Origin of the sequence: Vagococcus fluvialis, assembly GCF_003337315.1 — a bacterium.
Lineage (GTDB): Bacteria > Bacillota > Bacilli > Lactobacillales > Vagococcaceae > Vagococcus > Vagococcus fluvialis.
In genome coordinates this window covers 115,343-173,013 of record NZ_QPJV01000005.1, presented here as the reverse complement: position 1 = coordinate 173,013, position 57,671 = coordinate 115,343, and the positions used below count along the sequence as shown (strand labels likewise).

The window sequence follows — 57,671 nt, the reverse complement described above, 5'->3', positions numbered from 1 at the left end:
GCTCACTTAGCTAAATCAGGAACACCTACAATGGGTGGAGCTGTTTTCTTAGGAAGTATCGTTTTAACTTCTATTATCGTAGCTGCTTGGCAAAAAGAATTAACAACTTCTTTTTGGAGTGTGTTATTCATTTTAGCTTTATATGGTTTATTAGGCTTTTTAGATGACTTTATTAAAGTGTTTAAAAAGAGAAATCTAGGCTTAAATTCAAAACAAAAATTAATTGGCCAAATTATTGGTGGATTAATTTTATACTTGATTATGAAATCAGAAGGAATTAGTGATTTATTATATATACCTTTAATCGGTGAAGTGAACTTAGGCTTTGTTTATGGTGCTTTTGCTATTTTTTGGTTAGTTGGTTTCTCAAATGCGGTTAACTTAACAGATGGAATTGATGGTTTAGTTTCTGGTTTAGGTTCAATTTCTTTTGGAACTTACGCAATCATTGCATGGAATCAAGAGCAATATGATATTATGTTAATTTGTGTAGCAACAATTGGAGCTCTGCTAGGTTTCTTAGTTTACAATAAAAAACCAGCTAAGATTTTTATGGGAGATGTTGGTTCTCTTGCTTTAGGTGGTATGTTAGCAGCTATTTCAATTTTACTACACCAAGAATGGACCTTACTTTTAATTGGTTTAGTGTATGTTCTTGAAACAGCTAGCGTTATCTTACAAGTAGCATCATTTAAATTAACAGGAAAAAGAATTTTTAAAATGTCACCTATTCATCATCACTTTGAATTAACTGGTTGGAGTGAATGGAAAATCGATATTGTTTTTTGGATAGTAGGATTGGTTATGTCAGGTTTAACATTAGGGATTTTATACTTATAAGAACTATTTAAGGAGAAGCGATCAGGATGAAGGCAACAAACAAATATGCAAATAAGAAAATATTAGTATTAGGTTTAGCAAGAAGTGGTGTTGCAGCAGCTAAGTTACTACATCAATTAGGAGCTTTTGTCACAGTAAATGACGGAAAACCAATTGAAGAAAATCCAGAAGCTCAAGAGTTACTTGAGATGGGGATGAATGTAGTAACTGGTGGTCATCCGATTGATCTCTTAGATGAAGGTTTTTCTCTAATCGTTAAAAACCCAGGGATTCCTTATACGAATCCTATTCTCGAAAACGCAATACAAAGAGCTATTCCAATTGTTACAGAAGTAGAAATTGCTTACGAAGTCTCAGAAGTAGATTTTATTGGTATTACAGGAACAAACGGAAAAACAACTACAACAACAATGATTTACGAATTACTGAATCAAGGTAGAAGTGAAGGTAAAGCTAAACTTGCCGGCAACATTGGTTTTCCAACAAGCGATGTTGTTTTAGAAGCTAAAAAAGAAGATGTTTTAGTAACTGAATTATCAAGTTTCCAATTAATGGGAATTGAAGAATTCAGACCCAAAATAGCTTTAATCATTAATTTATTTGAAGCTCATTTAGATTATCATGGTACTCGCGAGGAATATGTTAAAGCTAAATGGAACTTGCAAAAAAATATGACAGCAGATAATCAATTAATTTTAAATGGTAACCAAGAGGAATTACGTAACTTAGCTAAAGAAACAAAAGCATCAGTTCTTTTTTTCACTAGTGAGAAAAAAGAGTACTCAACAGCTTATTGTCTAGATAATGACCTTTATTACAAAGAAGAAAAAATTATGTCAAAAGATGATTTAGGCGTTCCAGGTAGTCATAATGTGGAAAATGCATTAGCAGCTATAATCGTTGCTAAATTATATAATATTTCTAATGATGTCATTAAAGAAACGCTAAGTCGATTTTCTGGAGTTCCTCACAGAACTGAATTTATTGGTGAATACGAGGGACGTAAAATTTACAATGATTCAAAAGCAACTAATATCCTAGCAACAGAAAAAGCCTTAAGTGGTTTTGATAATGAAAGACTAATTTTAATCGCAGGTGGACTAGATAGAGGAAATGGGTTTGAGGAATTAGTACCTCACCTTAACAACTTAAAAGGCCTAGTCACAATTGGTGAAACTGCTGAAAAATTAAGTTTAGCAGCCAAAGGGTACGTCGCTCATAATGTGACTCTAAATGTTATGAAAGAAGCTGTGGAAAAAGCTTGGGAATTAAGTGAGTCAGGAGACTCGATTTTATTATCTCCAGCTTGTGCAAGTTGGGATCAATATAAAACCTTTGAAAAACGCGGAGAAGACTTCGTCAAAGAAATAAACAATATAGTGAAGTAGGTAAAAGAATGAAAGTACTTGTATCCGGTGGCGGAACAGGTGGTCATATATATCCAGCTGTTTCATTAATAAAACATATTAAAGAGAAAAATCCAGAAGCGGAATTTCTTTATATTGGGACAAAAAAAGGTTTGGAAAGTAAAATAGTTCCAGATCAAGGGATTCCATTTGAAACAATTGAAATTCAAGGATTTAAACGCTCGTTATCACCAAGTAATTTTAAAACTGTTTATTTGTTTTTAAACAGTATTAAAGAAGCAAAAAAAATCATAAAAAAATTTCAGCCTGATGTTGTTATTGGAACAGGTGGTTATGTTTGTGGATCTGTGGTTTATGCAGCTAGCAAATTAAAGATACCAACTATTATTCATGAGCAAAATAGTGTGGCTGGAATGACGAATAAGTTTCTATCTAAGTACGTAGATAAAATAGGAATTTGTTTTTCAGATGTGGCAAAAGACTTTCCAAGTGAAAAAGTCGTTATGGTAGGTAACCCAAGGGCTCAAGAAGTTGCAGGTATAGAAAAATCTGCTATTTTAGAAGAATTTGGTCTAAAACCAGAAATACCAACTGTCTTAATTTTTGGTGGCAGCCGCGGTGCTTTAGCGATTAATGAAGCTGTTATGAAAAGTTTAGGGTTGTTCCAAGAAAAACCTTATCAAGTTTTATATGCTTCAGGAGATATTTATTATGAAGATGTTAGTAAAGTATGGAATCCTATTAAAAATAAAAGCGACAATGTTAAAGTAGTTCCTTATATTAAAAACATGCAAAATGTTTTAGGAAATGTTGAGCTAGTAGTTGGTAGAGCTGGAGCAACTTCTCTTGCTGAAATCACATCAATTGGTTTACCATCAATTTTAATTCCAAGTCCTAATGTGACTAATGATCATCAAACAAAAAATGCGATGAGTTTAGTAGATAAACAGGCGGCCTTAATGGTAAAAAACAGCGAACTAACTGAGAATTCTTTAGTTGAAGCTGTGGATACCTTAATGTTGAATGAAGAAAAAAGAAAACAAATGGCACAAGCATCTAAAGAAGAAGGTGTGCCAGATGCAACAGACCGTTTGTATGCATTAATGATGACCTTAACGTCATAAAGGAGGCGATAGTATGACCGATAATGACAATAAAGAAAATAAGCCTAAGCAGTTGTTGTTAACAAACTCAGGTGAAGATTCAGATACAAGTCAAAATAGTCAAAAGCCTAACCAAGATAACGAGGCTGGTCTAAGTAAATTACCAAAACTGTCCTTAAATATGAGGTATCAACAAACAGCTCAAGAGAAAGAATTATTTAAGCGCCTCTCAATTATTTTAACTCTATTAGCAATCAGTATTTTTATTACTTTATATTTTATTTCACCATTTAGTAAGGTAGGCAAAATTATTGTTTCAGGAGTGACAGATAGCGATCCTAATAAAATAGTTGAGTCTTCAAACTTAAAGGTTAGTAAAAGTTTATGGGAACAGTATTTTGATAAAAAAGAATCAAGTGAGCAAGTAGTAAAAAACAATCCAAGAGTTAAAAGTACTAAAATTAATCTTAAAGGTTTAAATACACTACAGATAAAAGTCACAGAATTTAGTACAATAGGTTATGTGGAAAAAGAAGGCAAGCGATTTGAAGTTCTATCAAATGGGAAATTACTTTTTGAGGAATCAAAAGATGCTGTAAAAGGACTTCCATTATTAATGAATTTTGAAGAAGGGGAAAACCTGAAAGAATTTATTAAAGCTTATGAACAAATGGATGACAATATTAAACAAAAAATTGATAATATTGAATCATTAGCAACTAAAACAAATCCTTTTAGAATTAAATTTAAAATGAAGGATGGCAATGAAGTAATTGGTTTATCTACAACTATTGCAGATAAAATGGCCTTTTATGATAAGATTACAGCAGAGATGTCATATAAAGGAGTTATTGATATGGAAGCAGGTCCATCAGGGGTGTTTTCATATCCATTTAAGACAGAAGAATCATCAGAAACGGAAGGAACAAGTCAACCAGAATAATTGATTTCATAATTTTTTGAAAATATGCAACAATTATAGTATTATTCTTTATTTCATACCATATTTTATGATAGAATGGTTTGAGATATATGCAATAATAGAGGAAGACTCTGTTAGAAAATAGGAGGGAACACCTTTCATGGCAAAAACAGGAATACATGTGAGTCTTGATATTGGAACAACTTCAGTGAAAGTAGTAGTAGCTGAGTACATAGAAAATCAAATTAATATTATTGGTGTTGGAAATGCAAAATCAAAAGGGTTGGATCGTGGGATTGTCATTGATATTGACAAAGCGGTTCAGTCTATTCAAAGAGCAGTTAAACAAGCAGAAGAAAAATCAGGCGTACAAATCAGAAGTGTTAGTGTAGGGATTCCTGCTAACCTATTACAAGTGGAAAAATGTGAAGGAATGATTGCTGTTAATTCAGAATCAAAAGAAATTACTTCAACAGATGTGAAAAACGTTGCATCAGCAGCAGTTGTTCGCTCTACTCCACCTGAGCGTCAAGTAATCACTTTAATTCCTCAAGAATTTAAAGTTGATGGCTTTGAAGGTATTAAAGATCCAAGAGGAATGATTGGTGTTCGTTTAGACATGAAAGGCCTATTGTTCACAGGACCTAAAACAATTGTTCACAACATTCGTAAGTGTGTGGAAAAAGCCGGACTTTCAATTGATGAAATGGTCATAACACCATTAGCATTAGCTGAGTCAATTCTTTCAGACGGTGAAAAAGATTTTGGTACAACAATCATCGATTTAGGTGGTGGACAAACAACTACTTCTGTTATGTATGAAAGAGAACTAAAATTCTCTCATGTAGAACAAGAAGGTGGAGAGTTTGTTACAAAAGATATCTCTGTTGTATTAAACACATCACTAACAAATGCTGAAGCATTAAAAATTAATTATGGTTATGCTTATCCAGAAAGAACTTCTTCAAACGAAGAATTTCCTGTGGATGTTATTGGTAAAAATGAACCAGTTAAGATTAATGAACGTTACTTATCAGAAATCATCGAAGCTCGTGTTGAACAAATTTTTACTAAATCAAAAGCTGTTTTAGACAGCATTGATGCTTTAAACTTACCTGGTGGAGTTATCCTAACAGGTGGGGCAGCAAGTTTACCAGGTATTGTTGAACTTGCAGCAGACGTATTTGGTACAAACGTAAAATTATACGTGCCAAATCACATGGGATTACGTAACCCAGTGTTTGCTAATGGAATTGCAATTGTAGAGTATGTTGCTCAATTAGATGAAGTTTATCATGTCACTAAATTAGCTATTTACGATAACAATAAAAAAACAGTGAAACCTAACAAAGAAGTTAAAATGGAACAACCAAAACCAGAAGTACGACAAGTTCAACCACAAGAACCAATTACAGAGGTTGAAATCGAAGAAACAGACAAAGAAGGAATTGGCAGTAAGTTCAAAGGTTTCTTGTCTAACATATTCGACTAAAATCCTAGGAGGAAGCAAACAATGGAATTTTCTTTAGATAATGCATTAAATACTGGCGCAGTTATCAAAGTCATCGGTGTCGGTGGCGCTGGTGGAAATGCTGTAAATCGTATGATCGACGAAGGTGTTAAAGGAGTAGAGTTCATCGTAGCTAATACAGATGTTCAAGCCTTACACCATTCAAAAGCAGAAACAGTTATTCAATTAGGACCTAAATTTACAAAAGGTTTAGGAGCAGGTTCTTTACCAGATGTTGGTGAGAAAGCTGCAAGTGAAAGTGAAGAGCAAATCGCAGAAGCATTACAAGGTGCGGATTTAGTATTTATCACATCTGGAATGGGTGGTGGTACTGGTACTGGTGCAGCTCCTGTAGTTGCTGGTATTGCTAAAGCTCAAGGTGCTTTAACAGTAGGTGTTGTTACACGTCCATTTAGTTTTGAAGGACCAAAACGTAGCAGATTTGCTGCTGAAGGAATCGCAGAATTAAAAGAAAATGTTGATACATTAGTTATTATTTCAAACAACAGATTATTAGAAATCGTTGATAAGAAAACACCAATGTTAGAAGCATTTAGAGAAGCAGACAACGTATTACGCCAAGGTGTACAAGGTATTTCAGATTTAATTACTTCACCTGGTTACGTTAACTTAGACTTTGCTGACGTTAAGACAGTAATGGAAGATCAAGGAACAGCATTAATGGGTATCGGTGTTGCTAACGGAGAAGACCGTGTTATCGAAGCAACTAGAAAAGCTATTGCTTCACCATTATTAGAAACTTCAATTGAAGGTGCTGAACAAGTATTATTAAACATCACTGGTGGATTAGATATGACATTATTCGAAGCTCAAGATGCTTCTGAAATCGTAGCTAACGCAACTGGTGGAGATGTGAATATTATTTTAGGAACATCTGTAAATGACCAATTAGGTGATGAAATTGTAGTAACAGTTATTGCTACAGGAATCGACCCTGGTAAAAAAGAACGCCCAATGGCGCCAAGAAGTAACATGACAACACAAGGAATGGTTAAGCGTCAAACAAGACCAGTACCAGAAGTTGCTAAAACTGAAGCAGAAGCTCAAGCACAAGCTGCAGGAGCATTTGGAGATTGGGATATTCGCCGTGAACCTACAACACGTAACGTACCGGATGAAACTCAATTTGAATCAATCGAAAAAAGAGATTTTGATACATTCAGCAATACAGAAGCAGACCATGGTTCAGAAGACGATGGAGATGAATTAAGTACACCACCATTCTTTAGAAGAAAAAAATAAGAGGTGAGTAAGGGTGCTTCAAGAGACACTCAAACGAAACATACAACAAATAGAAGAATCTATCTCAGACAGCTTAAGGAATAATCACAGAGATTCTGTGACCTTAATCTGTGTGAGTAAATCAGTAGATGTGGAAACCACAAAGCAAGTTGTTGCAGAAGGAATTACACATCTAGCTGAGAATAGAGTAGAAAATCTGTTGTTGAAACAAAGTGCGCTAAAAGAATCTGGAGAGATTACTTGGCATTTCATAGGTAATTTACAACGAAGAAAAGTGAAGGAAGTCATTAATGAAATTGATTATTTCCATGCACTAGATAGTTTAAAATTAGCAGGTGAGATTAATAAACGTGCCACAAAATGTGTGAAATGTTTTATTCAAGTTAATGTATCTGGTGAAGCTTCTAAACAAGGTATAACACCTAGTGAATTAGAAGAATTTGTTAGTTCATTATCTGAGTATAAAAATATTCAGATAGTTGGTTTAATGACTATGGCTCCATTTGATAGTCAAGAGGCTGAGTTAAGACAAATTTTTAGTCAACTTAATGAGTTGAAACTATCGGTAGAAAATAGAAAACTTCCCTATGCTCCTTGTCATGAGCTGAGTATGGGAATGAGTCGTGACTTTAAGATAGCTATCGAAGAGGGCGCTACTTTTGTTCGAGTTGGCACAAATTTTTTTCATGAAGAAGAGAAAGAGGTGGAAGAAAGATGAATTTATTTAAGAAAAAACCCAATTGGTCTAACTTTTTTGGACTTGATGACTCAAACGAAGAGGCATTTTCTTTTGAAGAACCTATGGCAGATGAAGCTGTTTTTGAAGAAGAGGTACCTCAGTATACAAATGAGCCGTCTTATGAAAATCAAATAACAGAAGATAAAGTGGAAAATTCTTCAGATTTATCTTCTTCTAATCAATACAAAAATAAAAAAGTTGTTGAATTAAATGCGTATCAGAATACAACTGATAGAACACGTCAAACAGAAAATAGACGTGTGCATCGAAAAATAACTGTTTTTGAACCACGTGCCTATGCAGATTGTAAAGGAATTGCACAAGCTCTATTTAGAAAAGAGATTGTTATTGTGACTTTTTCTGCAATGGAAGAACAACAAGCTCGTAGAGTAGTTGATTTTATTACTGGAACTATTTTTGCTATCGATGGTGATATTCAAAGAATCGGTGAGGAAATTTTCATTTGTACACCAGCCAGTGTAGATATTGATTCATCAGTAGCACAGAGTTTAATATCTACGCACTTAACAAACTACTAAGGACGTGTAGAAATGATTATTTATCAGTTATTGAATTTATTTTTAAAAGTAGTTAGTCTCTATTCCTTTATTTTAATGGCTTATGCCTTAATGTCTTGGTTTCCAGGGGCTTATGACACTAAAATAGGTCAATTTATTATTAAAATAAGTAGACCATACTTAAGTTTATTTGATCGATTTAACTTAAGCTTTGGGCCTATTGACTTTACAATTATTGTAGCAATTTTAGTTTTAAATTTTGCTAGTCAAGGGCTTGCCAAGCTTGTTTTACGGATATTTTTTGGGTTTTAATAACAGAAGAGAAAGGGTGTGAGTTTTTTGCTAAGTAATGTGTATCAGCATTTTCGCAAGGACGAACACTCTTTTATTGATTCAATTATCGGATGGTTCGAACAAGTTGAAAATCAATATGCTCCGTATGTAACAGATTTTTTAAATCCAAGGGAAGCTTTTATTTTAGAAACTTTAATTGGAAAAAAAAGCGACATCACGTATTCTTTGTTTGGAGGATTTGAGTCTTCTGAAAGAAAATGTGCCATCATTTATCCTAGCTACTACGAACCAACTCAAGATGATTTTGATATTGCTATTTATGAAATTAAATATCCGATGAAGTTTGGTAGTTTGTCACATGGGAAAATTTTAGGAACATTAATGAGTACGGGGATTAAAAGAGAATTTATTGGAGATATCATAACTGATGGTGAGCGTTGGCAAGTGTTTATTAAAGAATCTATGGCTAACTATATTGTTTCTCAGATTGATAAAATAGGTTCTTTTGGTGTCCGATTTGAACCTCTTAGGTACACAGATATCATTATTCCAATTGATGAGTGGCAAGATGAGAGTTTAACAATTAGTTCCTTAAGAATTGATAATATCATTTCATCAGTATATAATGTATCTAGGCAAAGAGCCAAACAAGTAATCGAAGCAAAAAGGGTTAAGATTAATTGGGTGGAGAATGAACGAGTGGATTATCTAGTGGACTATCTAGATATTATTTCGGTTCGTGGACTTGGTAGAATCCAAATTATGGAACAGCAAGGAAAAACAAAAAAAGAAAAAGTCCGTCTTAATATTCGTGTGTTAAGAAAATGACTTTCTTATGAGGTGAAGAGTATGGCAATTAAACCAATTGATATTACAAACAAAAGTTTTAATTCAAAATTAAAAGGATACAATAAAGATGAAGTGGATGATTTCTTAGATCAAATCGCTCTAGAAGTTGAAAAAATGACTTCAGAAAATAGAGAGTTAGAGAAAAAAGCTAAACAAGCTGAAGAAAAATTAAGCTACTTCAATGAATTAAAAGATTCATTAAACCAATCGATTATTGTAGCTCAAGATACTGCTGATAAATTAAAAGAAAATGCAACTAAAGAAAGTGACTTAGCGATTCAACAAGCTCAAGCACAATCTGAAGATATTTTAGCTCATGCTAATAAAATGAGTGAAGAATTAATTACAGGATCAACAAATAAAGCTAACGAAATCCTAATGGAAGCAAGTGAACGTGCTCGTCAATTAGCTGTTGAAACAGATGATTTGAAGAAAAAAACACGTGTCTTCCACAGAAACTTATCTGTACTTTTAGAATCACAATTACAAATTGTAAAAAGTGATGAGTGGGATGAATTACTTAAACCATTTGGTGCTTACGTAGATAGCAGTCACCAAGCCTTTAAAGAAGTATTAGATGCTGTTGAGTCTGCTAATGGTAATGATCCAACACCAGTTGCTGTTCAAGTACAACCTGACTTTACTGAAGAAACTGCAAGTAAAGAAATTGTTTTACCTGAAGCAACAGAAGATAATGAATTAAACAACACAAAAGATTTTGGTAAAAAGCCAGCTCGTCCAGAGCGTGCTAACAGAAATCGCGTAAAATAATAAATGAAATAGAAAAGCTTATTTTATTCTTTCAGTGAGTTGGGAACTAGTGGAAACCCAATAAGACTCTAAAGTAAGAAAGATCCTTCATTTAATGAATAACTGAAAATTATAGTAGGTTATTTCCGGTTAAAGACCGTTATCATGAAAGAGTACGTCTAGTTTTTTAGACTGAAAATATGGGTGGTAACACGAAGACTTCGTCCCTTTTATAGGGAGGAGTCTTTTTTTATTGCCAAAAAAGAGAGGAAAAAGGATATGAAAACAAAAGAAACATTACACTTAGGTAAAACAGGTTTTCCAATGCGTGGGAACTTACCTAACAGAGAAGTAGAGTGGCAAAAAGGTTGGGAAGAAAATAATATTTATGAGCGTCGTCAAGAGTTAAACGAAGGTAAACCGACATTTGTTTTACATGATGGACCTCCCTATGCTAACGGAAATATCCATTTAGGACATGCTTTAAACAAAATCAGTAAAGACATTATTGTGCGTTCTAAATCAATGGCAGGTTTTAGAGCTCCTTACGTACCTGGTTGGGATACTCATGGTCTACCAATCGAGCAAGTTCTTACAAATAAAGGTGTTAAGCGTAAAGAAATGTCACGTGCAGAATACCTTAAAAAATGTGAAGAGTATGCTTTAACACAAGTAGATACTCAAAGAGAAGATTTTAAACGTTTAGGTATTGCTGGCGAGTGGGATAACCCATATGTCACTTTAACTCCTGATTACGAAGCAGCTCAAATTCGTGTTTTTGGTAAAATGGCTGAAAAAGGTTATATCTATAAAGGTCTAAAACCAATTTACTGGTCACCATCTAGTGAGTCATCATTAGCTGAGGCTGAGATTGAATATAAAGATGTTAAATCAGCATCTATTTATGTTGCTTTTAAAGTAAAGGATGGAAAAGGTAAGTTAGCTGATGATGTTAACTTTGTTATCTGGACAACAACTCCTTGGACGTTACCTGCTAACTTGGCAATTACTGTTAATGCGACTTTTGATTACGTTACTGTTTTAGTGGATGGTAAAAAATATGTTGTAGCTAAAGAATTACTTGAAACTGTATCAAATGCAATTGGTTGGGAAAATCCAGAAATCATTGAAGAATACAAAGGTGATGTGTTAGAAGGTATGACTGCACAACATCCATTCTACGACCGTGAATCTCAATTAATTTTAGGAGATCATGTTACTTTAGATGCTGGTACTGGTTTAGTCCACACAGCACCTGGACACGGGGAAGATGACTACATTGTTTCTCGTAAATATGGAATCGAAGTTATCTCACCTGTTGATAATCGTGGTTGCTTTACAGAAGAAGCTCCAGGATTTGAAGGAGTATTCTATGACAAAGCTAACCCAATGATTACTGAATTACTTGAAGAAAAAGGAGCGCTATTAAAATTAGACTTCTTTACACATAGTTATCCACATGATTGGAGAACTAAAAAACCAGTTATTTTCCGTGCAACACCACAATGGTTTGCTTCAATCGATAAATTTAGAGATAATATTTTAACTGAAATTGAAAAAGTAGATTGGATTATTCCTTGGGGTAAAACACGCCTTTACAATATGGTTCGTGACCGTGGGGATTGGGTAATTTCTCGTCAACGTGCATGGGGTGTACCATTACCAATTTTCTACGCTGAAAATGAAGAAGCAATCATTACACCAGAAACAATTGAGTATATTGCTAATTTATTTGCTGAACATGGTTCAAGAGTTTGGTATGAACGTGAAGCTAAAGATTTATTACCAGAAGGATTTACTCACCCAGGTAGTCCAAATGGCGAATTTACAAAAGAAACTGATATTATGGACGTATGGTTTGACTCAGGTTCTTCTCATGAAGCTGTTTTAAGAGGACGTGAGAACTTAACATTCCCAGCTGATTTATACTTAGAAGGTTCTGACCAATACCGTGGTTGGTTTAACTCAAGTATTACAACAAGTGTGGCTATTAACGGAGTATCTCCATATAAAGCTGTTATTTCTCAAGGATTTACATTAGACCCTCAAGGCCGTAAACAAAGTAAATCATTAGGAAACACAATTGAACCTGGTAAAGTAACTAATCAATTAGGTGCTGATATCTTACGTCTGTGGGTAGCTAGTGTGGATTATGAATCAGATGTTCGTGTGGATATGAATACATTAAACTCAATTGCTGAAGTTTACCGTAAAATCCGTAACACTATGCGTTTCTTATTAGCTAACACATCAGATTTTGATGCTAAAAAAGATGCAGTAGCTTATGAAGATTTACGTTCTGTGGATAAATATTTAATGGTTCGCTTAAATCAAGAAATTAAAACAATTAGAGAAAAAGGATATGACAGTTATTCATTCTCAACTGTGTATAAGAGCTTAGTCAATTTCTGTAACAATGAATTATCTTCATTCTACTTAGACTTTGCTAAAGATGTGGTTTATATCGAAGCTGAAAATAACTATGACCGTCGTGCTATGCAAACTGTTTTCTATGAAGTATTAGTGGCATTAACTAAATTAATGACACCAATCTTACCACATACAGCTGAAGAGATTTGGGAATACTTACAAGAAGAAGAAGAGTATGTGCAATTAGCTGAATTACCTGGTTACACAACTTATGCTGACCAAGATGATATTTTAGAATTATGGAATAACTTCATGCCATTAAGAGACAATGTTCTTAAAGCTCTTGAAGAAGCTCGTAATGAAAAATTAATTGGGAAATCATTTGAAGCAAAAGTAACTCTTTATCCAAATGAAGCAACAAAAGTTTTATTTGAAGCATTAAATGCTAATTTAGAACAAGTTTTAATTGTTTCAGGCTTAGAAATTGCTCCTGTAGGAACTGAAGTACCTGAAAAAGCTTTATCATTTGAGTCAATGGCTGTTTTAGTTGAAAAAGCAACAGGTGAAACATGTCAACGTTGTCGCGCTGTTAAAGAAGATGTAGGTAGTCATGAAAAATTATCTAACCTATGCCACCGCTGTGCAACAATTGTAGAAGAAAACTTCCCAGAAGCTTTAGTAGAAGGTTTAGAATAAGATACCAAACAGAAGTTAATCGTCTGATTAGCTTCTGTTTTTTTTAAGTTTGATTGTAAAAATTGCAAATGATTTGCATTAAGTCGAAAAATAAGGGATGATTAGTAGATAGAGTTAAAAAAATAAGGAGATGTTAGAATGATCGAATTTCAGAATGTTACCAAAATTTATAAGGGTAATAAGAAAGCTGTATCAGACATCTCATTATCCTTTGACGATAGTGAGTTTATTTGTTTTATTGGTACAAGTGGAAGTGGGAAGACAACTGCCATGAGAATGATTAATCGAATGATTGAGCCGTCATCAGGTAATATTTTAATTGATGGCAAAAATATTCGAGATATTAACCCTGTTGAATTAAGACGTAGTGTAGGATATGTTATTCAAAATATTGGTTTACTTCCTCATATGACAATCAGGGACAATATCACCTTAGTGCCTAAGTTATTAAAATGGCCAGAACAAGAGCGCAAAGAAATTGCTGAGCAGATGATTCGTTTAGTAGAGTTACCTGTTGATATGTTAGACAGATATCCACATGAACTCTCAGGTGGACAACAACAGCGAATCGGAGTTGTCAGAGCTTTAGCAGCTGACCAAAATATTGTTTTGATGGATGAGCCTTTTGGTGCACTAGATCCAATTACAAGGGATGCCTTGCAAGACTTTGTAAAAGAACTTCAAGAAAAAATGGGTAAAACTATTGTGTTTGTTACTCATGATATGGACGAGGCGTTAAAATTAGCTACTAAAATTGTGATTATGAGTCACGGTAAAGTAGTTCAGTGTGACACGCCAGAAAATATTTTGAAAAACCCAGCTAATGAATTTGTCCGTGAACTAATCGGTGAAGAAAGACTTATTCACAGCCAGCAAGATTACATTACAGTTGGTGAAGTTGTTAATCAACAAGCTATTTCTATTACTCCGGATAAATCTGTGTCAGAAGCCATTCGATTAATGCGTGAAAAACGTGTGGATACGTTACTTGTTGTGGATAAACAAAATGTATTACGAGGTTTTATTGATGTTGAGATGATTAATAATCAACGAGGTAGAACAACGATTGTCGGAGATATATTAAATTCAGATGTATTCTTTATTCGTGATACGGCACTTTTACGTAATGCGATTCAAAAAATTCTGAAACGAGGATTAAAATATGTCCCTGTTGTGGATAAAGATAAAAAATTAATCGGGATTATTACTCGTTCTTCTTTAGTTGATATGGTGTATGAAACAATTTGGGGAGAAGAGGATCCACTTGCAGCAACAGCTGTTGAGTCCCCTGTTTTAGAACAGGAGGAGTTATAAGATGGAACAATTCTTACAAGAATACGGTAATGATTTAGTCGTAAAAACGACAGAACATTTATATATTTCTTTTGTGGCATTATTCTTAGGAATTTTAGTAGCAGTTCCTCTAGGAATAGCCTTAACTCGTACTAAAAAAACAGCCAACATTGTGATTGGCTTTGCTAGTTTACTTCAAACAATTCCCTCTCTAGCTTTATTAACCATGTTTATTCCATTATTTGGTGTAGGGAAAACAACGGCCATTGTGGCATTGTTTATTTATTCCTTGTTACCAATTTTAAGAAACACGTACTTAGGTGTGAAGAAAGTTGATAGTAATTTAGTTGATGCAGCAAAAGGAATGGGCATGACTAATTTAGAATTAATTCGTATGGTTGAATTACCACTTGCTATGCCTACAATTATGCGTGGTATTCGCTTAGGCGCTATTTATGTGATAGCCTGGGCTACACTTGCCTCATACATTGGTGGTGGTGGTTTAGGAGATTTAATTTTTGGTGGCTTGAATCTGTATAAACCAGCCTTAATTATAGGTGGTACGTTGCCAGTTATTGTCTTAGCTCTATTAAGTGACTTTTTATTAGGGTTAGTTGAGAAGAAGTTATCCCCAAGTCAGAAAGGGGAGACCTCATTATGAAAAAGAAACAATCAATACTGTTAATAAGTTTAGCTAGTTTAGTATTTATCCTCAGTGCCTGTGGATTTCCAGGATTAGGAAGTTCCAGTCGAAATAGTGACCGAATAGCTATTGGTTCTATGGCAACAAGTGAGAACCAGATTTTAGCCAATATGGTCAAACAAATGATTGAATATTACACAGATGAAGAAGTCGTAATGATTAATAATCTAGGGACCAGCACAGTAGCTCATAACGCTATGGTTAATAAAGATATCAATATTTCTGCTGGTAGATACACAGGAACAGACCTTAGTGGGACTCTTAATTTACCTCCAGAAAAAGAACCAGATAAAGCTTTTGAAATTGTTAGTGAAGAGTTTAAAAAACGTTACAATCAAGAGTGGTTACCTTCTTATGGATTTGCTAATACCTATGCTTTTATGGTTTCTAAATCAACAGCAGAAAAATATGATTTAGAAAAAATCAGTGATTTAAAAGAAGTAGCCGGGCAATTAACAGCTGGTGTAGATACGTCTTGGATGAATAGAGATGGAGATGGGTATAAAGCTTTCTCTGATGAGTATAATGTTGATTTTGGAAAAGTGTATCCTATGCAAATTGGTTTAGTTTATGATGCTGTTGCTGCTGGGAAAATGGATGTAGTCTTAGGTTATTCAACAGATGGCCGAATCTCTAGTTATGATTTAGTTGTTTTAGAAGATGATTTAAAATTTTTCCCGCCATATGATGCAAGTATTGTTATGAGTGAAGAGTTAATTAAGTCTAAACCTGAATTAAAACCGATTTTGGAAAAACTATCTGGAAAAGTTGATACTGAAACGATGCAGCGTTTAAATTTTGAAGCAGATAATAATCTCTTAGAACCAGAAAACGTCGCAAAACAATTTTTAAGAGAGAATAAATTTTTTGAGGAGGAGAGTAAGTAATGGAGAACATGAATGTTTTTGAGCAGTTTATTTACTATCTTCAACAAAATAGTGGGTATGTTTTAACACAATTTATCCGTCATTTCTTGATTTCAGCCTATGGTGTGCTTTTTGCAGCGATTATCGGAATTCCGATTGGGATTTTTATTTCAAGAAGAAAAAATTTAGCTGGTTGGGTAATTGGTGCAGCCAACGTGATCCAAACTATTCCTTCACTAGCTATGGTTTCAATTTTAATGTTAGGCTTAGGTTTAGGTGTTAACACAGTGATTGTGACAGTCTTTCTGTATTCACTACTACCATTATTTCTAATACCTATACAGGCATGAGACAAGTTGATGAAGATATTTTAGATGCAGGAAAAGGAATGGGAATGACAAAATTCCAACGATTGTATTTGATTGAATTGCCTTTATCAGTTTCAGTGATTATGGCAGGTCTTAGAAATGCTTTAGTGGTGGCAATTGGTATTACTGCTATTGGTTCATTTGTTGGTGCAGGTGGCCTTGGAGATATTATTATTAGAGGAACTAATGCCACAGATGGAACAGCGATTATTTTAGTTGGGGCATTACCAACAGCTTTAATGGCAATTATTACTGACTGGTTACTTGGGCTAGTGGAGAAAAAATTAGACCCAAGTTCTAAAGTTGGAAATAAAGAAGTACTAGAAAAAGGATAAAGAATATAAAAAATAGAGCTGTCAGTTTATCTGACAGCTCTGTTTTTATTAAACGTTGTAATAGAAGTAACTTTTATCTCTATTTTAAAAGTCCTTGTTCTTTGTACCAAGTATCAGGATGCCAAATCCACTGACGATTTTCTTTGGCAAGTAAATTAAAGGCACAATCTGGTCCCATTGAACCTGCAGAGTAGTTAGGGAAATCAACGTCACCTTTATCCCAAGTTTCTCTAATAATATCAACAATCTTCCAAGAGTTAGCTACTTCATCCCAGTGAGTGAAGTTTGTTGCGTCCCCTTTTAAGCAGTCTAAAATTAATTTTTCATAGGCTTCTGGACTGTTGTATAAGTTTTCTTGAGAATGACGATAATCAAGTTTTACAGGATCAATGTTAAAACCGTCGCCCATTTCTTTTCCATTTAGAGTTAATGAAAAACCTTCTGTTGGTTGAATGTAAATAGTTAAGACATTTTCTGGTAATTGGCTATTTAAGTCATTGTTTTCTCTAAAGACATTAATAGGTGTTGACTTAAAGACAATATTAATACGCGTTCCTTTTTCAGTCATACGTTTTCCAGTACGAACATAGAAAGGTACGCCAGACCATCTAAAGTTATCAATCATAAATTTACCAGCAAGAAATGTTTCTGTTTGCGAATCAGGACTCACACCAGGTTCATCTTTATAGCTAACAAATGTCTGATCACCTAATTCACCCACTCCGTATTGACCACGAACAAAGTTTTCTTTTACTTCTTCCTCATTGTAAATACGAATTGATTTTAAAGCATTAATTTTTTCAGTTCGAATCGCTTCTTCTGAAAAGACTGTAGGTGGTTCCATAGCAAGTAAAGCAACTACTTGTAAAATATGGTTTTGAAGCATATCTTTTAGAGCGCCACTTTGGTCATAATAACCACCACGCTCCTCAACACCAACAGACTCAGCTAAAGTAACTTGGATATTATCAATGTATTTATGATTCCAAAGAGACTCAAAAATATTGTTTCCAAAACGAACAGCAGAAATATTTTGAATCATTTCTTTTCCAAGGTAGTGGTCGATACGGAAAATCTGTTCTTCATTAAAGCTTCCAGCAATGGCATCATTTAATTCACGTGCAGTGTTATAATCTGTTCCAAATGGTTTTTCAATGATTAAACGGTTAAAGCCTTTTTCAGTCATAATATTTTCTGATTTAATATGTTTAGAAATAGTACCAAAGAAACGTGGTGCCATTGCTAAGTAGAATAAACGGTTTCCATCTAAATCATAAGTTTCATCTAAAGAATCCGCTAATTTACCTAATAATTGATATTCACTCGTGTTATCAACATTATGTGCTTGATAGTAAAAATGACTTGTAAACTCAGTTAGTTCTTCTTGTGTTGGATTTAGTGAAGCAATAGATTCTGCAACAACTTCTCTAAAATGTTCGTTTGACCATTCACGTCTAGCAGTTCCAATGACAGCGAAATGCTTACGAATATTTCCTTTTTTAAATAGTCTAAACAAAGAAGGATAAAGTTTTCTTTTGGCTAAATCGCCAGTGCCTCCAAATATAATAAATAATGCTTTATTTTCTTGTACCATAGCAGATCCTACTTTCCTAACAATAATGAAATGTCCTTGAATAATATTCATTATATATTCTACTTGTAAAGTCCACACAAAGCAATTATTTCGAGTGCTTTTCAAATTTTTTCAGTAAAGAATTTAGAAAAAATCAAAGAAGTGGGATATAATTAAACAACTGACGTTAGAAAAAGTAAAATTAGGGCAAAAGGTTGCTATAAAAGTATATTCTACTGAAAAAAAAGATAAATTTTGAAGATTTTTGTAAGTAAATATAAATAAAATCTTATATATTTCTTGAAAACAGACACTGTTGTCACAACCTTTTTTCTGATATGCTAGACTAAATAATAAAAAAAGGGGATAGTTCCTGTGGCAAAACAATATTCAGAAATACATCAAATTCCGTACTATGAGTGCGATCGAACTCAGTATTTAAAAATTTCAACATTAGTAAAAATGCTTATCAAAATCTCAGGAGCTCAAAGTGAAAGTTTAGGAGTAAGTGATGAATACATGGCTTCCCTTGGCCTTGGTTGGATAATTTTACAACATGATATTGACATTAAAAGACTACCTAAGGCTCACGAAACAATTAAACTAACAACTGAAGCTGAAAGTTATAATAAATTTTTCTGCTACCGTCATTTTTGGGTTCATGACGAAGAAGGCAACGAGTGTGCTTTTATGAGTACCACTTTTGCTATTATGGATTTACATGAGAGAAAAATGGGAAGTGTAGACGAAGCTATTATTGCACCCTTTGAATCAGAAAAAATTAAACGCATTAAACGCGGTGAAAAAATTCTACCTGTAACAGAAATTAATCAAGAAAAAACTTATGGCGTTCGTTACTTTGATATTGATTTGAATCAACATGTTAATAATGCTGTTTACCTTGATTGGATTTTAGATGCCTTAGAAGGTGAGTTTTTAGAAAGTCACAATCCTGAGAAAATTGCCATTAAATTTAATAAAGAGGTTCTTTACGGACATGACGTGACAAGTGGTTACCAATTAGTAGATGGGAACACTACCTATCATTCAATTACCTCAAAAAATGAAGTAAGTGCTGAAGCTAATATTAAATGGGTAAAAAAAGATTAAGATTTAACTTTTGAATACTAGATATTAAGAAAACACTTGCAAAATAGTAGGGATAAGAGTATTTTAATAAAAAGTTAAACTGATTTTCTCGGGAGGAAAAAAGTATGAAATATTTTAATAAATCGTCTAAATTAGACTATGTTAGCTATGATGTTCGTGGACCAGTGTTAGAAGAAGCAGACCGTATGGTAAAGCGCGGGATTGACATCATTAAGCTAAACACCGGAAATCCAGCAGCTTTTGATTTTAAAGCACCTAATGAAATTATTCATGATTTAATTACAAATGCTAGAGAATCAGAAGGTTATTCAGATTCAAAAGGAATTTTTTCAGCTAGAAAAGCGATTCAACAATATTGCCAACTTAAAGGATTTCCAAATGTAGGAATTGACGATATTTATACAGGAAATGGTGTTAGTGAGTTAATCTCTATGTCAATGCAAGGATTAATTGATAATGGAGATGAAATTTTAGTTCCCATGCCTGATTATCCACTTTGGACAGCATCTATTACCTTAGCTGGTGGAAATGCAGTTCATTATGTGTGTGATGAAGAAGCTGAATGGTACCCTGATATGGCGGATATTAAAAGTAAAATCACAAGTCGAACAAAAGCGATTGTTTTAATTAATCCAAATAACCCAACTGGGGCTTTATATCCAAAAGAAGTTTTAGAAGAGATTGTAAAAATTGCTCGTGAGCACCAATTAATTATTTATTCAGATGAAATTTATGACCGTTTAGTGATGGATGGATTAGAGCATGTTTCAATCGCAACTTTAGCACCTGATTTATGTGTTGTGACTTTTAATGGGTTATCAAAATCACATCGCGTAGCTGGATTTAGATGTGGTTGGATGGTTATTAGTGGTGAGAAAAGACATGTTCAAGGGTATATTGAAGGCTTAAATATGTTAGCTTCAATGCGTTTATGTTCTAATGTATTATCGCAACAAATTATTCAAACAGCTCTTGGCGGTTACCAAAGTGTAGATGAGCTGTTACTTCCTGGTGGGCGAATTTATGAGCAACGTGAGTTTATCTACAATGCTTTAAATGATATTCCAGGGATAACAGCTAAAAAACCAAAAGCAGCTTTTTATATATTCCCTAAAATAGATACTAAAAAATTCAACATTCGTGATGATGAACAGTTTGTATTAGATTTTCTCCATGAAAAACATGTGTTACTAGTTCATGGGAGAGGTTTTAATATGATGACACCTGATCATTTTAGAATTGTGTATTTACCGAAAATGGATCAGTTAGAAACAACTACTAAAGGTTTAGCAGATTTTCTTTCAACTTATAAACAGAAGTAATGAACTAACTCTGTGAAAGTGAATAATAAAACCGCCAAGATTTAAATATCTTGGCGGTTTTATTTTAATGTTATTAAGCTGAAACACTTTTTTTACTAACGACTAATCGTCCTAAATATTTGTCTTTAATTTCCATTGAAGGATTTATAACACTGATAAGAACAGAGTTTTCGTACTCTTTTTCAATAGTGCCTTCAAATTGTGTTCCTTCCCAATCGAAAGTAACGGTGCTATTAAGTTCCAAATGTAATGCTCCTATCTAAATGTAATGTGTCATAAAAAATTATTAATAGTCTTAATAATGGACTTATTATAGCACAGAAAGTGTATAAAAAAAGTCTTTTATTTTAAAAAAAGCTAATATATCTTATATAGTGTTTTATAAAGGGTTATTGAAGCCGCTTTTATTTTATGTATAGACCATTCCTTGACGAATTTTCAATTTAGTGATAGGTTAAAGGTAAATTTAAAAAGAAAGAAGTTTTGTCGATGAAAACAGTCATTTATGCAGAAAAATTTTTCTTAACAAGTGGAATAGAAGGACCAGGTTATTTAGACATTACTAATGGTGTCTTTGGTAAAATTACGAAAGAAAAACCAAGTGATGTATCAGAAGTTATTGATTACACTGGCAAATGGATTGCACCAGGTTTAGTAGATACTCATATTCATGGTTTCAAAAACAATGATGTAATGGATAATAATGCAGAAGGTATTAAACAAATGTCAGAAGACTTATTATCTTGCGGGGTAACGTCATTCTTACCAACTACATTAACATCAAGTCGTGAGCAACTAACAGCTGTTGCTAAAACAATTGGTGAAGTTTATCAAGATGTTAAGGGAGCGAAAATTCAAGGGATTTACTTTGAAGGACCTTTCTTTACAGAAGAGTACAAAGGAGCACAAAATCCTGGATATTTCTCAGATCCAGATATTAATGTGTTTAATGAATGGCAAGAAGTTTCAGGTGGGATTATTAAAAAAATCGCTTTAGCACCTGAGCGTGAAGGTGTTTCTGAGTTTGTAAAAGAAGTGACAGATAATGGTGTTGTTGTAGCACTTGGCCATAGTAATGCAACTCTTGATGAGGCAGCTGAAGCTGTTGAATGTGGAGCTAGCATTTTTGTACACGCATTTAACGGTATGCGCGGCTTAAATCACCGTGAACCAGGAATGGTTGGAGCAGCTATGAATTTAAAACATGTTTTCTCTGAATTAATTTGTGACGGTCATCATGTACACCCTGATGCTGCTCAAATCTTAATGGAAAAAGCAGGGCACGAGCATGTGGCATTAATTACTGACTGTATGATGGCAGGTGGAATGCCTGATGGAAACTATATGTTAGGTGAATTCCCAGTAGTTGTAAAAGACGGAACTGCTAGAATGGAAGAAGGAAACTTAGCAGGAAGTATTTTACGTCTAAAAGAAGCTGTGAAAAACGTAGTTGAGTGGGGAATTGCCACACCAGAAGAGGCTATTATGATGGCAACTTATGTACCAGCAGTTAGCTGTAAAATGGAAGATGTCTGTGGTAGCATTACTCGCGGACGTGCAGCTGACTTTATCGTTTTATCAGATAAATTAGATTTAGAAGCAACATATCTAGACGGTAAGTGCCGTTATCAAGTACAATAAAAGAAGCAACTAGGTTGGCCTAATTGGTCAACCTTTTTTTACTAAGAGGAGGATTATAACCATGTATCAAGAAAGAGTCAATCAAGTATTAAGTAAAATGAAAACACTAAATCAAACGCAATTAGTCGTGTCTGATCCAATGACTATTTATTATTTAACAGGAAAAATGATTGATCCAGGTGAAAGGCTTGTTGCTTTAATTTTTAAAGCAAATGGAGAACATGTGGCTGTTATTAATCGCTTATTCCCAGTTTTAGAATCAGAAATTAATATGCCGATTGTAGCAGTTGATGATACTGATGAGGGTAAAGGAATTGCTATCTTAGCTAATCAATTAAATTATGAAGAAAAAATTGGAATTGATAAATATTGGACAGCAGAGTTTTTACTTGGGTTAATGAAACAAGTTGGAAAAGGTTATAGTCATTATTTCTTTAGTTCAGATATTACAGATGAGATTCGTGGAATCAAATCAACTGAAGAAATTAACTTAATGAAAGATGTTTCTAAAGATAACGATACAGCCATTGGTTTACTAGCCGACTTAATTCCTTTAGGTTTAACAGAAGTTGAGATGGCAGAACGGTTAGGTGATATTTATGAAGATCTTGGAAATTCAGGTTTTTCATTTGATCCAATCGTAGCTTACGGGGCTAATGGAGCTGATCCTCATCATATGAATGATGAATCAACAGTCAAAAAAGGTGACAGTATTATTTTAGATATTGGTGGCGTTAAAAATGGCTACTGCTCAGATATGACAAGAACATTTTTCTATCAAGAAGTACCAGATAAAAGTCGTGAAGTCTATGAAACAGTTCTTGAAGCCAATAAGCGTGCTATTGCTAAAGTTAAACCAGGTGTGACTTTTGCAGAAATAGATGCAGCAGCTCGTGATTATATTACTGAAAAAGGTTACGGAGAATACTTTACTCATCGTACAGGCCATTTTATTGGGATGGAATGCCACGAAGCAGGGGATGTATCAGCGATTAACCATAAAAAAGTTCAACCAGGTATGATTTTTTCAATCGAACCAGGTATTTATGTACCAGGTGAAGTTGGCGTTAGAATTGAAGACTTAGTTGTTGCAACGGAAGAGGGTTGTGAATTATTAAATCATTATCCAAAAGAGTTAACAGTTTTAGGATAATGATAAAAGACGCATAGCATGAAATTATGCTATGCGTCTTTTGCTTATTCTTTGATTAATAAAACTTCTTCATCTGAAAAAAGATGTAAATTAATTTTTTCACTGTACTTTTCTTTAATTGTTTCTACAGCATCATTTAAATATTTATTTCCAACGTGAGGAAGTGGATAGACATCAATTATGTTAAATCCTGTGTAATCCGTCAATTCAGGGCCTTGGGTAATATCATCCATTTCTTTGATGTATTCTATATTAGGAGACATAATAATCGTGCCAGCAGACTCACCAATGTAGACTTTCCCTTGATTGACATGATTAATAATTAATTGATCCACACCACTTTTTTTAAGCTCTTGCATTAAGTAAAATGTATTACCACCTGCTATGTAAATATAGTCACACTCTTCAATATCACTTTTAATAGATGGTGCAAATAAATCACCAGAGATAACTGTTAAACCTAAGTCTTCAAAAGCAATACGAGCTTTATCAACATAGCTTTTACGTTCTTCTGTGTGGCTAGCAGTATCAATAAAAACGACTGATTTATTTGTTAATTCTTCTCCCACAAAATCAGGTAATAATTGGTATGTATCAGCAAAACTTGAAGCTAAAAATAGTTTTTTCATTGTTTTTTCTCCTTTTAATCAAGTGCTAGTATGTTAGTTGGAAGAGTTTTTTCTTCAAATTCTATTAAAAGCTTCCAAATTGGTAAGTCGAATGATTCTGAATCAGCTTTATTTAAAGAGGAAGGAATAATTAAAGAAGTGTCACCTTGACTCAGTAGATAGTCATTATCTATTGTTTTAGCAATCACTTCAAAATTTTCTAAATCTTCTTTGCTCCAAAGAGTGTCATCAGCTAAAAAATCAATATTAGTGAATAATACTTCTTTCATCCTATCATTTAAATTAAATAGTAAGTACTCATTGATATCAGTAATATTATTATTTTTTAGAGTATCTAAAAAATCTGAAGTTGTTTGAAACGCTTGTTGTGCAACTAATTCATCTATTGTCATAAGAGTTCCACCTTACTTTTTATTTTCAATAGTAACGCTAAAATTAATCATGTCAGAGTGTAAACTTTTACCTTCCATTAAAACAGCTGTTGGCATACCAATGTCTCCCTCATAAATTGGAGTCACACGGTAACGAATAGTTTCCCCGTCATCAGCAGCTTTTCGTACCATATTTTCATATTTTGTCATGAAAGGCGTGTTAACTGGATTTTGATATAAAGTTACTAAGTTTTTCAAATCTTCCCCAGTACCTCCAAGCTGCTTACCAATTAAATGACCACGTGAATGATTATGAGGATCTAAACCTGAAATAAAGCCAGGTGGTCTAATCTCTTGAGAAGCTCCTGTTCCTGTACCTACCATTTTAGGAGTGATTAAAGCATTAGCTGCTGTTGGGCGACCTAGAGAATCTAGTTCTCCGTAATGAATCCATCCCTTTTTATTATCCTTTAATTCTTCTTTGGTAAAAGTTGCCGCACCATGTTCTATAGGGCCAGGATTATCTCCAGTCTGACTTTTGGGTGCTTCTTTTGTTTCAATTTTAGTTTCTGTTCCAAGAAGAAAATCTAAAATTTCAGGAAATTGCATTCCTGAAAAGGCTAAGCCTAAAACAACTATTAAACCGATTAGGGCAGTTGCAGGATTAAATTTATTTTGTGGTTGACGCTTTTTTGCCATATGAACCTCCTAAGAATTTACTACGATTCTATTATACGTGATAAAGAAGAGTAGAACAAGAGTTCGATTTAAAAGGAATCTTGTCTTTATGTTAGAATTCACAAAAAAGTACATTTCTTTTGTTATAATGGAGGAGATAATGGAAAATAAGAGAGGTGTCATGATGAGCTTTGTAGAAGTGAAGGATGTTTATAAAAGATATTACATGGGAGATAACGTGATAGTTGCTAATAACGGCGTTTCTTTTTCTATTGAAGAAGGGGAGTTTGTCGTGATATTAGGGCCTAGTGGTGCTGGTAAATCAACAGTATTAAATATTCTAGGTGGTATGGATAGTTGTGATGAGGGTGAAATTATTGTTGATGGTGTTGATATTGCTAAGCACACCAATAAACAATTAACAACCTATAGAAGACTTGATGTAGGTTTCGTATTTCAATTTTACAATCTAGTTCCCAATTTAACTGCCAGAGAAAATGTGGAGTTAGCCTCACAAGTATCAAAACAAGCATTAGATGTCGATGAGGTTTTAGAGATGGTCAATTTAAGTCACCGTGTTAAAAACTTCCCAGCCCAACTTTCAGGAGGAGAGCAGCAACGTGTGGCTATAGCTCGTGCTTTAGCTAAAAATCCTAAATTATTATTATGTGACGAACCAACAGGAGCTCTAGATTTTGAAACAGGAAAACAAGTGTTAAAAATTTTAGAAGATACATGTCGCAAATACAAAACAACAGTAATTGTTATTACTCACAACTCAGAAATTGCTAAAATGGCTGACAGAGTCATTCGCATTAATGATGCTAAAGTTAGAAGTATGGATTTAAATCCAAGCCCAATTCCTGTTGATGAAATTGAATGGTAGGAGGTTTTTAAGTGAATAAAAAAGCACTCAGAAAATCAAATACGCGGGAAATTTTTGAGTCAAAAGCAAGATTTCTATCTATTTTATTAATTATTTTTTTAGGTGTTTGTTTTTATGCAGGAATTAAAGCAACTGGACCTGACATGATTAATACAGCGGATACTTATTACAAAAAACAACAACTAATGGACACAAAAGTTGTTTCAACATATGGTTTAGAGGATAAAGACCTGAAGCTAATTAAAGATAACAAGAATGTTAAACAAGCAGAAGGTAGTTATACAATAGATGTTGTCGAAAAGAAAGAAAATTTAGTTTTTAGATTAATGTCTTATGATGTGGATAACAAAAATAGATTAAATAATCCTGTTTTAGTTGAAGGTAGTTTACCGAAAAAAAGTGGTGAGATTGCTTTAGATAACCGAGCTACTGAACTTAAAAAGTATAAAATCGGAGATAAAATTACTTTAGATGATGAAGATAATTTAAGTCAAAGTGAATACACTATTGTTGGGATTGTAAAAAGTCCATTATATATTGACCAAGTTTCAAGAGGTAATACAACCGTTGGAAAAGGATCAATTGATTTATTTGGATTAGTCCCAGAGTCAGACATTAAAATGGATGTTTGGACGGAAATTTATATCTCTTATAAAAACACAAAAGATGAAGTTAGTTATACATCTAACTACGAAAATAAAGTCGAGAAAAATCAAAAAGCATTAGAGAACGAGCTGGATTCACGAATTACTGAAAGATATGACAAAATCCAAGCAGGTGGTCAAAAATCAATTTCAGAAGCTAGTGACAAAATAGCTAATGGTGAAAAAGAATTAATAAGTGCTAGAGATGCTATTGAGCAAGGAAAAAAAGAACTAGCAACTCAAAAAGATAGCTTAACTTTAGCAGAATCTATGGGGCAACCTATCCCAGAAGAAATGAAGGCACAATTAGTTTCTGCGGAAAATAATTTAAATGAGCAAGATGAAAAGCTTAAAACAGAAGAAGAAAAATTAGCTAAAAGTAAGGCAGATTTGAAAGAAAAAGAAGATGAGTTAAAAGAGTTGGCTAAACCTGAGTATATGTACAGGGATAGAAATACAAATCCTGCTTATAGTGAATACAAAGATAATGCAGACCGTATTTCATCAATTGCAACAGTCTTTCCAGTCTTTTTCTTCATGATTGCAGCCCTAATTTGTTTAACTACGATGACACGGATGGTTGATGAAAAACGTGGTGAGATTGGAACGCTAAAAGCATTAGGTTATAGTAATTTTGAGATAGCTCAAAAATTTATTATTTATGCTACATTAGCCAGTATTATTGGGAGTTTATTAGGATTAGTAGTTGGGTTTAATGTATTCCCAACAGTTATTTTTAATGCGTATGGCTCACTATATAATTTGCCTTCAGTTATTATTACCTACTATACAAGTTACTCGCTTCAATCAGTTGCTGTGGCTCTTGTTTGTACTTTAGTATCAGCAATGGTGGTTTTACGTGTAGACTTACTTAGTACGCCAGCAGTTTTAATGCGTCCGAAAGCACCAAAACCAGGAAAACGAATTTTACTTGAAAAAATACCATTTATTTGGTCAAAACTTAATTTTAATCAAAAAGTAACAGCTAGAAACCTTTTTAGATACAAACAAAGAATGTTAATGACTGTTTTAGGAATTGCTGGTTGTATGGCGATGATTATTACTGGATTTGGTTTAAAAGATTCGATTGGTGATATTGTCGATTTACAGTTTTCTAAAATTTGGCAATATGATGCAACTGTGACTTATAATCCTGATGCTACGGACGAAGAAAGCCAGAACTATTTGAAAGTTAGAGATGACTTAAAAGAAGTATCTAATCATTTAGGTTTGTCACAAAAAACAGTGGAAGTAACTAAAAAAGGTTACACCAAGCAAGAAGTAGTTATTGATACGCCAAAAGACACTGAAAGCTTTAAAGATTTTATTGTTTTTAAAAACCGAAAAACTGACGAGAAATATGAGTTAGATGATACAGGAGTCATAATTAATGAAAAATTAGCTAACCTATTTGATGTTGAATCTGGTGATTTGATAACAATCAAAACAGCTGATGATGAAATTAAAGACTTAAAAGTCAAAGCAATCAGCGAAAATTATGCTATGCATTTTATTTACATGACACCAAAATTCTATGAAGAAACATTTGGTAAAGCACCTGAATACAACGTTGATTTATTGAAATTCAAAAAGAAATTAACTGAATCAGAGGAAGAAAAACTAGCAGAAACATTAATGGATACTAAAAAAGCTATTAATGTTAGCTTTACGAGTCAAATTGGAAAAGCTATGGATGACACAATGGGTAGTTTAAATATTGTGGTCTGGGTGTTAATCATTTCAGCAGCAATGCTTGCCTTTATTGTACTTTATAACCTAACCAATATTAATATTTCTGAAAGAATTAGAGAGTTATCAACGATTAAAGTATTAGGTTTTTATGACAAAGAAGTGACGATGTATGTCTATAGAGAAAATAATATTTTAACTCTTCTTGGTATTTTGTTAGGATGTGTGTTAGGAAAATTACTGCACGGATTTGTTATTAAAACAGCTGAGGTGGATTTAATGATGTTCCCACCAGATATTCACTTTATTAGTTATGTCTACTCAGCTATATTAACATTACTATTTTCAACTGTTGTGATGTTTGTTATGCATAGAAGGCTTAGAAAAGTCGATATGATTGAAGCGTTAAAATCAACTGAATAAAAAAGAATTTGAGATATAAATTTTTATTTATGTCTCAAATTCTTTTTAGTTTATGATAATAATTGATTTAATTTTTTTGCTTGTTGTTTGTTTTCGTGTTTTGAGTAAAAGTAAAAGGCAATGATATGTCCTATTAACGTTAATAAAGTAACTAGCCAAATATAGGGAGTAATTAAAGAAAACATTTCAGTTGAAAATAAGTAAACGCCTAAAAGACCACATAAAAGATTTATAATTGTACTCAAAATAATATTAGTCGTAGCACCAGTTGTAGCATATTTCCAAAAATAAGGATAAACAAGACCAAAAGTAATACCAAATAAAAGTCCAATCCCGATGATATGCCATAAAAAGTTAAAAGGAACTGTTTTATTATAAAAGATTAGACTAGCTAAAAATGAAAACCATAAAATACTTCCTAAAGTTGTTTGAATAAAGTTTTGTTTTAATTGTTTGTACATAATAATCTCTCCTTAATTGTTTTTGCGTAATGCCTGCTAACCAAATAGTGTTGATTTGTTTTGGTAATTAATTCTAAACGAGCATGTTTTTCAGTTTGAAAAAGTTTTATCTCTTTGAGGTTAATCAATGTTGATTGATTAATTTGATACAAGCCGTTATCTTCTAAATAGTTAAGTTCTTTTAAACGATTATTTAGAAAAAAGAACTCGTTTTCTATTGTTAGAACTTTTGTTAAATGTCCTAAAGAAGTGATAGCTTCTATTTGACTGATTGGTATTAATTGTTTGCGGTTATTACTTGGATGAGTCACAAGTAGTGTTTTTTCTTGCTCTAAGCTTGCCTTTAATTTTAATAATTGTTCTTTATTGTGTGGGTGACTGATCAGGTCGACCTCGTCAATAGCTTTTTCATTATTCCAATGGAAGTTTATTTTCATGAATGTTCCGCCTCCTTACACACAGAATAGCAAGATTTCAAATAGATGAGTAGTAAAATTTAGTTAGTTGCAAAAAAGTTATCTTTAGTTGCAAACAAGACTTATTTATACAATCTTGTTTAAAAATTTTGATAAAAAACTTTCTTTGGTGGAATCATTCTAAGTCTTGTCTGATTTTACTAGGTCTTAAGACGGATTCTACCGAAATTGCTATTATTTTGTGTTTAATATTGGTAAAATAAGAGGTAGGTAGTAAGAAAAGAGGTGAGGGGTTTTGATAGCAGGTTATCCATTAGATACTATTTATTTGTATGTTTTAATAGGATGTACTGTCATTTCAATCTTTTTATTTATTTTTGGAGATATTTTTGATTTTGACGGACCGATTGACCCAATGTTAATTATTCCGTGGCTCGCTTTTACGTCTTTAATCGGTATTGTAGGAGAAAAGTTCTTTGATTTAAGTAGCTTAGTTGTGTTCTTAATTAGTGGAGGATTATCCACAATTATTGTGTTCTTAATGAATTTTTACATCCTAGTGCCTCTTCGAAATTCAGAGTCTAGTATTTCTGTGTCTGAAAGAGATTTTGAAGGAAGAAAAGCAACCGTTATCACACCGATTCCTCTAAAAGGAATGGGCGAAATTAAAATATCAAGTGTCACAGGTAGTATCACTAGACCAGCAACCTATTATGAACCACAAGAAAAAGAAGTTGCTGCAGGTGGGGAGGTCTTAATCATCGAGATTAAAGACCGTATTTGTTACGTCGTACCGTATCATGAAAATTTCATTTAAAAGGAGAGAGTAAGAATGGGAGTTTTATTAGTACCTTTTGTTTTAGTCGGGATTATTTTATTAATGTTGTTAGTGGTATTTGTTTCTAAATATCAAACAGCTAAACCTGATGAGGCTTTAATTATAAGTGGGAGTTATTTAGGAACAAAAAATGTTCATAAGGATGACTCTGGAAATAAATTAAAAATTGTTCGTGGTGGAGGAGCTTTTGTTTTACCAGTCTTCCAGCGTTCGAATCGTTTAAGTTTACTTTCAAGTAAATTAGATGTATCTACACCTGAAGTTTATACTGAACAAGGTGTACCAGTAATGGCTGATGGAACATCAATTATTAAAATCGGTTCTTCTGTTGAAGAAATTGCAACAGCAGCTGAGCAGTTTTTAGGCAAAACGCGTGAAGAGTTAGAAAACGAAGCTCGTGAAGTTTTAGAAGGTCATTTACGTTCGATTTTAGGATCAATGACTGTAGAAGAAATTTACCAAAACCGTGATAAATTTAGTCAAAGTGTGCAAGAAGTAGCCAGTGTTGACTTAGCAAAAATGGGACTTATTATTGTATCATTTACTATTAAAGATGTAAGAGATAAAAATGGTTACTTAGATTCATTAGGTAAACCACGTATTGCTCAAGTAAAACGTGATGCTGAAATCGCTGAGGCGGAAGCATTAAAAGAAACTCGTATTAAAAAAGCTCAAGCTGAAAAAGAATCTCAAGAAGCTGAACTTGGTCGTCAAACTGAGATTGCTGAAGCAACTAAAGAAAAAGAATTAAAACTAGCTGCTTATAAAGAAGAGCAAGATATTGCAAAAGCCAAAGCTGACCAAGCCTATAACTTGGAAAGCGCAGTAGCTCAACAAAAAGTTGTGGCTCAAGAGATGGAAGTAAAAGTTATTGAGCGTCAAAAACAAATTGAGTTAGAAGAAAAAGAAATTACTCGTCGTGAGAAACAATACGATTCAGAAGTTAAGAAAAAAGCCGATGCGGATCGTTATGCTAAAGAGCAAGAAGCTTTAGCGATGAAAGCAAAAGAAGTAGCAGAAGCAGAAGCAGAAAAATTCCGTGTGGAAGCTATGGCTGAAGCCAACGCTGCTCAAGTTCGTATGGATGGACAAGCTAAAGCCGATGCCATTTTAGCTCAAGGTCAAGCTCAAGCTGAAGCGAAAGAAAAAATTGCAGAAGCATTCAAACAATACGGTGAAGCTGCTGTCTTAAGTATGGTACTTGATATGTTACCAGACCTTGTTAAAGAAGCTTCTCAACCACTTGGAAATATTGAAAAAATCACTGTTGTGGATACAGGACAAGGTGGTAAAGATAGTGGAGCTAACAAAATTACTAACTATGCAACCAACCTTTTAGCTTCTTCTCAAGAAACACTTAAAGAAACAACCGGCTTAGATGTGAAAGATTTATTAGAAAGCTTTGCATCCAAAGGCTCAAAAAATGTTGTTAACTTTACAGAACATCAAGATAATTAATTAGTTATAAAACCTGTGATAGTTGTATATCACAGGTTTTTTTGTATAATTTCATAAAATAAATGTCAAGAAGGTAAGGAATCATCTGTATTAATTTTATATAATCACCTTATTTTTTCTTGTATTCGAATGATAAATTCTTTTTGCATATCACCTAGTGTCAGAATTTTTTTCATGATTCGAAAACGCCATTTACTTTTGCCTATATAAAAAGACCAAGTAGAGCTAAGAGCAAAAGGGTTATTTGAAAAAGTTTCATCATGAAAGTCAGTAAAAGATAATTCGACCTGTTGGATAACTTTGGAAAGAGTTACATTAAAAAATAAGATATGTAGTGTTGAATGATTCATTATTAAAATGGCTTTATTACTTGCACCTGACAAGGTTTGAGAATCTGCATAACAAATAACAGTATCTTCATCTGAAAAAGAACGAGTAAAATGATTTATCATTGACTTTGAAATTAACATAAATGGATTCTCCTAAATAGATATATTTCAAGGATAGCATAAAAGAGTTCTCATATAGGATATCTTTTAAGGCTTTTAGGAAATTTAACCTATTAAATCTCAAATCTTTGTTAAGCTATAAACTATTATTAAAAGAAAAGTGGGGCTTATTTTATGGAGATCATTTCAAGTGTTTTGATCATTTTAGCAATTATTTCTTTTTTTTATCTAACAGTATATGTAGAAACAAAATTAGAAAAGGTACTATTAGGTATTGTTCCAATTAATATTATGATTCAGATTATTTTATTATGGAAAGAAATGTATGTGCCGATTTTATTAGTGGATATTTTCGGTTTATTTGTATTTATTGGATTTATCGTTATATTTTATCAAAGAAAACCACTTAAAAAATTAGAATTCGGAGCTATTTCGTTAGTGATGCTGGAACTGGTTTTAGGCATTATTGCAAGTATTCTTAGAGTAATGTTTTAGTAGGAAATCTAAAAAAGAGTACATGGAATTTATGTTTCAGGAAATTAAAAGAGAAGCTCCTAATTTAGAAAATGCAGAATATTGGATGACTAAATAAAAATAGCCACCTATCACTAGGTGACTATTTTTTTATATAGGGTTTATTAATTGTATTAAGTAATTTTTTAGTGCTGACAAAAAAGAGATTGTAAAAAGAAATAGCTGCTGTTATGAATCCTAAGATTGTAAAGAATAAATCAAAGATAAATTCATCAGCTTTAGAACCAGCTATTAAAGTGTGAGTACCAGAAATAAATAAAGATATTCCAAATATAAAGAAAATAAAAGTAAATGGTTTACTTAAAATAACAGTCACATTTTGCATACTTCTATAAATGGAGTCATCTTCTTTGTTAACTCCTTCAAACATGTCTTCATGTTTCATTTGTAGTCCCTGTCTTTCTGCTACTAATGAGGCATTAACTGTATTAATCATAATTTTTGTTTCTTCAATGGAATCATTAAGAACTACTAATTGATGCTCAAGTCTTTGAATTCTAGTGGAGTGGTCATCTTTTAGTAAAAGTTCTTTTATCTCCTCTAGTGAAAATCCCATAGTTCGATACAAAAGAATTTCTTGTAGAAAATTGATATCATTTTCTGAATAATACCTATACCCATTTTCGCCAATTTTTGTTGGTAATAATAAATTGATTTTTTGATAGTAGTGAAGTGTTTTAATAGTCACTCCTGTTTCTTTTGCTACCTGACTAACTGTGTAAAGTGTCTCCATAGTTTCTCCTTTCTACTGTTATTATCAAGCCTTACCTTTGAGGAGAGTCAAGAGAATCAACAATATTAGTTAAATAAATTTAGAATAAGTCTGTTTATTTAGTATAATCATATTTAAGAAAAGGATAAAGGAGAATAGCGATGAAATTAAAAAAGATATTAAAAATCGGAATGTTAATGATTAATACACTAATTATTATGTATCTACCGATGTTAAATGCATCAGGTATAAACACGTTGGGTTTTACACTAATTTCTGGTGCTATTTTTATTTATTTTCTAGTTGAATTAGTAAAATATATGAAAAATAAAAGAGAGCTTTTGGCTAATAGTCTATTTATTCTAGGTAGCTTTGTGTTACCAGTTATTCTATTTTTATTAGTTTTTCAATTTGGTTATTAATTAAATTATCAATAATAGGAAGTGATTTTGTGGAAGTAGTTGTTTATGTTGCTAGTGCTTTTAGTAAAAATGGTAAAGGTGGAAATAAAGCAGGCGTTGTTTTTGATGAGGGAAAACTATCTAGGGCTCAAAAAATGAAAATAGCTAAAGAATTAGGCTATGCTGAGACTGCTTTTATATCAGATTCTGTAACTGCTGATTTTAAGTTGGAATATTTTACACCAAAAGAAGAAGTTGATTTATGTGGTCATGCAACAATTGCTTCATTTAAGATATTAACGCATTTAAATAAATTAGCTAAAAATAGTTACACAATAGAAACTAAAAAAGCCATTCTTTCAATTGATTTAGATCAAGAAACTATTTTTATGGAACAAAATAAACCTGAATTTTTTGAAGAAGTAGATAAAGAAGAGATTAATCAGTGTTTTGATAGTGAAAAAATAGTTTCAGATTACCAAGTTCAAATTGTTTCAACTGGTTTAAGAGATATTTTAATTCCGATAACAAGTGAAGAAGAGCTGCATCAATTAACACTTGATTTTGAAAAAATAAAAGCAGTTAGTAACGAAAAAAATGTTATAGGTATGCATTTGTATGCAATGAATCAAGAACGATTTATTTGCCGTAACTTCGCTCCTTTATATGACATTGATGAAGAGGCGGCGACTGGAACATCAAATGGTGCTTTAGCATGTTACTTATACTCAAAACTAGGAATTAAAAAGGACTTATATACTTTTGAGCAAGGTTATGCTTTAGAGTCACCTTCAGAGGTATTCGTTAAATTAAAAGTAGATAGTGAGGACGCTATAGAACAAGTTTATGTTGGAGGAAAAAGTTATTTCTGTGAGATGAAAAAACTAAATATATAGATAAGCTGGGTAATAGAAAAGGATAGGATTATGACCAAAGTCACAATCCTATCCTTTTAATCTTGTAATTCACGTTCTTTTAATTCTTCGATTTCTTCTTGAAGACGTAAAATTTCTTTTTCTTTTTCTTCAATTCGTGCCTCAGTATCATCAATCATTTCAACTTTACTTTCTAATGGTGACTTAATTGCAAAGTTCCAAAAAACTGCCACAAATGTTCCAATAAAGGTATCAACTACCCGGTGAAAGGCATAGAGATAAGACTCGTTTTTGGGAATTGAAAAGGCAATAAAAAGAAAAGTGGCTATTCCACCAATAATTCCTGCTTTGTTATCAATCCTAATTGAAAAAGTAATCAGAATCGCTACAATCAAAGGAATAAACAGAACTTGTCCTAGATTCTCATTTGGAACAAGCTGAAGGCAAGCGTAGTAGACAAATGCGCCAATACCTCCAATTGTGTTACCTAAAATACGGGATTTACCAAAATCAATACTTGTTGATAAATCTTCTCTTAAAGCAAAAACAGCAGCAAGTGTGGCAACAATTGGTGTTCCTCTGTCAGTGAGCTGGAAAATTAAAATACAGCACATAACAGCAAGAGATGTTTTAACCGTACGAAGACCTAAATGGTATTTTCCCCAATGCATCACTAATCACCTCTACTTTTTATGAGTTGATGCTTCTTTTTCATAAGTTTTAACAAGATTTGATGTGTATGACATGTTACTTTTAGCTTCCTCAGCAACCATAGTAACTGAGCCGTAAGTTCGGTTAATCACTGAACCTTGATCGTCTAAATTATCTACTGGAAGATTGGTGTATAAAGCTTCTTCCTGTTCAAAACCAGTGTCCATGTAAAGAATTAAGGAGTCATAATTATTAATAATAATCTGCAAGCTACTACTAATCAGATTAAGCTTATCATGATTAACATCAACAGCATTTTTATCACTAATTCTTTGAATTTCTTTTTGTAATTTTTTTAATGTCTTTTGACCTGATTCAATATCAGTGTACAAGGATTGTCTAGCAGTATAGTTTTTATATAGAGCGCCTGTTTCGTCGTTAAAAAGAACTGTTTCAGGTTGTTCTTCCATGTCTTTTTCAAATGAGGGAATGATTCTTTCCACATTAGCTAGTAAATCTTTTAAGACTTTTTGTTGTTCACCTAAAGTTGTTCCAAGTTCTTTTGAAACGGTAATGGACTCATCTAATTCTTGAGTAATCCCACATGAAGCTACAAAAAGTAACATGGTGATGAGTAGAATAGTTAGTTTTGTTTTTCTCATTCTCCTACCTCCTTATTCCTATAATGATAAACGAAATAACAAGATTTCGCCAGTCCCTAGGTTAGATAAATGATTGACGAAAGTGTGATTTTACATTTTAATAAAGAAAAGAGGTGGGAAGATGAAGATAGGGTTAAGAACAATAAAAACAGTAGTAACAGCAACTTTGGGTATTATTATTGCCACAACATTAGGTTTGAAATTTCCATCAACAGCAGGAATCATTGCCATTTTAAGTGTAACTAATACAAAAACATCTTCATTTAAAGTGGGATTAGGTCGTATTATTGCTTTATTTATCGCTATTATCATTGCACTTATTTGTTACTCTATTTTGGGATACACGCCAATTGCTTTTGGCTTGTTTTTATTAATTTATATTCCAATTGCTGCAAGATTTAATATGTCAGAAGCTATACCTGTCAATTCTGTTTTGATTACACATTTTCTAAATGAAGGAAATATGTCATTGTCTTTAGTAATAAATGCTGTTAGTTTGTTATTAATTGGTGTAGGCCTTGCTTTAATTGCGAACCTTTACATGCCAAATGTGCAAGGAAGAATAGATACTAATAAAGAAAAAGTTGATTTAGAAATTAAAGAACTACTATTAAAAATGTCAGCAGTCTTAAGCAAAAAAACAAATAAAATTAATTGTGAAAGAAGTTTAGAAAACATCGAGCAAAGTATTGATCAAGGTGAATCTTATGCTAAACGTCATTTTGACAATCGCTTGCTTAGAAAAGATGATTATGAAGTTAGTTATTTTCAAATGAGACGAATGCAGTTAAATGTTCTACAAGATATGGTTGAGTTAGTTGGAAAGATTGAAATAGAACATGAAATAGTTGAAGCCATTAATGTGTTGATTAAAGAAATCTATGATACTTACGGAGAAAAAAATGACGGTAAAGAATTAAATGATAAAGTTAGTAAAGTGATTAAGTATTATGAAACAAAAGAACTCCCGAAAACACGAATTGAGTTTGAAAATCGAGCTCGTCTGTTTCAGTTTTTAACAGAAATTCAAACCTTTATCCACATTAAAGTAAACTTTAATTTAGTTGATTAGGATTATGTTAAGAAATAAGTCGTTCCGTAGGTAAAAAGGTGCTTTTTTTTGAATAAAAGGGTAAAATAACCATAACTGTAATAAAATTCAAATGTTAGGATGTGCAAAGAATATGCATCAAGCAATTGTTAATATTATTTTAGATCAGATTAAGGACCAATTTATTAGTGAAACGGTATGTGTCACATACTTTTTAGATGTCACGAAAGAAGAGTGGGAAGATTGGAAAAAAGGGTTACGTCCACTACCAAGTGAGAAGATGCAAAAATTGAAAAGTCTCTTCTCAGATTATGAGTGGATGTTAATTCAAAAAATAGCCAGACAAGCTTCTTTATTTCCAGAAAAAAGAAACTATGTTGTGCCAGAATATAAGCGCCTAAAGTCCATTATTGCTAAAGAGTGGATAAAAACAGGTATGACCAAGGTTGAGTTAATAACGCAAACAAGTATTCCAAATATTGGGGATAATAGCTATCCTAAAAAACAAGTCGTAAATCTAAGAATATTTATTAGTTACGGTGAGTGGGGCTATGATGATATTTTAGAGTTTTGTATGCCAGCAGTGATTCAACAACAAATTAGTGATTCAAAAGTTGACTTGCTTGAGTGGGTAGATGAAAACCTTGTCGAAGCTTATACAGAGCACGAGGAAGAATAGAGGATAAGGAGACGGATTAATACCAATGGCCAAAAAAGTATTTTTATTAATTACCACATTATTTATCGGGCTAACTGTTGTTTTTTACGGCCATCAGTTTGGTATTTTTAAAGAGCAATTGTCTCAAAGAACAACACCTGAAGTGACCAAAAAAGAAACTACAAAAAAAGAAACAAAACCAACATTACCAGGGAAAATAGATGACTGGAATTTACTTTTAGTCAATGAGGCCCATGAAATAAAAGAAGAACCTAAAGATTTAAAAGAACTGCCTAATGGCTATAGAGTAGACGAGCGAATTTATTCCGACTATATGAACTTAACAGATGCGGCTTTAAAAGCAGGATTTGAGCTGACGGTGATTTCTGCTTATCGTTCAGTAGATGAGCAAAAAGATGTTGTAGCAACAGATATTGCTGAATATGAAGCTCAAGGTTATTCAAAAGATGAGGCAACAGATTTAGCAATGAAGTACTTAACTAAACCAGGTCTAAGTGAGCATCATACAGGTCTTGCTTTAGATGTTTTAGATACAGAATGGTACAACCAAGGCAACATGTTAGACGAGGCTTTTGGTGAAACAGAAGCTGGTAAATGGCTAGCCGAAAATGTTTGTCATTATGGTTTTGTTATTCGTTATGAAAAGGGAAAAGAAAAGATAACAGGAATTAATTATGAGCCGTGGCACATTCGTTATGTTGGAAAAGAAAATGCTGAGTACATGTATCAGAATAAATTAGTTTTAGAAGAATACATTGATCAGTTGAAGAAGTAGGTAAATAATGGCAAAACGTAAAAAGAAAAAACAATATGAAGCATTTGGAATCAATAAAATACCTATCTTACTAAGTGTCATTATTATCTTAGTTGGTTCTGTTGTGTTTTTTATTAGTTTAAGTGGACTCAGTAAGACCTCAGTTAGGCACGAAGTTCATGTGGAAGAAGATTTATCTCATACAGAATTTATTAATACCCTAGTTCCTGTAGCTCAAGAGTTACATCAAACTTATGGTATTTTACCAAGTATAATTTTAGGACAAGCTATTTTGGAGTCTGATTGGGGCAAAAGTGAGCTAAGTACTAAATACAATAATTTGTTTGGTATCAAGTCTTTTAATCCACATGATGAGTCAGTTAAGTTGACCACTAAGGAATATAAAGATGGTCAATGGATAGAAATAAAAGCAAACTTTAAAGTATACGCAAGCTGGTCAGATTGTATGAAGGATCATACAATGTTATTTGTAAATGGAGTGGATTGGGACCCTTATTTATATCAAGGTGTTTTATTAGCTTCTGATTATCAAACAGCAGCTAAAGCACTTCAAGCGTCAGGTTATGCGACTGACCCTGGATATGCAAATAAAGTTATTGAAGTCATAGAAAGCAATCAATTGTATCAATATGACCAGTAAAAGCCACAGACCAAAAGGTACTTGGCTTTTTATCTATGTTAAGGGGGATTTTTAATGAAAAAAGAAAAGGGGCTTGTTCCAGAAATAATGACTAACTTAAGAAGAGATACGATTTATTTACCAACAGTTATTCGTGATTGTACTGGTATTAAAATATTTGGAAAACGTATTAAATCTATTTGTTATTCAACTGATATTGCAATTATTAGAAATATTGATGCAGATGCAGTTATTGCTGTTTATCCATTTACACCCCATCCAACAATTACAAAAGCGATTATTGAAGCAGCCGATATTCCTGTTTTTTCAGGTGTTGGTGGAGGTTTAACTCAAGGAAATCGTTCAGTAAATATGAGCATGTTCGCAGAAGCTAATGGCTCACTAGGCGTTGTTGTAAATGCACCAACTTCAAAAGAAACAATTTATGACATTTCTCAGATGATTGATATTCCAATAATTGGAACAATCACGTCTGAATATACAGATGTCAAGGAAAAAATTGAAGCAGGCGTTAAAATTTTAAATGTTAGTGGTGGAAAAAATACAGCCCATATTGTGAGAGAAATTAGAAAAGAATATCCTGATTTTCCGATTATCGCAACAGGTGGACCAACTGATGACTCAATTAGAGAAACCATTGAAGCAGGAGCTAACGCTATTACCTATACGCCACCTAGTAACGGACAATTATTCAGTAAAAAAATGAATATTTACCGTGAACAAGAAAAGCAAGACAACGAGGAGTAAGCCTTAATTAAGAGGAGTTAATTAATGTGAAAAACGACGACCAGAAAGCTAAATTACCAAATATGGACATGAACAACAATCCTATTTGGGATGTTCTGGATGGTAAAATAGAACCTAGAAAAAAAGAGAAAAAAAAGAAACTTAAGAAAAAAAGTATGCCAGGCATTGATGAAAATATTGATTTTTATTTTTCAGAGTTAGAAAAAGAAGAGCAAAAAGAAAATAAACCTAACAATAAAAAGAAGCCATTCTCTTTATTTGCTATTATTATGTTACTTGCTTTAATAATTGTTATTAGTTTCTTTGTTCTAATTACTTTTAAATATGATAGAATTAAGGTTCAATCAGATTCAATGGCAACTCAGGTTACAACAGGCGACCAAATTTTATATCAATCAGATTTAGGAATTAATCGTTTTAATGTAGTTGTTCTTAGAGATGGTACTAAGAAAGAACTGCTTAGAGTTATTGGTATGCCAGGAGATAAAGTTTCCTTATCTGATGATGTATTAACAATTAACGGAGCTATATATGATGAAGATTATTTAAAGGAAAACTACGTTGACTTTAAACTTCAAGAGAAGAATCGAAATAAATTTTATACAGAAGATTTTTCAGTAGCTGAGTTAAAAGATGTAAATAAATCAACTCTCCATGTGCCAGAAAATAAATATATTTTACTTGGAGATAATCGAAAAAAAGCAACAGATAGTCGAACAGTCGGTTTTTATGACAAAGAAGATATTCAAGGAGTCGCTATAATGAAAATTTGGCCACTCTTTAAAATAGAACCGATTAAGTGAGAGAGGAAGTATGAGTGTGACGAAAGTATTAACAATTGCTGGATCAGACTCTCTTAGCGGTGGTGGGTTACAAGCAGACCTAAGAACCTATAAAGAATATAAAATCGAAGGTTCAAACGTTTTAACGTGCATAGTAACAGTAGCACCTAACACAGATGAAGTAACTGTGTTAGGTGTTTCACTTCCTACACTTAAGGCCCAACTAAGAGAGTGTTTAAGTAAAGAAAATGAAATTGATGTGATTAAAATTGGTATGTTAGCAGACATTGAGATTGCAAAAGTCGTAGCTAATCATCTAAAAAAAGTAAAAGATATTCCAATTGTTCTAGATCCAGTACTAGCATTAAAAGAATCTGGCTTAACTTCAAGCCAAGATATTATTGATTTTTTCAATACAGAACTAATGCCACTAGCAACTATCACTACACCAAACTTAAGGGAAGCAGAGCTTTTATCTGGTTTAGTAGGTATCGACTCTATTGAAAAAATGGAAGAAGCAGCTCGAATTATTCATAAAACAGGGGTTAAGAATGTTGTTGTCAAAGGCGGTCAACGCTTAAAAGGTGAAACAGCTTATGATGTTTTATTTGACGGGACGACAGTAACTATCTTAGAAGAAAAAAAGCTAGCTAATAGTTATAATAACGGAGCCGGCTGTACTTTCGCCTCAGCTATTGCTTCAGGTATTGCAACAGGATTAACCGTTGAGGAGTCTGTTAGAAAAGGAAAAGTCTTTGTTTTTGAAAGTATCGAGTATGGTATTCCCTTTTTACCAGATTTGGGCAATGTTTATCAAGGTAGAAAAAATAAAAGCTTATAAGAATAGATTCCTTTTGCAAGAGTTATCATGTAAAATAAAGTGGGATGATTTTTTTGAAAAAAATAAGATTAAACAATGAAAGAGGATAAATAATATGGAATTAATTAGACAAGCAGAATTTGTACAAAGCTATCACTATGATGCATTACCACAAGATCACACTGAAGAAACAGCTATTAACGTGAGTATTAATCCTTTTGAAATTAAAGAAGAAATGAACATAGATGCAGAAAACAACTCAGTTTTAGGTTTAAGAATTGAATTTAAAATTGTACTTGAAAAAGTAGCCTTATCAGGAGATGTAGCTCAGTTTGTTCAAGTCGTTAATCGTAAGATTGATAAAATTGAAGACTTAACTCATGAAGAAGTAAATGAGTTAGTAAGACCTTTATTTGTATTGATTGAAAGAATGACTTATGAAATGACTGAGATTGCTCTAGATGCACCAGGAGTACAATTAAACTTTTCACAAGAATAGATAGTAAGATGTATCAGTCAAAAAGGCAGACACTTTTGTAGTCCGCCTTTTTCATTAGGAGGGAGAAAATGTCAGATTTACTATATGTTATTGGTGATATTCATGGAGAGTATGAGATGTTTCAGATCCTCCTAAAAGATTATGACGAAACTTATCAACAACTAGTTTTAATCGGGGATTTACTAGATAGAGGAGCACGCTCTAAAGAGTGCCTATTACTTGGTAAACAACTAGTTGAAGAGAAAAGAGCGATTTATTTAAAAGGTAACCATGAAGATATCTTTTTAAGATTTTTAGATGATCCAGAAGAGAGGTATCCTAACTATATTTTAAATGGTGGTGGAGAAACAATTGAAAGTTTACTTCATACAGGTGCAGTAGCAGAGTACTCGCCAACTGAAATAAGTATGTTGATTAAATCACGATATAAAGAATTAATTAGCTTTTTAAGAGAGTTACCTCTTTATTATGAGTGGTACGACTATCTTTTTGTTCACGCTGGTATAAATCTTGAAAAAGATAATTGGCAAGATACGTCAGAAAGAGACTTTTTATGGATTAGAAAAGAGTTTCATGAAGGGAAAAATCATACAAATAAAACAATTGTTTTCGGGCACACGCCAGCAATGTATTTATTTAACGACACCACAACGACTAAACTATGGCAAATGGATAGAAAAATCGGGATTGATGGTGGCGGCGTTTATGGCGGCTCTATTCATGGAGTGGTCTTTAATCCACAGGGAATTGTTCAAGACATTGAAGTTTTTAATGAACATGCATGGGAACCAAAATTTGAAACACATTAAAAAGTGAAAGGAGTTAGAATAAGCTATGGAAGACAATAAATTTCAAATAAAAAGCCGAATCTTTAAAAGAGAACGTGTTCGGGAAAATAGAAATAATCTAGTAATTGTCTCTAAAAGAAAAGAAGAAGCGAATAAAAATCAAATTGAATTAAGTTTTAAAAATCCTTCTTTAGAACCCTCACATCTTTTTATTGTGGGTCGAGTAATGGTTAAAGAGTGGGAGCGACTGTTGAGTCAGTATCCTGTAACTAGAAGTTTTATTCAAATTAGAGAAGAAGGGCAAATTCGATTTTATATTAGCTTTCAGGTTGATAATGATTTAAGCAGTCGAGAAATCAAATCAACTATTTCTTTAGTGACTGAAATTTTAGAAGAATGTTTAGAAAAAGTCCTTATAAAAGCAGATAAAGAATTACCTATCCAAGAAGCAGATGTCGTAAGTAATAAAAGTGCGGAAGAAATTACAGGTAACAAAATGGTATCTGATAATAACGAACTAATCAGTCAGCTACATCAAGAAATCGAAGAACAAGAAAATCTACTTAAAAAATTAGCTGTTCAACAGGAGCTATTGTTAGAACCTATTTTTGAAGATGTTGTGGAAGAAAAAGTAACAACAGAGGTTGTACCTGAGAAAACAGATAAATCAACTGACAACCAGAAAGAAGAGATGATTGCTGTTTTAAGTATGCAAGTCACTTCTTTGAATAAAGAAATTGAAAGATTAAGAGCAGAAGCTAAAGAAAGTCAAAAAATTAATTTAGAGTTAGATAAAGCTAACATTAAATTAAATGAAATTGTCCAACAAAATAAAGTTGATGAAACTCGTTTAGAAAAGATTAGTGAAATTGAGAAAAAATTAAGAGCGTTAAAACAAGAAAATAGTGAGTATCGTATTCAATTAAATGAAAGTCAACATATGATTGAGCAGTATAAAAACTCAAATGGTCATTTAAATGAATCTCTTAAGCGTTTAGAGACAACTCATGATGAGTTTATTAAGAATGCCCAAACGGAAATGACTAAACTTGAAACTGAGCTAAAAGAAGCTGAGAAAAAAATATTGATTGAAGTAAACGGCAGACAAAAGTTAGAAATCCAGTTAAATGATACGCAAGTTAAACTAGGTCAAGAAATCCGTTCAAGTGAAAAACGTGAGGATAAGATTAAACAACTTAATTTAGACTTAAGCCGCCAATTAAAACAAAGAGAAAAAGCAACTAATGAAATGTCAGATTTAGAAGAACTGGTGGATCAACTTAAAGCTGATTTAAAACTTTCAAAAGTAAGTAATGATATTTTAAAAGATGAGTTAAATGCTTATGAAGAACAAAAAGCTAAGTGGCAACAAATTGATGTTTGGCAAACTAAATACGAAGACTTAGAAACTAAATTTAATGAGCTTCAAAATGAAAGTCTAAGCTATAGACAAGAAATTCATTTATTAAATTCTCAATTAACAAGCATTGAAGAGCAGTTAGAAGCTCCTGTTACTAAGGAAGCCAAAAATCAGATTTCTTATTCATTAGAAAAAGAAGTTGTAAAAGAGCCAGCTAAAGTCAATTCTTTACTTAATGCACCTTTATCTGTAGTAGAGAAGGATGACTATGATTATTTTTCATATGAGGAAGATCCTTATGTGGAAGAAGTTATTACAGAAGAATTAATGAATATTCGTAAAAAAGATCAGATGAAAGACGAAGAAGAAATCAAAGAACTTTTAGAATATTACTATGAAGAAGATTTTAAAGATATTAAAGTTGATAAAGATGAGTACCGTAAACACATACTAAGCTTTAAATTTTTAAGTTTCAGATGGAGCCAAGTCTTTATTATTAATGAAGCAGACAAAAACGCTGCCTTCTTAGAGTGGTGTTCTGATTATATTGATAAGATTGAATCTTTTGAAGAAGAACTATCTTTTGACGTGAAAAAATCATTTTTTGCAAAAAATTATGTTACCATGGATGAGTCAACTTATCATATATTAAAAGGCTACAGTAAATTATCGACGTATTTAGACACGTATTACTTGAAAGTATCCTACTACATTGACAAGTATTTTTTAAATGAGGGGAATAGGTAAACAATGCAAAACAATCAAGCATTTGAGTTATTAAAAAAAGAATTAAACCAATACAAACCTTCTCAAATGGAGAAAGTATTAGAATTATTAGCAGAAGGTAATACAGTACCTTTTATCGCTCGTTACCGTAAAGAAATGACAGGTAGCTTAGATGAAGTTGCCATTCGTGAAATTGAAGAGCGCTTTAATTATTTAGAAGGATTAGTAAAACGAAAAGAAGAAGTTTTACGTATTATCGAAGAACAAGGTAAACTAACTGATGATTTAGCTAAGAAAATTAAAAAAGCTGAAAAAATGCAGCAAGTAGAAGATTTATATCGACCTTTCAAACAAAAAAGACGTACGAAAGCAACAATTGCGAAAGAGAAAGGTTTGGAGCCATTAGCTACATGGCTTTTAAGTTTACCAAGTGGTGCTGATATCAATGCTGAAGCAAGTAAGTACTTGAACCCTGAAGAGGAATTAAATTCTACTGAGGATTGTTTAGCAGGTGCTCATGAGATTATGGCTGAGATGATTAGTGATGAGCCAAAATACCGTGAGTGGTTAAGAGAATTTGTTTGGCAGAATGGTGTTTTTTCTACTAAAGAAAAGGATAAATCATTAGACGAAACATCTGTTTATGAGATGTATTATGACTTTAATGAACCAGTTAAAAAAATGGCTTCTCACCGAGTTTTAGCTGCTAATCGCGGAGAAAAAGAAGGCGTGATTAAGGCAGAGATTGCAGTAGATGAAGCAAGAGTATTTAATTACTTAGGTAAACAGTTAATTACAAATCCAGCTAGTCCAGCAAGTGAGTATGTTCAAACAGCATTTGAAGATAGTTACAAACGTTTTATTGGTCCTTCAATCGAAAGGGAAATTCGCGGAGAACTAACTGAAAAAGCAGATGAACAAGCAATTGCTATCTTTGGTGAGAACTTACGCAACCTATTATTACAATCTCCTTTAAAAGGTAAAGTTGTTTTAGGTTTTGACCCAGCTTACCGTACAGGTTGTAAATTAGCCGTTGTAGACGAAACTGGTAAATTATTAGCAGTTAAAGTAATCTATCCACATAAACCAGCTTCACAAACAAAACGTACAGAAGCAGTTGAAGAGTTTATTACTTTTGTCGAAGAATACAAAGTTGAAATGGTTGCGATTGGTAACGGAACAGCAAGTCGTGAATCTGAAATTTTTGTTTCTGAAAACTTGAAAAAAATTAAGCGAGAAGTTTTTTATGTGATTGTTAACGAAGCTGGAGCTTCAGTTTATTCAGCAAGTAAAATTGCCCGTGAAGAATTTCCGGATTTACAAGTTGAAGAAAGAAGTGCGGCAAGTATTGCAAGACGTCTGCAAGACCCTTTAGCTGAATTAGTGAAAATCGAACCTAAAGCGGTTGGTGTTGGTCAATATCAACATGATGTTTCTCAAAAACGTTTAACAGAGCAATTAGATTTTGTTGTGGAAACAGCGGTTAACCAAGTTGGGGTTAACGTGAACACAGCAAGTGCTCAGTTATTACAACATGTTTCTGGACTAAATAAAACAACAGCTAAAAATGTGGTTTTATATCGTGAAGAAAACGGAACATTCAACAGTCGTACCCAACTTAAAAAGGTACCTCGTTTAGGACCGAAAGCTTATGAACAAGCTATTGGATTTTTACGTGTACCTGATGGGAAAAATGTGTTAGACAACACAGGAATTCACCCTGAAAGTTATGCTATCGTTAAAGAATTACTTAAAGAGGTTGGCTTAAGTGAAAAAGATTTAGGAACTGAGTCAGCTATTGAGGTATTAGAAAAAGTTTCAGTGGACAATCTAGCTAGTACTCTAAATATTGGTAAAGAAACCTTGGAAGATGTTCTAAAAGCATTACTTCAACCAGGAAGAGATATGCGAGATGAGATGCCAGCTCCACTACTTAGACAAGATGTATTAAGTATGGAAGATTTAAAAGTTGGTATGGAATTACAAGGAACAGTTAGAAACGTAGTCGACTTTGGTGCCTTTGTTGATATCGGTGTGAAACAAGATGGTATGGTTCATATTTCTAAGTTAAGTGCTAAATTTGTAAAACACCCAACAGATGTTGTTGCTGTTGGAGATGTGGTAACTGTCTGGATTGACTCAGTTGATTTGAAGAAAAAACGAATTGCCTTAACAATGATTCCAGTAGCCAAAAATGACTAATAAAGAATTACAAGCTTTAGTAGAAAAGGTGTCTCTTGAATATTTCAAGAAGCCTTTTTTACATCAAGCAATCTTTAATAGTCGCTTGCAAACAACAGGTGGTAGGTATCATTTGAATTCTGGCAACCTAGATTTCAATCCTTTAGTAGTTGAAATTTATGGGCTAGATGAGTTACTAGGTGTTATCAAACATGAACTCTGTCATTATCATTTACATCTTGAAAATAAAGGCTATCAACATAAAGATACTGATTTCAAATTGTTATTAAAAGAAACAGGTGGTAGCCGATTTGTAAAACCACTAAAAGCAAAAAAACGATTAGAGCATTATCGATGTACTAAGTGTCAGGCTGATATATTTAGACAAAGAAAAATTAACACAACCCGTTATGTTTGCCAGTGTGGAGGGAAATTAAAGCATTTGACAAACTAGTATGAAATCGTTATATTTATATTTGTTACAGCTTGAAAAAGCTTAAGCATCGATGATGGAACTGGCAGACATGCAAGACTAAGGATCTTGTGCCCAATTACGGGCGTGAGGGTTCGAATCCCTTTCGATGCATGAAAAATAGGGTGGATTAAAAGTCGTTTTGCTTCGAGCAACTGGAAGCAAAAGAAAACAATCAGTTTTTTTGATTGCTTTCTTTTGGTGAAGTTGCCGTGGAAGCAGACTTTTTATTCCCTGACTACGAAAGTTATGTAAAAAAGATTGCACTATAAGTTAAAACACTTATGGTACAATCTCTTTTTTTATTCAGAAATACATTAAAAAATAATGAGAGTATGCTATAATCTATCACAAGTATATTAACAAGGAGGTAGCTTATGAAGTATCAAAGCACAAGAGGACAAGAAGAAAAAGTCACAGCTTCAAAAGCCATTTTAATGGGGCTTACATCTGATGGAGGATTGTTTGTTCCAACGACCATTCCTCAGTACAATATAAATCAAGAGAATTTTTTAACTCAAAGTTATCAAGAATTAGCCTATGACATTATGGGGTTATGGCTAGACGACTTTACCGAAAAAGAATTAAAAGAGTGTATTGAAAAAGCTTATGATGATAAATTTTCAACTGATTTAATCGCTCCATTAAAAAAGGTAGGGGCAGATTATTATTTGGAGCTGTTCCATGGACCAACGTTGGCTTTTAAAGATATGGCACTTTCCATCTTGCCTTATTTAATGACAACATCTTTGAAAAAACAAGGAATAAAGAATGAGGTAGTTATTTTAACAGCTACATCAGGCGATACAGGAAAAGCTGCTATGGAAGGTTTTGCTGATGTTTCTGGAACAAAAATTATTGTTTTTTATCCTAAAAATGGTGTCAGTCAAATTCAAGAAAAACAAATGCTAACACAAAAAGGAGACAACACTTTCGTTGTTGGAATTAATGGTAACTTTGATGATGCTCAAAGTAAGGTAAAAGAGTTATTTGGTGATTTAGATTTAGCTAAAGACTTAGCTAAAGAAAACTATCAATTTTCATCTGCCAATTCAATTAATATAGGTCGTCTAGTTCCACAAATAGTTTATTACTTTTATGCGTATCAACAACTAGTTAATAAAAAGGAAATTACTTTAGGCGAAGAAATTAATTTTGTTGTACCAACAGGAAATTTTGGTAATATTTTAGCTGGCTTTTACGCTAAACAAATGGGCTTACCAATTAACAAGTTGATTTGTGCTTCCAATAAAAATAATGTCCTAACAGAATTTTTCAAATCAGGAACTTATAATAAAAACCGTGATTTTTATGTGACGAACTCACCTTCAATGGATATCCTTATTTCAAGTAACTTAGAGCGCCTACTTTATTACATTGTTGAAAAAGATACGACAAGACTTAAAGAGTTAATTACATCCCTTAGTTCAGAAGGAAATTATCATTTATCAGAAGACGAATATCGAAAACTTTCAGATTTTATTTCAGGATTTGCTACTGAAGAGGAAGTTGAACAGACAGTTCAGTCAGTTTTTGAAAATGATAAGTATGTCATTGATCCTCATACGGCGGTAGCTAAAAAAGTGTTAGATGATGTTAGAGATAATACTAAAGCTGTGATTGTCTCAACAGCTAGTTCTTTTAAATTTCCAGACTGCTTATTAGGTAAAGAAACTTCAGAAGACGCGATAAATCAGTTACATGAAAAAACAGGTTTAGAGATACCTAAACCAATTAAAGACTTAGAACACGCAGTTTCTCGTGAAGAGATTATTGTAGAAGTAGATGATATGAAACAGACAGTTTTAAATTTATTAGATGTAAAGTAATCAGACTAGAATAACTTTTTGATTTCCTAAATGGTTGAATAAATAACTTTGTGTTAAACTAATTTAGAGTGTGAGTTGAAAGTTGGAGGAATGGTTATGGAAACATCAGAAAATTTGCTGACAGTTAGAGAACTGGCTGAGGGATTAAATGTCTCGAAAAATCAAATTAACTATCAATGTTCAAAGCTAGATAGTCAGTTAATTGTCAAAATTAAAGGTGTTAATTACTTGAAAGAGGAAGCTCAAGAGATTATAAAAAATGCTTTACATCAAAATCAAGTAGCCAAAAAGAAAGAAACACCTAACCTAACTCATGACCAACTCAAACAACTCAAAGACCAATTAGAAGTTAAGGATAGCCAAATTACGCAACTTTACCGATTATTAGATCAGCAGCAACAATTAACCTTACAAAGTAATCGTCAAGTAGAAAAATTACAATTACAGCTAACAGAATCTTTTGAAAAAGATTTCCCAGTAATTGATGTGTCGAGACTACGTGATTCTCTTGAAGAGCAGCATAAAGCTTTTGAAGAGATAAAAAAACAATTGGACCAAAAAGAAAAAGAAAATCAGTTGTTACAAGAAGAGAAACTAGAGTTAGAAAAAATGGCTCATAAATCTTGGTTGCAAAAATTATTTAAATCTAAAAGTAACAAGTTATAATAACGATACTAGGAAAGATTTCATTCAGAAAATTTTTCCTAGTATTATTTTTTTATTTTAAAATCAAGAAAAAATTAGCTTGTTAGACTGTTGTTATGTAATCTTATATGACAGCTGATACAAGTGGTTATTTATTCTGTAAAAACTTTGTAATTTGTGTTGTCTAAATAAAATACCTCTGTTATTGAATAGAGCGGTAAATCCATATAACATAGTAAGTAATTACTAGAGGAGGAACTTTTATGAGTCAATCACAAAGAAACCCTTACTTTGATAATGCAAAATTTTTATTAATGATATTGGTTGTTTTTAGTCATTTGTTACAACCATTTATTGGTGATCATAAATTTTATCATGATTTATATTACTTCATCTTCACTTTCCACATGCCAGCATTTGTCTTTTTATCTGGTTACTTTGCCAAATCTCCCAATCAGGGTCAGAAAATTACTGTCTTAGTTAAAAAATTTCTGTTACCATATGTATTCTTTCAAGTTTTCTATATTGTTTATTACTGGATGATAGGATTGAGGGAAACACCAAGTATTCAATTATTAAACCCACAGTGGGCATTATGGTTTTTATTAAGTATGTTTTTTTGGCAACTATCTTTATTTTTATTTGAAAAAATTTCTAAAAGCCAAGCTATTTTCGTTAGTGTAGTGTTAAGTATTTTTGTAGGTTACATTCCATTTTTAAATCAGATTTTAACGTTACAACGGACATTTGTTTTTTTACCATTTTTTATTATTGGTTTTTATTTTCCAAAGGACAGTATTCCCTTGTTCTTAAATTCTAAAATTCGTCATATTAGTTTTTTATTTTTACCAATAATTTATCTATTTATTTCTTTATTTCATGGAATGAATAAATACATGGTTTTTGGCTCCAAACCATATGAGGATTATCTGAGTTATCCATTATTTGGTGGTCCTTTACGAGCACTGTTTTTTGTCATTGGCTTAATTGGAATTATTGGATTTCTGCGTCTAGTACCTCAAGAAGCATTGTTTTTTACTAAATGGGGGAAAAACACATTACTTGTCTATCTTTTACAAGGGATATTTATTAAAGGCATTAGGACACTTAATATTGTAGATTTGAATTTATCATTACTCGGTTTTATTACTTTGATTATCTTTAGTGTCATACTAACAATTTTTTTATCAAGTAAAAAAATCAGAAGTATCTATAGTCGTTTTGAAAAGAATTTATCCTATATTTTGATAGGAATGTTGGTATTGAAAATATTTTCTTAACTTACAAAAATACATCTTTAGTTATATTTAACTAGGATGTATTTTTTTGTTTGATTAGCCATTACTAACTATAATAACTGAATTTTTTATCCTAGTATATTTTAACTCACTTCTTACTAGGTAACTAAGTTATACTTTAAATATGAGTGGTAAAAAGAGTGCAACAAAATGTAACATCCTATGATATCAACGTTTTGTTGCTTTATTGTAGAGCTATAAATACTTAAAGTAATAGTAGGAGGACAAAATGAAAATTGGAGAACAGTTAAAAAAATTCAGAGCTCAAAATGAGTTAACTCAAGAAGATGTAGCTAATAAATTACATGTTTCAAGAGCAACTATTTCAAGCTGGGAGACAGGGAGGACGTTTCCTGACATTGAAAAATTAATTTATTTGAGTGAACTTTATGAGGTTTCTCTAGATGAGCTTGTTAAAGGAGATCCTGTTATTATGGAAAATATAAAGAAGGATAAGAAGAGTCTAAGCTATTGGAAAATCACTAAAAACATTATGCTATTTCTTAGTATTCTAGTTTTATTATATTCAGTCTATTGGATTGTCATTGTAGAGGGTAGAAACAAACGGATAGATAAGTGGGACCAAATAGGAGATAGCACTGCTTATGTCTTAAAAACAGAAGATACCATGTTTAATGCAAGAAAAGTAAAAATTCCAATACCGTTATTAGGAGAGATGACTTGGGTTCAAGGTGGTTATCTTAAAAATGGTGTTACAACTATGATAAATGGTAGAAATGGAGAATACATTACGGTTTCATTTAGCGATGATGTCTTAAAGAAAGAAAAGGTAACAGAACCTGACCTTTTTTATGAAATAGCATTAACGGAGGACTTAGCTTTTAAAGAAGTAGTTGGGCTTGAGTACCTGGAAAATAATGAACCAGAAAGACTAGAACTAGTTAGAGAAGAATCCAAAAAACTAGTGTCAACCTATCAAAAGGAAATTGAGAAGTCTTATAAGTTAACAAAAGCTCAATGGCAAGAAATAAATAATAAAAAATAGGAGGCTGTGGTATAAGTTTTTACTTATATCATAGTCTCTTCTCTTTTTTTTAGTTAAAATGATACAATAGAATTTATACAAAAGCACATGGTTTGAAATCACATTAAAATTTATGTAAAGTGACATAAAAGACCAGTAAGCGAGAGATGAATATGATAAAAATAGGAATGACCACTTTTTCAGAGCATGGTAGTCTGTTAAATAAAGAAAAATTAATATTTGAGGAATATGCTTCTTATTTTCCCGTTGTAGAATTAGCGACTTCTTTTTACGGGATTAGAACAAAAGAAACAAGTCAAAGTTGGGTAGATAAAACGCCTAAGACCTTTAAATTTATTTTAAAAGCTTATAAAGGAATGACCAAACACAGCTCTTTTGACCAGTATTATCAAAGTGAAAAAGAGATGTTTGATGCCTATCAGGAATTTTTGGAGCCAATTAAAACAAGTGGTAAATTAGGAAGTATCCTTTTCCAATTTCCTTCATCATTTAAATGCACAAAAGAGAATGTGGATTACTTGAGAACAATTAGAGAGTACTACAAAACTGAGCCTATTAGTATTGAGTTTAGAAATTCGACTTGGTATGAAGATAAGATGAAAAACTCTATGATTCAATTTATGAAAAACCACAACTTTTCTTTAGTTATGGTAGATGAACCACAAGTCCCTCGCCACTCAGTACCATTTTGTACAACTGTGACAAATGATGACTTTGTTTATGTCAGACTTCATGGTAGAAATAAAGGGAATTGGCTAGATGACAGTGGTGATTGGCGTAAAAAAAGAAATTTATACTGTTATTCTCAAGCAGAACTTGAAGAACTTGCTAATGAATTACGTAAAATAAAAGCAAAAGAGATAGTGGTTATTTTTAACAACAACTCAGATGATGATGCAGCACCTAATGGTATGTTACTAAAAAAAATACTCGACGTAGAGTTTGACGGATTAAATCCAGAGCAGACCTCGTTATTTTAGAGGAGAAAAAGTATGATAAAAGCAGCCTTTTTTGACATTGATGGAACATTATTAAACAGTAACGGAGAAATATTAGAGTCAACAAAACGAGGAATTGAAAAATTACACCAACAAGATGTGATTTGTTGTATTGCTTCAGGAAGAGGTCCTAAAAGTATTAATAGTTTAATTGGTAAACTACCAATGGATGCTTATGTTTTATACAATGGACAAATTGTCTTTTCTCATGATGCGGGAATTTACGAGCATTATTTTGAAAAAGAAACTTTAGAAAGATTAGCTAAGTTTGGTGATGAAGAAAATAAACAAATGATTTTTGGTGGCCGTAAAGAATTTTTCGGTAGCCAGTCTATGCAATTTGGTCAACGCAAATTAATTAAACAAATTTATCATTTATTACCATCGAAGTTCTCAGCTAGAGACTTGGAAAAATTATTAAAAAAATGGCAAATTTTACCTAAAAAAGAAAATAAATTTATCTCACTCCCAATATTTGATGAACCAATTTATCAGTGTGTGCTATTAAGCCCTGAAAGTGAGCAAAATCGTTTAGAAGAATTATTCCCTGAATGCCAGTTTACTAGATCTAATCCTTATTCAGTGGATATTATTCCAAAAGGTGGCTCTAAAATGGTCGGTATTGAAAAAGTGTTGGAACACTATGGAATTGATTCTCATGAGGCTATTGCTTTTGGAGATAGTTGGAATGATACAGAGATGCTAAGTGAAATTGGACTTGGTGTTGCTATGGGCAATGGTAATGATGATATTAAAGAGTTAGCTGATTTTGTAACAAAATCAAATGATGATGATGGTATTTATCATGCTTTAGTTCATCATAAAATTATTAGATAAAAAGTGAGGTACATAGAACAGATGAGTAAAAATCCATTTGAACAAGTAAGAGAGTTTCATGAGCATTTTGACCCCAATACTCATAGTGAGGTAAAGGCTTTAGATAAAAAAATTGCTGAGTATCGAAGTGGTTTTAAGTTAGAAGAAATTATTGAATTTTTATATGCTGCTAATAATGGCGATGAAAAAAACTTTAGAGAAAGTGTCTCTTATTTAAAAGAGTCATTAGATGTTGAAGCTGAAAAAATAATTGAGAAGAAAAAAGAAGTTGAGCCATTGGTAGATGAAGTAGATGCTTTGATTGATTTACTCTATTTTACTTATGGTTCATTTGTAATGATGAATGTTGATCCAACTGAAGTCTTTAATTTAGTTCATCAAGCTAATATGGGGAAATTATTCCCAGATGGTAAACCAAGATATCATGACGTAACAGGAAAAGTCTTAAAACCAGAAAATTGGGAAGAAGACTTTGCACCAGAGAGAAAAATAAAAAAAGAAATAGAAAAACAACAGCAGAATAATTAGCAACAACTAAGAGTGTGATATATTTTTGTCATACTCTTTTTTTATTAATAAGAGATAGCTTTCGCAGAAAAAACAAAGACCACAAAAATTTTAAGCAATTTTTGTGGTTTTTTCTTATTTTTTAAAATGAATATTTGGATAGTTTTTAACGATTCGATTTAAGTTTCGATGTTTTAATTTATATGGTTTATTTTTGATGAAAGCCAAAACCTTATTTCTACTTTTCGATGAGGTTTGATTGGCAAATAAATGTTTTAATCTAAATTCTTTAATAGCAGCATTTTCAGTATCACTTTGGTCAATTAGTTTCTCCACATCTTTTTTAGTTGTTAAAGTAAAGTATAAAGTAGAGATACAGTCGAGCATAAAAATGATAAACAAAATTAACGGGCCAATCTGTTTGGTTGCATCAGAAAAATTTATAATCCCATCTTGAATAATTGGGTTAATAAATTTAATTAGAACTAGACATCCAACGCCCCAAAAAATAGAAACTGGCAGTGCTACTCGGCCATGAATATTTAAAGGAATATCCTTGTAATTCCAAAGTGTCATATTAAATAGTTTCTCTAATAGCCAGCTAGTTATGTACTCAATTAAAGTCACAATAACAATACAATACAGATAAAGTGGGAGTAGAGAGTTGATTTGTTGAGGCAGTAAGAATAGAACTGCAGCAACTCCAAAACCATAAACTGGACAATAGGGACCTAATAAGAAGCCTCGATAAACAAAATGTTTAGCTTTAAAGGAGCAATAAAAAGATTCCCACAACCAACCAATCAGACTATAGCTAATAAAGGTCATAAATAATTTTTCCAAAAGTAAACCTCTCCTTCATCTTTTACCATTTAGTTAAAAAAGGCTTGGTAGAGTGCTTTTACAGCCTCATCTTCTTGATTTTCGTCAATGGCAAATAAAATACTTACCTCAGATGCTCCCTGGTTAATCATTTCTAAGTTAATCTTATGAGTAGCAAGGGCAGCAGTTGCTCTTGAGGCAACCCCGATACTGTTTCTCATACCCTCGCCAACAATAGCTATCATGGAAATATCGTGTTTCACTTTTATTTCATCAAGTGCTAGTTCTTCTTGAAGTTTGACGATTAGCTCAGCTTCAAGCTCTTCTGTCAACTGCTCCTTACGTAAAATAATAGTAATATCATCAATCCCAGAGGGCATATGATCATATTGTAAGTTAAATTGTTTTAAGACTTTCAAAATTTTAAAACCAAAACCAAGCTCTCTATTCATTAAATATTTACTTAAATAAATACTTGTAAAGCCTGAGTCACCGGCAATACCAATAACTGTTTGATTACTATGAGAACGAGTAGATGAAATTTTAGTTCCTGGTGCTTCTGGATTATTCGTATTTTTAATCACTACAGGAATATTTGCATGAAAAGCTGGAATTAAAGCTTCATCGTGTAACACACTAAAGCCAGAATAACTTAATTCACGCATTTCTCTAAAAGTGAGTTCTGTAATTGCCTGACAATTAGGAATTAGATTTGGATTGGCAGCATAGATAGCATCAACGTCAGTAAAGTTTTCGTAGAGACTCGCCTTTACACCTGCAGCAATAATAGAACCTGTTACATCTGAGCCACCGCGAGAAAAGGTACAAATTTCACCTTCATCTGTGATACCGAAAAATCCTGGAATAACAGCAATTTTATCTAAATGTCTTAATTGTCTAATTGTATCATAAGCTTCCTTTTTAATTAAAGCATCTCCTGGCATATCTTCGACTAAAATCCCTGCTTCTTTTGGATGGATGTAAACAGCAGGTGAGCCTTGACTAGATAAAAATTCTGCAATCAGCATGGCATGACAATTTTCACCACTGGATTTAAATAAATCCATAACCCGTGGCTTAGTTGTGTGTTTCGTGTGTTTTAAGTTAGAGATATAAGCTCTTATTTCTGGTAAGGCAGTTGAAAGATTTAATGCCTCACTAATTTCTGTATATCTTTCAATAATAGTTGCCTCAATCATTGATGTATCCTGACTAGCTAAAAATTTTTCTGCATATTCAATTAAAAGATCTGTAACTTTAATGTCCTCTTTATTTCTTTTCCCTGGTGCTGACACGATAATGAACCGTCGTTCTGGATCAGCTTGAATAATAGAAAGTACCTTTTTTAGTTGTTTAGCATCTGCCAAAGAACTTCCCCCGAATTTTGTTACCTTCATTTAAAAACCCCCTAATAAAAGATATTAAGTTATACATTACATAAGTCATAAAAAAAATGCAATATTAAAAATTGATTAATAAAAATATTTTTTGGAAATTTTCTTAAATTTCTCTTTTAGTGTAAAAAATGAAGTATTTTAAAATTTTATTAGTGATACAAGTAAGTGAATGTGTTATAATCTTTCTTAGATGTAAATTTTCTAATATACGATTGATTGCAAAGTAAGACAGGCTCTAAGACGTCCACATAAGGAAAGATCTGAAAGCTGTTTTTTTCTGGTGATTTGAAGGGGTAGTGGTGACTAACACTTAATATGGAGGAAATTTCATGAATACTAAAATTTGGTTATGGCTATTACTGTTTGTAATAATCTTAGCTGCTGCTTTATATTTAGTAGCCTTTTTTATGAGACGAAAAAATCAAGACCGACTGGAGGAGCTTGAAAAGA

59 protein-coding genes, 1 tRNA gene and 1 pseudogene (2 of these 61 running past the window's edge) are annotated in these 57,671 nt (G+C 32.6%); 48 read left to right on the top strand and 13 right to left on the bottom strand.

All coding sequences use genetic code 11. The features are described from left to right. The 16 genes and pseudogenes from mraY to DFR54_RS07030 all read left to right on the top strand — a co-directional run. Positions 1–840 carry the 3' portion of a phospho-N-acetylmuramoyl-pentapeptide-transferase gene (gene mraY, locus DFR54_RS07105; RefSeq protein WP_114289634.1) on the top strand. 129 nt of this gene lie to the left of the window's left edge, so 840 of the gene's 969 nt are visible here — the last part of the coding sequence; the start codon falls outside the window, past its left edge; the stop codon is at positions 838–840. Positions 841–866: 26 nt separating this feature from the next. Continuing rightward, positions 867–2,228, top strand: a complete 1,362-nt coding sequence (gene murD / locus DFR54_RS07100; protein WP_114289633.1) for a UDP-N-acetylmuramoyl-L-alanine--D-glutamate ligase — start codon at positions 867–869, stop codon at positions 2,226–2,228. Positions 2,229–2,236: 8 nt separating this feature from the next. Beyond that, positions 2,237–3,331 carry an undecaprenyldiphospho-muramoylpentapeptide beta-N-acetylglucosaminyltransferase gene (murG, locus tag DFR54_RS07095; protein WP_114289632.1) on the top strand — a complete coding sequence of 365 codons (1,095 nt, stop codon included), beginning with the start codon at positions 2,237–2,239 and terminating at the stop codon, positions 3,329–3,331. 13 nt (positions 3,332–3,344) lie between these two features. After that, positions 3,345–4,253, top strand: a complete 909-nt coding sequence (locus DFR54_RS07090) for a cell division protein FtsQ/DivIB (protein WP_114289631.1) — start codon at positions 3,345–3,347, stop codon at positions 4,251–4,253. Positions 4,254–4,392: 139 nt separating this feature from the next. Next, entirely contained in the window at positions 4,393–5,724 is a 1,332-nt protein-coding gene (gene ftsA, locus DFR54_RS07085) for a cell division protein FtsA (protein ID WP_114289630.1), read from the top strand. A gap of 21 nt (positions 5,725–5,745) precedes the next feature. Beyond that, entirely contained in the window at positions 5,746–7,005 is a 1,260-nt protein-coding gene (gene ftsZ / locus DFR54_RS07080) for a cell division protein FtsZ (protein WP_086341256.1), read from the top strand. Positions 7,006–7,018: 13 nt separating this feature from the next. Next, positions 7,019–7,723 carry a YggS family pyridoxal phosphate-dependent enzyme gene (locus tag DFR54_RS07075; protein WP_114289629.1) on the top strand — a complete coding sequence of 235 codons (705 nt, stop codon included), beginning with the start codon at positions 7,019–7,021 and terminating at the stop codon, positions 7,721–7,723. Further along, the gene (locus tag DFR54_RS07070) at positions 7,720–8,283 is read left to right on the top strand and encodes a cell division protein SepF (RefSeq protein ID WP_086341258.1); all 564 of its coding nucleotides are present in this window, start codon (positions 7,720–7,722) and stop codon (positions 8,281–8,283) included. Before DFR54_RS07075 ends, DFR54_RS07070 begins: the two co-directional genes overlap by 4 nt. A gap of 12 nt (positions 8,284–8,295) precedes the next feature. After that, positions 8,296–8,574 (top strand): YggT family protein, encoded by a 279-nt coding sequence (locus tag DFR54_RS07065; protein ID WP_086341259.1) that lies wholly within the window; start codon positions 8,296–8,298, stop codon positions 8,572–8,574. Positions 8,575–8,601: 27 nt separating this feature from the next. Next, positions 8,602–9,384: a YlmH family RNA-binding protein gene (locus DFR54_RS07060; RefSeq protein WP_114289647.1), complete on the top strand. Its 783-nt coding sequence runs from the start codon at positions 8,602–8,604 to the stop codon at positions 9,382–9,384. Positions 9,385–9,405: 21 nt separating this feature from the next. Next, positions 9,406–10,176 carry a DivIVA domain-containing protein gene (locus DFR54_RS07055; protein ID WP_086341261.1) on the top strand — a complete coding sequence of 257 codons (771 nt, stop codon included), beginning with the start codon at positions 9,406–9,408 and terminating at the stop codon, positions 10,174–10,176. A gap of 258 nt (positions 10,177–10,434) precedes the next feature. Beyond that, positions 10,435–13,221, top strand: coding sequence for an isoleucine--tRNA ligase (gene ileS, locus DFR54_RS07050; RefSeq protein ID WP_114289628.1), 2,787 nt, complete (start codon positions 10,435–10,437; stop codon positions 13,219–13,221). 138 nt (positions 13,222–13,359) lie between these two features. Further along, on the top strand, positions 13,360–14,535 hold the full coding sequence (locus DFR54_RS07045) for a betaine/proline/choline family ABC transporter ATP-binding protein (protein WP_086341263.1): 1,176 nt from the start codon (positions 13,360–13,362) through the stop codon (positions 14,533–14,535). Position 14,536: 1 nt separating this feature from the next. Continuing rightward, complete coding sequence (locus DFR54_RS07040; RefSeq protein WP_114289627.1) at positions 14,537–15,175, top strand: ABC transporter permease; 639 nt, start codon at positions 14,537–14,539, stop codon at positions 15,173–15,175. After that, positions 15,172–16,104, top strand: coding sequence for an osmoprotectant ABC transporter substrate-binding protein (locus DFR54_RS07035; RefSeq protein ID WP_114289626.1), 933 nt, complete (start codon positions 15,172–15,174; stop codon positions 16,102–16,104). Before DFR54_RS07040 ends, DFR54_RS07035 begins: the two co-directional genes overlap by 4 nt. After that, positions 16,104–16,786: pseudogene (locus DFR54_RS07030) on the top strand (ABC transporter permease). The gene DFR54_RS07035 and the pseudogene DFR54_RS07030 overlap by 1 nt, the downstream one beginning before the upstream one ends. A gap of 79 nt (positions 16,787–16,865) precedes the next feature. Here DFR54_RS07030 and zwf read toward each other — a convergent pair. After that, positions 16,866–18,380: a glucose-6-phosphate dehydrogenase gene (zwf, locus tag DFR54_RS07025; protein WP_114289646.1), complete on the bottom strand. Its 1,515-nt coding sequence runs from the start codon at positions 18,378–18,380 to the stop codon at positions 16,866–16,868. A gap of 354 nt (positions 18,381–18,734) precedes the next feature. Here zwf and DFR54_RS07020 point away from each other — a divergent pair, with 354 nt between their 5' ends. Both DFR54_RS07020 and DFR54_RS07015 read left to right on the top strand, forming a co-directional pair. Beyond that, a complete protein-coding gene (locus DFR54_RS07020) occupies positions 18,735–19,469 on the top strand; it encodes an acyl-[acyl-carrier-protein] thioesterase (RefSeq protein WP_114289625.1) in 735 nt (244 codons plus the stop codon). 104 nt (positions 19,470–19,573) lie between these two features. Then, positions 19,574–20,791, top strand: coding sequence for a pyridoxal phosphate-dependent aminotransferase (locus DFR54_RS07015; protein ID WP_086341268.1), 1,218 nt, complete (start codon positions 19,574–19,576; stop codon positions 20,789–20,791). A 73-nt stretch (positions 20,792–20,864) separates the two neighbouring features. Here DFR54_RS07015 and DFR54_RS07010 read toward each other — a convergent pair whose 3' ends face one another. Next, entirely contained in the window at positions 20,865–21,035 is a 171-nt protein-coding gene (locus DFR54_RS07010) for a DUF2187 domain-containing protein (protein ID WP_086341269.1), read from the bottom strand. A gap of 245 nt (positions 21,036–21,280) precedes the next feature. Between DFR54_RS07010 and nagA the strand changes: the two genes are divergently transcribed. Both nagA and DFR54_RS07000 read left to right on the top strand, forming a co-directional pair. Next, positions 21,281–22,432: an N-acetylglucosamine-6-phosphate deacetylase gene (gene nagA, locus DFR54_RS07005; RefSeq protein WP_114289624.1), complete on the top strand. Its 1,152-nt coding sequence runs from the start codon at positions 21,281–21,283 to the stop codon at positions 22,430–22,432. A 61-nt stretch (positions 22,433–22,493) separates the two neighbouring features. After that, on the top strand, positions 22,494–23,585 hold the full coding sequence (locus DFR54_RS07000; protein WP_114289623.1) for a M24 family metallopeptidase: 1,092 nt from the start codon (positions 22,494–22,496) through the stop codon (positions 23,583–23,585). 44 nt (positions 23,586–23,629) lie between these two features. Here DFR54_RS07000 and DFR54_RS06995 read toward each other — a convergent pair whose 3' ends face one another. The 3 genes from DFR54_RS06995 to DFR54_RS06985 are packed head-to-tail and all read right to left on the bottom strand — an operon-like array spanning position 23,630 to position 25,284. Next, a complete protein-coding gene (locus DFR54_RS06995; RefSeq protein WP_114289622.1) occupies positions 23,630–24,214 on the bottom strand; it encodes a Type 1 glutamine amidotransferase-like domain-containing protein in 585 nt (194 codons plus the stop codon). A gap of 14 nt (positions 24,215–24,228) precedes the next feature. Then, positions 24,229–24,606, bottom strand: a complete 378-nt coding sequence (locus tag DFR54_RS06990; RefSeq protein ID WP_114289621.1) for a hypothetical protein — start codon at positions 24,604–24,606, stop codon at positions 24,229–24,231. 12 nt (positions 24,607–24,618) lie between these two features. Beyond that, positions 24,619–25,284 carry a DNA/RNA non-specific endonuclease gene (locus tag DFR54_RS06985; RefSeq protein ID WP_114289620.1) on the bottom strand — a complete coding sequence of 222 codons (666 nt, stop codon included), beginning with the start codon at positions 25,282–25,284 and terminating at the stop codon, positions 24,619–24,621. Between the two features lie 163 nt (positions 25,285–25,447). Between DFR54_RS06985 and DFR54_RS06980 the strand changes: the two genes are divergently transcribed. Continuing rightward, complete coding sequence (locus DFR54_RS06980) at positions 25,448–26,149, top strand: ABC transporter ATP-binding protein (protein ID WP_114289645.1); 702 nt, start codon at positions 25,448–25,450, stop codon at positions 26,147–26,149. 11 nt (positions 26,150–26,160) lie between these two features. Further along, entirely contained in the window at positions 26,161–28,905 is a 2,745-nt protein-coding gene (locus DFR54_RS06975; RefSeq protein ID WP_114289619.1) for an ABC transporter permease, read from the top strand. 50 nt (positions 28,906–28,955) lie between these two features. On the opposite strand, the gene DFR54_RS06970 is transcribed toward DFR54_RS06975, so the two are convergent. Further along, positions 28,956–29,366, bottom strand: a complete 411-nt coding sequence (locus DFR54_RS06970; RefSeq protein WP_086341278.1) for a hypothetical protein — start codon at positions 29,364–29,366, stop codon at positions 28,956–28,958. Beyond that, positions 29,351–29,803, bottom strand: coding sequence for a LytTR family DNA-binding domain-containing protein (locus tag DFR54_RS06965; RefSeq protein WP_114289618.1), 453 nt, complete (start codon positions 29,801–29,803; stop codon positions 29,351–29,353). Before DFR54_RS06965 ends, DFR54_RS06970 begins: the two co-directional genes overlap by 16 nt. Positions 29,804–30,077: 274 nt before the next feature. On the opposite strand from DFR54_RS06965, the gene DFR54_RS06960 reads away from it, so the two are divergent. Together DFR54_RS06960 and floT are read left to right on the top strand one after the other, a co-directional pair. After that, positions 30,078–30,599 (top strand): NfeD family membrane protein, encoded by a 522-nt coding sequence (locus DFR54_RS06960; RefSeq protein WP_114289617.1) that lies wholly within the window; start codon positions 30,078–30,080, stop codon positions 30,597–30,599. Between the two features lie 15 nt (positions 30,600–30,614). Further along, positions 30,615–32,078: a flotillin lipid rafts scaffold protein FloT gene (gene floT, locus DFR54_RS06955; protein WP_114289616.1), complete on the top strand. Its 1,464-nt coding sequence runs from the start codon at positions 30,615–30,617 to the stop codon at positions 32,076–32,078. A gap of 104 nt (positions 32,079–32,182) precedes the next feature. On the opposite strand, the gene DFR54_RS06950 is transcribed toward floT, so the two are convergent. Beyond that, a complete protein-coding gene (locus DFR54_RS06950; protein ID WP_114289615.1) occupies positions 32,183–32,548 on the bottom strand; it encodes a hypothetical protein in 366 nt (121 codons plus the stop codon). Between the two features lie 153 nt (positions 32,549–32,701). On the opposite strand from DFR54_RS06950, the gene DFR54_RS06945 reads away from it, so the two are divergent. After that, the gene (locus DFR54_RS06945; protein ID WP_114289614.1) at positions 32,702–33,022 is read left to right on the top strand and encodes a hypothetical protein; all 321 of its coding nucleotides are present in this window, start codon (positions 32,702–32,704) and stop codon (positions 33,020–33,022) included. A 121-nt stretch (positions 33,023–33,143) separates the two neighbouring features. Here DFR54_RS06945 and DFR54_RS06940 read toward each other — a convergent pair whose 3' ends face one another. Beyond that, the gene (locus DFR54_RS06940) at positions 33,144–33,794 is read right to left on the bottom strand and encodes a MerR family transcriptional regulator (RefSeq protein WP_114289613.1); all 651 of its coding nucleotides are present in this window, start codon (positions 33,792–33,794) and stop codon (positions 33,144–33,146) included. A 140-nt stretch (positions 33,795–33,934) separates the two neighbouring features. On the opposite strand from DFR54_RS06940, the gene DFR54_RS06935 reads away from it, so the two are divergent. Continuing rightward, positions 33,935–34,195, top strand: a complete 261-nt coding sequence (locus DFR54_RS06935; RefSeq protein WP_114289612.1) for a hypothetical protein — start codon at positions 33,935–33,937, stop codon at positions 34,193–34,195. 29 nt (positions 34,196–34,224) lie between these two features. Continuing rightward, positions 34,225–35,070 (top strand): PhzF family phenazine biosynthesis protein, encoded by an 846-nt coding sequence (locus DFR54_RS06930; RefSeq protein WP_114289611.1) that lies wholly within the window; start codon positions 34,225–34,227, stop codon positions 35,068–35,070. 56 nt (positions 35,071–35,126) lie between these two features. Here DFR54_RS06930 and DFR54_RS06925 read toward each other — a convergent pair whose 3' ends face one another. Both DFR54_RS06925 and DFR54_RS06920 read right to left on the bottom strand, forming a co-directional pair. Next, entirely contained in the window at positions 35,127–35,720 is a 594-nt protein-coding gene (locus DFR54_RS06925; RefSeq protein ID WP_086341289.1) for an FUSC family protein, read from the bottom strand. 12 nt (positions 35,721–35,732) lie between these two features. Next, positions 35,733–36,362 carry a hypothetical protein gene (locus tag DFR54_RS06920; protein ID WP_114289610.1) on the bottom strand — a complete coding sequence of 210 codons (630 nt, stop codon included), beginning with the start codon at positions 36,360–36,362 and terminating at the stop codon, positions 35,733–35,735. 121 nt (positions 36,363–36,483) lie between these two features. Between DFR54_RS06920 and DFR54_RS06915 the strand changes: the two genes are divergently transcribed. The 20 genes from DFR54_RS06915 (at position 36,484) to DFR54_RS06820 (ending at position 55,023) form a co-directional block, all read left to right on the top strand. Further along, entirely contained in the window at positions 36,484–37,434 is a 951-nt protein-coding gene (locus DFR54_RS06915) for an aromatic acid exporter family protein (protein WP_114289609.1), read from the top strand. A 112-nt stretch (positions 37,435–37,546) separates the two neighbouring features. Next, positions 37,547–38,092: a hypothetical protein gene (locus DFR54_RS06910; protein WP_114289608.1), complete on the top strand. Its 546-nt coding sequence runs from the start codon at positions 37,547–37,549 to the stop codon at positions 38,090–38,092. 25 nt (positions 38,093–38,117) lie between these two features. Continuing rightward, on the top strand, positions 38,118–38,867 hold the full coding sequence (locus tag DFR54_RS06905) for a M15 family metallopeptidase (RefSeq protein WP_114289607.1): 750 nt from the start codon (positions 38,118–38,120) through the stop codon (positions 38,865–38,867). Positions 38,868–38,874: 7 nt separating this feature from the next. Continuing rightward, positions 38,875–39,507 (top strand): glycoside hydrolase family 73 protein, encoded by a 633-nt coding sequence (locus DFR54_RS06900; protein ID WP_114289606.1) that lies wholly within the window; start codon positions 38,875–38,877, stop codon positions 39,505–39,507. A gap of 54 nt (positions 39,508–39,561) precedes the next feature. Continuing rightward, positions 39,562–40,254 carry a hydrolase gene (locus DFR54_RS06895; protein ID WP_114289605.1) on the top strand — a complete coding sequence of 231 codons (693 nt, stop codon included), beginning with the start codon at positions 39,562–39,564 and terminating at the stop codon, positions 40,252–40,254. A 26-nt stretch (positions 40,255–40,280) separates the two neighbouring features. After that, the gene (gene lepB, locus DFR54_RS06890) at positions 40,281–41,057 is read left to right on the top strand and encodes a signal peptidase I (protein ID WP_114289604.1); all 777 of its coding nucleotides are present in this window, start codon (positions 40,281–40,283) and stop codon (positions 41,055–41,057) included. Positions 41,058–41,073: 16 nt separating this feature from the next. Beyond that, complete coding sequence (locus DFR54_RS06885; protein WP_170126933.1) at positions 41,074–41,877, top strand: bifunctional hydroxymethylpyrimidine kinase/phosphomethylpyrimidine kinase; 804 nt, start codon at positions 41,074–41,076, stop codon at positions 41,875–41,877. A gap of 94 nt (positions 41,878–41,971) precedes the next feature. Continuing rightward, positions 41,972–42,355, top strand: a complete 384-nt coding sequence (locus tag DFR54_RS06880; RefSeq protein ID WP_114289602.1) for a DUF1149 family protein — start codon at positions 41,972–41,974, stop codon at positions 42,353–42,355. Between the two features lie 68 nt (positions 42,356–42,423). Next, positions 42,424–43,164 carry a metallophosphoesterase family protein gene (locus tag DFR54_RS06875; protein ID WP_114289601.1) on the top strand — a complete coding sequence of 247 codons (741 nt, stop codon included), beginning with the start codon at positions 42,424–42,426 and terminating at the stop codon, positions 43,162–43,164. 25 nt (positions 43,165–43,189) lie between these two features. Further along, on the top strand, positions 43,190–45,250 hold the full coding sequence (locus DFR54_RS06870) for a hypothetical protein (protein ID WP_114289600.1): 2,061 nt from the start codon (positions 43,190–43,192) through the stop codon (positions 45,248–45,250). A 3-nt stretch (positions 45,251–45,253) separates the two neighbouring features. Next, on the top strand, positions 45,254–47,431 hold the full coding sequence (locus DFR54_RS06865) for a Tex family protein (RefSeq protein WP_114289599.1): 2,178 nt from the start codon (positions 45,254–45,256) through the stop codon (positions 47,429–47,431). Then, positions 47,424–47,864 carry a SprT family protein gene (locus DFR54_RS06860; protein ID WP_114289598.1) on the top strand — a complete coding sequence of 147 codons (441 nt, stop codon included), beginning with the start codon at positions 47,424–47,426 and terminating at the stop codon, positions 47,862–47,864. The genes DFR54_RS06865 and DFR54_RS06860 overlap by 8 nt, the downstream gene beginning before the upstream one ends. Before the next feature lie 46 nt (positions 47,865–47,910). Further along, positions 47,911–47,996: transfer RNA gene (locus DFR54_RS06855), tRNA-Leu, on the top strand. A gap of 263 nt (positions 47,997–48,259) precedes the next feature. Next, positions 48,260–49,711, top strand: a complete 1,452-nt coding sequence (thrC, locus tag DFR54_RS06850; protein WP_114289597.1) for a threonine synthase — start codon at positions 48,260–48,262, stop codon at positions 49,709–49,711. Between the two features lie 96 nt (positions 49,712–49,807). Next, complete coding sequence (locus DFR54_RS06845) at positions 49,808–50,377, top strand: DUF536 domain-containing protein (protein ID WP_170126932.1); 570 nt, start codon at positions 49,808–49,810, stop codon at positions 50,375–50,377. A 242-nt stretch (positions 50,378–50,619) separates the two neighbouring features. Next, complete coding sequence (locus tag DFR54_RS06840; RefSeq protein ID WP_114289595.1) at positions 50,620–51,636, top strand: acyltransferase family protein; 1,017 nt, start codon at positions 50,620–50,622, stop codon at positions 51,634–51,636. 247 nt (positions 51,637–51,883) lie between these two features. Continuing rightward, complete coding sequence (locus DFR54_RS06835) at positions 51,884–52,660, top strand: helix-turn-helix domain-containing protein (RefSeq protein ID WP_114289594.1); 777 nt, start codon at positions 51,884–51,886, stop codon at positions 52,658–52,660. A 152-nt stretch (positions 52,661–52,812) separates the two neighbouring features. Beyond that, positions 52,813–53,640 carry a DUF72 domain-containing protein gene (locus DFR54_RS06830; RefSeq protein WP_167800970.1) on the top strand — a complete coding sequence of 276 codons (828 nt, stop codon included), beginning with the start codon at positions 52,813–52,815 and terminating at the stop codon, positions 53,638–53,640. A 12-nt stretch (positions 53,641–53,652) separates the two neighbouring features. Then, the gene (locus DFR54_RS06825; protein ID WP_114289592.1) at positions 53,653–54,495 is read left to right on the top strand and encodes a Cof-type HAD-IIB family hydrolase; all 843 of its coding nucleotides are present in this window, start codon (positions 53,653–53,655) and stop codon (positions 54,493–54,495) included. Between the two features lie 21 nt (positions 54,496–54,516). Continuing rightward, entirely contained in the window at positions 54,517–55,023 is a 507-nt protein-coding gene (locus DFR54_RS06820; RefSeq protein WP_114289591.1) for a pyrophosphohydrolase domain-containing protein, read from the top strand. Positions 55,024–55,137: 114 nt separating this feature from the next. On the opposite strand, the gene DFR54_RS06815 is transcribed toward DFR54_RS06820, so the two are convergent. Both DFR54_RS06815 and DFR54_RS06810 read right to left on the bottom strand, forming a co-directional pair. Continuing rightward, the gene (locus DFR54_RS06815) at positions 55,138–55,830 is read right to left on the bottom strand and encodes a putative ABC transporter permease (protein WP_114289644.1); all 693 of its coding nucleotides are present in this window, start codon (positions 55,828–55,830) and stop codon (positions 55,138–55,140) included. 44 nt (positions 55,831–55,874) lie between these two features. Beyond that, entirely contained in the window at positions 55,875–57,221 is a 1,347-nt protein-coding gene (locus tag DFR54_RS06810) for an aspartate kinase (RefSeq protein ID WP_114289590.1), read from the bottom strand. A gap of 329 nt (positions 57,222–57,550) precedes the next feature. Here DFR54_RS06810 and DFR54_RS06805 point away from each other — a divergent pair, with 329 nt between their 5' ends. Continuing rightward, positions 57,551–57,671, top strand: the beginning of a protein-coding gene (locus DFR54_RS06805) for a septation ring formation regulator EzrA (protein WP_114289589.1). The gene runs 1,604 nt beyond the window's last position; 121 of the gene's 1,725 nt are visible here — the first part of the coding sequence; it begins with the start codon at positions 57,551–57,553; its stop codon lies beyond the right edge, outside the window.

Coding starts and splice junctions, on each gene's coding strand:
- DFR54_RS07000 (WP_114289623.1), top strand. CDS start 22,494: ATGTATCAAGAAAGAGTCAATCAAGTATTAAGTAAAATGAAAACACTA.
- DFR54_RS06830 (WP_167800970.1), top strand. CDS start 52,813: ATGATAAAAATAGGAATGACCACTTTTTCAGAGCATGGTAGTCTGTTA.
- DFR54_RS06825 (WP_114289592.1), top strand. CDS start 53,653: ATGATAAAAGCAGCCTTTTTTGACATTGATGGAACATTATTAAACAGT.
- ftsZ (WP_086341256.1), top strand. CDS start 5,746: ATGGAATTTTCTTTAGATAATGCATTAAATACTGGCGCAGTTATCAAA.
- ileS (WP_114289628.1), top strand. CDS start 10,435: ATGAAAACAAAAGAAACATTACACTTAGGTAAAACAGGTTTTCCAATG.
- murG (WP_114289632.1), top strand. CDS start 2,237: ATGAAAGTACTTGTATCCGGTGGCGGAACAGGTGGTCATATATATCCA.
- DFR54_RS06985 (WP_114289620.1), bottom strand. CDS start 25,284: ATGGCAAAAAAGCGTCAACCACAAAATAAATTTAATCCTGCAACTGCC.
- DFR54_RS06905 (WP_114289607.1), top strand. CDS start 38,118: ATGGCCAAAAAAGTATTTTTATTAATTACCACATTATTTATCGGGCTA.
- floT (WP_114289616.1), top strand. CDS start 30,615: ATGGGAGTTTTATTAGTACCTTTTGTTTTAGTCGGGATTATTTTATTA.
- DFR54_RS06915 (WP_114289609.1), top strand. CDS start 36,484: ATGAAGATAGGGTTAAGAACAATAAAAACAGTAGTAACAGCAACTTTG.
- DFR54_RS06990 (WP_114289621.1), bottom strand. CDS start 24,606: ATGACAATAGATGAATTAGTTGCACAACAAGCGTTTCAAACAACTTCA.
- DFR54_RS07015 (WP_086341268.1), top strand. CDS start 19,574: ATGAAATATTTTAATAAATCGTCTAAATTAGACTATGTTAGCTATGAT.
- DFR54_RS06950 (WP_114289615.1), bottom strand. CDS start 32,548: ATGTTAATTTCAAAGTCAATGATAAATCATTTTACTCGTTCTTTTTCA.
- zwf (WP_114289646.1), bottom strand. CDS start 18,380: ATGGTACAAGAAAATAAAGCATTATTTATTATATTTGGAGGCACTGGC.
- DFR54_RS06940 (WP_114289613.1), bottom strand. CDS start 33,794: ATGGAGACACTTTACACAGTTAGTCAGGTAGCAAAAGAAACAGGAGTG.
- DFR54_RS06965 (WP_114289618.1), bottom strand. CDS start 29,803: ATGAAAATAAACTTCCATTGGAATAATGAAAAAGCTATTGACGAGGTC.
- DFR54_RS06875 (WP_114289601.1), top strand. CDS start 42,424: ATGTCAGATTTACTATATGTTATTGGTGATATTCATGGAGAGTATGAG.
- DFR54_RS06820 (WP_114289591.1), top strand. CDS start 54,517: ATGAGTAAAAATCCATTTGAACAAGTAAGAGAGTTTCATGAGCATTTT.
- DFR54_RS07090 (WP_114289631.1), top strand. CDS start 3,345: ATGACCGATAATGACAATAAAGAAAATAAGCCTAAGCAGTTGTTGTTA.
- DFR54_RS06935 (WP_114289612.1), top strand. CDS start 33,935: ATGAAATTAAAAAAGATATTAAAAATCGGAATGTTAATGATTAATACA.
- DFR54_RS06920 (WP_114289610.1), bottom strand. CDS start 36,362: ATGAGAAAAACAAAACTAACTATTCTACTCATCACCATGTTACTTTTT.
- DFR54_RS06870 (WP_114289600.1), top strand. CDS start 43,190: ATGGAAGACAATAAATTTCAAATAAAAAGCCGAATCTTTAAAAGAGAA.
- DFR54_RS06865 (WP_114289599.1), top strand. CDS start 45,254: ATGCAAAACAATCAAGCATTTGAGTTATTAAAAAAAGAATTAAACCAA.
- nagA (WP_114289624.1), top strand. CDS start 21,281: ATGAAAACAGTCATTTATGCAGAAAAATTTTTCTTAACAAGTGGAATA.
- DFR54_RS06840 (WP_114289595.1), top strand. CDS start 50,620: ATGAGTCAATCACAAAGAAACCCTTACTTTGATAATGCAAAATTTTTA.
- DFR54_RS06925 (WP_086341289.1), bottom strand. CDS start 35,720: ATGCATTGGGGAAAATACCATTTAGGTCTTCGTACGGTTAAAACATCT.
- DFR54_RS06970 (WP_086341278.1), bottom strand. CDS start 29,366: ATGTACAAACAATTAAAACAAAACTTTATTCAAACAACTTTAGGAAGT.
- DFR54_RS06900 (WP_114289606.1), top strand. CDS start 38,875: ATGGCAAAACGTAAAAAGAAAAAACAATATGAAGCATTTGGAATCAAT.
- DFR54_RS06910 (WP_114289608.1), top strand. CDS start 37,547: ATGCATCAAGCAATTGTTAATATTATTTTAGATCAGATTAAGGACCAA.
- DFR54_RS06860 (WP_114289598.1), top strand. CDS start 47,424: ATGACTAATAAAGAATTACAAGCTTTAGTAGAAAAGGTGTCTCTTGAA.
- DFR54_RS06895 (WP_114289605.1), top strand. CDS start 39,562: ATGAAAAAAGAAAAGGGGCTTGTTCCAGAAATAATGACTAACTTAAGA.
- ftsA (WP_114289630.1), top strand. CDS start 4,393: ATGGCAAAAACAGGAATACATGTGAGTCTTGATATTGGAACAACTTCA.
- DFR54_RS06845 (WP_170126932.1), top strand. CDS start 49,808: ATGGAAACATCAGAAAATTTGCTGACAGTTAGAGAACTGGCTGAGGGA.
- DFR54_RS07070 (WP_086341258.1), top strand. CDS start 7,720: ATGAATTTATTTAAGAAAAAACCCAATTGGTCTAACTTTTTTGGACTT.
- thrC (WP_114289597.1), top strand. CDS start 48,260: ATGAAGTATCAAAGCACAAGAGGACAAGAAGAAAAAGTCACAGCTTCA.
- DFR54_RS07040 (WP_114289627.1), top strand. CDS start 14,537: ATGGAACAATTCTTACAAGAATACGGTAATGATTTAGTCGTAAAAACG.
- DFR54_RS06815 (WP_114289644.1), bottom strand. CDS start 55,830: ATGACCTTTATTAGCTATAGTCTGATTGGTTGGTTGTGGGAATCTTTT.
- DFR54_RS07065 (WP_086341259.1), top strand. CDS start 8,296: ATGATTATTTATCAGTTATTGAATTTATTTTTAAAAGTAGTTAGTCTC.
- DFR54_RS07045 (WP_086341263.1), top strand. CDS start 13,360: ATGATCGAATTTCAGAATGTTACCAAAATTTATAAGGGTAATAAGAAA.
- DFR54_RS06835 (WP_114289594.1), top strand. CDS start 51,884: ATGAAAATTGGAGAACAGTTAAAAAAATTCAGAGCTCAAAATGAGTTA.
- murD (WP_114289633.1), top strand. CDS start 867: ATGAAGGCAACAAACAAATATGCAAATAAGAAAATATTAGTATTAGGT.
- DFR54_RS07055 (WP_086341261.1), top strand. CDS start 9,406: ATGGCAATTAAACCAATTGATATTACAAACAAAAGTTTTAATTCAAAA.
- DFR54_RS07035 (WP_114289626.1), top strand. CDS start 15,172: ATGAAAAAGAAACAATCAATACTGTTAATAAGTTTAGCTAGTTTAGTA.
- DFR54_RS06995 (WP_114289622.1), bottom strand. CDS start 24,214: ATGAAAAAACTATTTTTAGCTTCAAGTTTTGCTGATACATACCAATTA.
- DFR54_RS06945 (WP_114289614.1), top strand. CDS start 32,702: ATGGAGATCATTTCAAGTGTTTTGATCATTTTAGCAATTATTTCTTTT.
- DFR54_RS06880 (WP_114289602.1), top strand. CDS start 41,972: ATGGAATTAATTAGACAAGCAGAATTTGTACAAAGCTATCACTATGAT.
- DFR54_RS06980 (WP_114289645.1), top strand. CDS start 25,448: ATGAGCTTTGTAGAAGTGAAGGATGTTTATAAAAGATATTACATGGGA.
- DFR54_RS06810 (WP_114289590.1), bottom strand. CDS start 57,221: ATGAAGGTAACAAAATTCGGGGGAAGTTCTTTGGCAGATGCTAAACAA.